General features: G+C 42.4%; 49 protein-coding genes and 2 pseudogenes (1 of these 51 running past the window's edge). 31 read left to right on the forward strand and 20 right to left on the reverse strand.

Annotated features, from left to right (window positions below; genetic code table 11):
- Positions 1–194: 194 nt before the first annotated feature.
- Entirely contained in the window at positions 195–1,145 is a 951-nt protein-coding gene (locus KME09_08595; protein ID MBW4533985.1) for an NAD-dependent epimerase/dehydratase family protein, read from the forward strand.
- 45 nt (positions 1,146–1,190) lie between these two features.
- Here the strand turns inward: KME09_08595 and KME09_08600 are convergent, their stop codons facing one another.
- The 5 genes from KME09_08600 to KME09_08620 all read right to left on the reverse strand — a co-directional run bounded on the left by KME09_08600 (position 1,191) and on the right by KME09_08620 (position 6,660).
- Positions 1,191–2,315 (reverse strand): FAD-dependent oxidoreductase, encoded by a 1,125-nt coding sequence (locus tag KME09_08600; protein ID MBW4533986.1) that lies wholly within the window; start codon positions 2,313–2,315, stop codon positions 1,191–1,193.
- A gap of 34 nt (positions 2,316–2,349) precedes the next feature.
- A complete protein-coding gene (locus tag KME09_08605; GenBank protein ID MBW4533987.1) occupies positions 2,350–2,691 on the reverse strand; it encodes a hypothetical protein in 342 nt (113 codons plus the stop codon).
- Between the two features lie 109 nt (positions 2,692–2,800).
- Positions 2,801–4,042 carry a bifunctional phosphopantothenoylcysteine decarboxylase/phosphopantothenate--cysteine ligase CoaBC gene (coaBC, locus tag KME09_08610; GenBank protein MBW4533988.1) on the reverse strand — a complete coding sequence of 414 codons (1,242 nt, stop codon included), beginning with the start codon at positions 4,040–4,042 and terminating at the stop codon, positions 2,801–2,803.
- Positions 4,043–4,327: 285 nt separating this feature from the next.
- A complete protein-coding gene (locus KME09_08615; protein MBW4533989.1) occupies positions 4,328–5,311 on the reverse strand; it encodes an ATP-binding cassette domain-containing protein in 984 nt (327 codons plus the stop codon).
- Between the two features lie 83 nt (positions 5,312–5,394).
- Positions 5,395–6,660 carry a PAS domain-containing sensor histidine kinase gene (locus tag KME09_08620; GenBank protein ID MBW4533990.1) on the reverse strand — a complete coding sequence of 422 codons (1,266 nt, stop codon included), beginning with the start codon at positions 6,658–6,660 and terminating at the stop codon, positions 5,395–5,397.
- Between the two features lie 847 nt (positions 6,661–7,507).
- Here KME09_08620 and KME09_08625 point away from each other — a divergent pair.
- Positions 7,508–8,050 (forward strand): DNA-binding response regulator, encoded by a 543-nt coding sequence (locus tag KME09_08625; GenBank protein ID MBW4533991.1) that lies wholly within the window; start codon positions 7,508–7,510, stop codon positions 8,048–8,050.
- An 18-nt stretch (positions 8,051–8,068) separates the two neighbouring features.
- Here the strand turns inward: KME09_08625 and KME09_08630 are convergent, their stop codons facing one another.
- From KME09_08630 to KME09_08655, 6 genes are all read right to left on the reverse strand, one after another.
- A complete protein-coding gene (locus KME09_08630) occupies positions 8,069–8,449 on the reverse strand; it encodes a hypothetical protein (protein MBW4533992.1) in 381 nt (126 codons plus the stop codon).
- A gap of 629 nt (positions 8,450–9,078) precedes the next feature.
- Positions 9,079–10,140, reverse strand: a complete 1,062-nt coding sequence (gene aroF / locus KME09_08635; protein ID MBW4533993.1) for a 3-deoxy-7-phosphoheptulonate synthase — start codon at positions 10,138–10,140, stop codon at positions 9,079–9,081.
- Between the two features lie 48 nt (positions 10,141–10,188).
- The gene (gene trpD / locus KME09_08640; GenBank protein MBW4533994.1) at positions 10,189–11,271 is read right to left on the reverse strand and encodes an anthranilate phosphoribosyltransferase; all 1,083 of its coding nucleotides are present in this window, start codon (positions 11,269–11,271) and stop codon (positions 10,189–10,191) included.
- A 71-nt stretch (positions 11,272–11,342) separates the two neighbouring features.
- The gene (gene trpB / locus KME09_08645; GenBank protein MBW4533995.1) at positions 11,343–12,578 is read right to left on the reverse strand and encodes a tryptophan synthase subunit beta; all 1,236 of its coding nucleotides are present in this window, start codon (positions 12,576–12,578) and stop codon (positions 11,343–11,345) included.
- 52 nt (positions 12,579–12,630) lie between these two features.
- Positions 12,631–13,452, reverse strand: a complete 822-nt coding sequence (gene trpA, locus KME09_08650) for a tryptophan synthase subunit alpha (protein MBW4533996.1) — start codon at positions 13,450–13,452, stop codon at positions 12,631–12,633.
- Positions 13,453–13,617: 165 nt separating this feature from the next.
- The gene (locus KME09_08655) at positions 13,618–16,716 is read right to left on the reverse strand and encodes an anthranilate synthase (protein MBW4533997.1); all 3,099 of its coding nucleotides are present in this window, start codon (positions 16,714–16,716) and stop codon (positions 13,618–13,620) included.
- Between the two features lie 886 nt (positions 16,717–17,602).
- On the opposite strand from KME09_08655, the gene KME09_08660 reads away from it, so the two are divergent.
- The 14 genes and pseudogenes from KME09_08660 (at position 17,603) to KME09_08725 (ending at position 36,796) form a co-directional block, all read left to right on the forward strand.
- Positions 17,603–18,598, forward strand: a complete 996-nt coding sequence (locus KME09_08660) for a hypothetical protein (GenBank protein MBW4533998.1) — start codon at positions 17,603–17,605, stop codon at positions 18,596–18,598.
- 198 nt (positions 18,599–18,796) lie between these two features.
- Positions 18,797–19,492 carry a hypothetical protein gene (locus KME09_08665; GenBank protein ID MBW4533999.1) on the forward strand — a complete coding sequence of 232 codons (696 nt, stop codon included), beginning with the start codon at positions 18,797–18,799 and terminating at the stop codon, positions 19,490–19,492.
- Positions 19,493–19,670: 178 nt separating this feature from the next.
- The gene (locus KME09_08670) at positions 19,671–21,494 is read left to right on the forward strand and encodes a thiamine pyrophosphate-binding protein (GenBank protein MBW4534000.1); all 1,824 of its coding nucleotides are present in this window, start codon (positions 19,671–19,673) and stop codon (positions 21,492–21,494) included.
- 847 nt (positions 21,495–22,341) lie between these two features.
- A complete protein-coding gene (gene scyB / locus KME09_08675; GenBank protein ID MBW4534001.1) occupies positions 22,342–23,397 on the forward strand; it encodes a tryptophan dehydrogenase ScyB in 1,056 nt (351 codons plus the stop codon).
- Between the two features lie 15 nt (positions 23,398–23,412).
- The gene (gene scyC / locus KME09_08680) at positions 23,413–24,384 is read left to right on the forward strand and encodes a scytonemin biosynthesis cyclase/decarboxylase ScyC (protein ID MBW4534002.1); all 972 of its coding nucleotides are present in this window, start codon (positions 23,413–23,415) and stop codon (positions 24,382–24,384) included.
- Positions 24,385–24,675: 291 nt separating this feature from the next.
- On the forward strand, positions 24,676–27,864 hold the full coding sequence (locus KME09_08685; protein ID MBW4534003.1) for a ScyD/ScyE family protein: 3,189 nt from the start codon (positions 24,676–24,678) through the stop codon (positions 27,862–27,864).
- Between the two features lie 337 nt (positions 27,865–28,201).
- Entirely contained in the window at positions 28,202–28,792 is a 591-nt protein-coding gene (locus KME09_08690; GenBank protein ID MBW4534004.1) for an EboA domain-containing protein, read from the forward strand.
- A 233-nt stretch (positions 28,793–29,025) separates the two neighbouring features.
- Positions 29,026–29,907, forward strand: a complete 882-nt coding sequence (locus KME09_08695) for a TatD family hydrolase (protein ID MBW4534005.1) — start codon at positions 29,026–29,028, stop codon at positions 29,905–29,907.
- 268 nt (positions 29,908–30,175) lie between these two features.
- A complete protein-coding gene (eboC, locus tag KME09_08700) occupies positions 30,176–31,090 on the forward strand; it encodes a UbiA-like protein EboC (protein ID MBW4534006.1) in 915 nt (304 codons plus the stop codon).
- A 1-nt stretch (position 31,091) separates the two neighbouring features.
- Positions 31,092–32,312, forward strand: a complete 1,221-nt coding sequence (locus tag KME09_08705) for a 3-dehydroquinate synthase (protein ID MBW4534007.1) — start codon at positions 31,092–31,094, stop codon at positions 32,310–32,312.
- 251 nt (positions 32,313–32,563) lie between these two features.
- Positions 32,564–33,850, forward strand: a complete 1,287-nt coding sequence (gene eboE / locus KME09_08710) for a metabolite traffic protein EboE (GenBank protein ID MBW4534008.1) — start codon at positions 32,564–32,566, stop codon at positions 33,848–33,850.
- Positions 33,851–33,875: 25 nt separating this feature from the next.
- The gene (locus KME09_08715; protein ID MBW4534009.1) at positions 33,876–35,252 is read left to right on the forward strand and encodes an alkaline phosphatase family protein; all 1,377 of its coding nucleotides are present in this window, start codon (positions 33,876–33,878) and stop codon (positions 35,250–35,252) included.
- Between the two features lie 372 nt (positions 35,253–35,624).
- The gene (locus KME09_08720; protein ID MBW4534010.1) at positions 35,625–36,038 is read left to right on the forward strand and encodes a heavy metal-responsive transcriptional regulator; all 414 of its coding nucleotides are present in this window, start codon (positions 35,625–35,627) and stop codon (positions 36,036–36,038) included.
- A 26-nt stretch (positions 36,039–36,064) separates the two neighbouring features.
- Positions 36,065–36,796 (forward strand): annotated as a pseudogene (locus KME09_08725) (glutaredoxin).
- 697 nt (positions 36,797–37,493) lie between these two features.
- On the opposite strand, the gene KME09_08730 reads toward KME09_08725, so the two are convergent.
- Positions 37,494–38,174, reverse strand: coding sequence for a hypothetical protein (locus tag KME09_08730; GenBank protein MBW4534011.1), 681 nt, complete (start codon positions 38,172–38,174; stop codon positions 37,494–37,496).
- A 380-nt stretch (positions 38,175–38,554) separates the two neighbouring features.
- Here KME09_08730 and KME09_08735 point away from each other — a divergent pair, with 380 nt between their 5' ends.
- A complete protein-coding gene (locus KME09_08735; GenBank protein MBW4534012.1) occupies positions 38,555–38,872 on the forward strand; it encodes a DUF1825 family protein in 318 nt (105 codons plus the stop codon).
- Positions 38,873–38,948: 76 nt separating this feature from the next.
- On the opposite strand, the gene KME09_08740 is transcribed toward KME09_08735, so the two are convergent.
- Complete coding sequence (locus tag KME09_08740; protein ID MBW4534013.1) at positions 38,949–40,877, reverse strand: penicillin-binding protein 1A; 1,929 nt, start codon at positions 40,875–40,877, stop codon at positions 38,949–38,951.
- 632 nt (positions 40,878–41,509) lie between these two features.
- Here KME09_08740 and KME09_08745 point away from each other — a divergent pair.
- Positions 41,510–42,112 carry a ParA family protein gene (locus KME09_08745; protein ID MBW4534014.1) on the forward strand — a complete coding sequence of 201 codons (603 nt, stop codon included), beginning with the start codon at positions 41,510–41,512 and terminating at the stop codon, positions 42,110–42,112.
- A 64-nt stretch (positions 42,113–42,176) separates the two neighbouring features.
- Here KME09_08745 and KME09_08750 read toward each other — a convergent pair whose 3' ends face one another.
- The 3 genes from KME09_08750 to KME09_08760 all read right to left on the reverse strand — a co-directional run bounded on the left by KME09_08750 (position 42,177) and on the right by KME09_08760 (position 45,407).
- Entirely contained in the window at positions 42,177–43,136 is a 960-nt protein-coding gene (locus KME09_08750) for an FAD-dependent oxidoreductase (GenBank protein MBW4534015.1), read from the reverse strand.
- Between the two features lie 234 nt (positions 43,137–43,370).
- On the reverse strand, positions 43,371–43,889 hold the full coding sequence (locus tag KME09_08755; protein ID MBW4534016.1) for an SH3 domain-containing protein: 519 nt from the start codon (positions 43,887–43,889) through the stop codon (positions 43,371–43,373).
- A gap of 3 nt (positions 43,890–43,892) precedes the next feature.
- Complete coding sequence (locus KME09_08760) at positions 43,893–45,407, reverse strand: AAA family ATPase (GenBank protein ID MBW4534017.1); 1,515 nt, start codon at positions 45,405–45,407, stop codon at positions 43,893–43,895.
- A 153-nt stretch (positions 45,408–45,560) separates the two neighbouring features.
- On the opposite strand from KME09_08760, the gene moaA reads away from it, so the two are divergent.
- From moaA to KME09_08775, 3 genes and pseudogenes are all read left to right on the forward strand, one after another.
- Complete coding sequence (moaA, locus tag KME09_08765; protein ID MBW4534018.1) at positions 45,561–46,547, forward strand: GTP 3',8-cyclase MoaA; 987 nt, start codon at positions 45,561–45,563, stop codon at positions 46,545–46,547.
- Between the two features lie 125 nt (positions 46,548–46,672).
- Positions 46,673–47,236, forward strand: coding sequence for a hypothetical protein (locus tag KME09_08770; protein ID MBW4534019.1), 564 nt, complete (start codon positions 46,673–46,675; stop codon positions 47,234–47,236).
- 255 nt (positions 47,237–47,491) lie between these two features.
- Positions 47,492–47,782, forward strand: a pseudogene (locus tag KME09_08775) (IS1 family transposase).
- Between the two features lie 40 nt (positions 47,783–47,822).
- Here the strand turns inward: KME09_08775 and KME09_08780 are convergent.
- Together KME09_08780 and KME09_08785 are read right to left on the reverse strand one after the other, a co-directional pair.
- On the reverse strand, positions 47,823–49,550 hold the full coding sequence (locus KME09_08780) for a diflavin flavoprotein (protein MBW4534020.1): 1,728 nt from the start codon (positions 49,548–49,550) through the stop codon (positions 47,823–47,825).
- A gap of 170 nt (positions 49,551–49,720) precedes the next feature.
- Positions 49,721–50,548, reverse strand: a complete 828-nt coding sequence (locus KME09_08785) for a phytoene/squalene synthase family protein (GenBank protein MBW4534021.1) — start codon at positions 50,546–50,548, stop codon at positions 49,721–49,723.
- 259 nt (positions 50,549–50,807) lie between these two features.
- Here KME09_08785 and KME09_08790 point away from each other — a divergent pair, with 259 nt between their 5' ends.
- The 7 genes from KME09_08790 (at position 50,808) to KME09_08820 (ending at position 53,143) form a co-directional block, all read left to right on the forward strand.
- Positions 50,808–51,125 (forward strand): 2Fe-2S iron-sulfur cluster binding domain-containing protein, encoded by a 318-nt coding sequence (locus KME09_08790; GenBank protein MBW4534022.1) that lies wholly within the window; start codon positions 50,808–50,810, stop codon positions 51,123–51,125.
- A 165-nt stretch (positions 51,126–51,290) separates the two neighbouring features.
- Positions 51,291–51,626: a nucleotidyltransferase family protein gene (locus KME09_08795; GenBank protein ID MBW4534023.1), complete on the forward strand. Its 336-nt coding sequence runs from the start codon at positions 51,291–51,293 to the stop codon at positions 51,624–51,626.
- Positions 51,613–51,963, forward strand: coding sequence for a DUF86 domain-containing protein (locus KME09_08800; protein ID MBW4534024.1), 351 nt, complete (start codon positions 51,613–51,615; stop codon positions 51,961–51,963). The genes KME09_08795 and KME09_08800 overlap by 14 nt, the downstream gene beginning before the upstream one ends.
- Complete coding sequence (locus KME09_08805; GenBank protein MBW4534025.1) at positions 51,947–52,195, forward strand: YgiT-type zinc finger protein; 249 nt, start codon at positions 51,947–51,949, stop codon at positions 52,193–52,195. The genes KME09_08800 and KME09_08805 overlap by 17 nt, the downstream gene beginning before the upstream one ends.
- Positions 52,196–52,229: 34 nt before the next feature.
- The gene (locus KME09_08810) at positions 52,230–52,619 is read left to right on the forward strand and encodes a hypothetical protein (GenBank protein MBW4534026.1); all 390 of its coding nucleotides are present in this window, start codon (positions 52,230–52,232) and stop codon (positions 52,617–52,619) included.
- A gap of 21 nt (positions 52,620–52,640) precedes the next feature.
- The gene (locus KME09_08815) at positions 52,641–52,916 is read left to right on the forward strand and encodes a hypothetical protein (GenBank protein MBW4534027.1); all 276 of its coding nucleotides are present in this window, start codon (positions 52,641–52,643) and stop codon (positions 52,914–52,916) included.
- Positions 52,917–52,990: 74 nt separating this feature from the next.
- Positions 52,991–53,143 carry a hypothetical protein gene (locus KME09_08820; GenBank protein ID MBW4534028.1) on the forward strand — a complete coding sequence of 51 codons (153 nt, stop codon included), beginning with the start codon at positions 52,991–52,993 and terminating at the stop codon, positions 53,141–53,143.
- 47 nt (positions 53,144–53,190) lie between these two features.
- Here the strand turns inward: KME09_08820 and lepB are convergent, their stop codons facing one another.
- Positions 53,191–53,760, reverse strand: a complete 570-nt coding sequence (gene lepB, locus KME09_08825; protein ID MBW4534029.1) for a signal peptidase I — start codon at positions 53,758–53,760, stop codon at positions 53,191–53,193.
- Between the two features lie 32 nt (positions 53,761–53,792).
- On the opposite strand from lepB, the gene KME09_08830 reads away from it, so the two are divergent.
- The gene (locus KME09_08830; protein MBW4534030.1) at positions 53,793–54,461 is read left to right on the forward strand and encodes a phosphorylase; all 669 of its coding nucleotides are present in this window, start codon (positions 53,793–53,795) and stop codon (positions 54,459–54,461) included.
- A 26-nt stretch (positions 54,462–54,487) separates the two neighbouring features.
- On the opposite strand, the gene KME09_08835 is transcribed toward KME09_08830, so the two are convergent.
- Positions 54,488–56,752 (reverse strand): bifunctional (p)ppGpp synthetase/guanosine-3',5'-bis(diphosphate) 3'-pyrophosphohydrolase, encoded by a 2,265-nt coding sequence (locus KME09_08835; protein MBW4534031.1) that lies wholly within the window; start codon positions 56,750–56,752, stop codon positions 54,488–54,490.
- Between the two features lie 323 nt (positions 56,753–57,075).
- On the opposite strand from KME09_08835, the gene patD reads away from it, so the two are divergent.
- On the forward strand, positions 57,076–57,447 hold the full coding sequence (patD, locus tag KME09_08840; protein ID MBW4534032.1) for a heterocyst frequency control protein PatD: 372 nt from the start codon (positions 57,076–57,078) through the stop codon (positions 57,445–57,447).
- Positions 57,448–57,561: 114 nt separating this feature from the next.
- Positions 57,562–57,671, forward strand: the 5' portion of a protein-coding gene (locus KME09_08845) for a M48 family metalloprotease (protein ID MBW4534033.1). 742 nt of this gene lie beyond the right edge of the window; only the first 110 of its 852 coding nucleotides appear in the window; it begins with the start codon at positions 57,562–57,564; its stop codon lies off the right edge, out of view.

Raw genomic sequence — 57,671 nt, forward strand, 5'->3', positions numbered from 1 at the left:
ATCGCTGATTATCTAAATTCTGTGGCGCTAACCTGAGATCCAAATTTCACTTCTGATCTAGTCTACATTTTTTAGCTCAAGCAACTATCATTAGTTGGCTCGTAACTTAAGTTAAATCATGCTACAAAATCTCTCAGTACGGTTATCCTGTTATAGATCTAACTGATATCGTACATAATTATTCGCAAATCTTTATGAATACCCATATTGTTACGGGCGTTGCCGGATTTATTGGCTCACATTTAGCCGAAACTCTTTTACAGCAAGGAGCAGAAGTTATCGGGGTCGATCAATTTAACGATTATTACGATCCGCAACTCAAACATAACAATTTGGTCAATCTCAAGCAGTATGCCAACTTTAAATTTATCAAAGCAGATATTCAAGAATTAGACTGGCGAGAATTATTAGCAGGGGTCGATGTTGTTTATCATCAGGCAGCTCAAGCAGGAGTTAGAGCTAGCTGGGGGGAAGGATTTAGAAACTATACAGAGAGAAATATTAATGCAACTCAGGTGATCTTAGAAGCAGCCAAGCAGGTTAAATCTTTAAGCAGAATTGTCTATGCTTCTAGTTCATCGATTTATGGCAATGCAGTGACGATGCCTACTCCCGAAACTCTATGTCCTTTACCCGTTTCTCCCTACGGCATTACGAAACTTGCAGGAGAGCGTTTATGTTGGCTATATCAGCAAAACTTTGATGTTCCTGTTACTGCTTTACGTTACTTTACCGTCTATGGCCCAAGACAACGACCAGACATGGCTTTTCACAAGTTTTTTAAGGCAGCAATTGCTCGCAAATCAATCAACATTTTTGGTGATGGACAACAGACTAGAGACTATACATTTGTCAGGGATATTGTAGCTGCTAACTTAGCTGCGGGGAAAATACCAGAGGCTATTGGTGAAGTGTTTAATATTGGTGGCGGTAGTCGGGTAAATCTGATTGAGCTATTAGACATGATGGAACAAGTAATGGGACTACCCATTGGCAGAAATTATTTAGAGAATGCTGTGGGTGATGCCCGTCATACTAGCGCCGATATTACTAAAGCTCAGAAGATTTTAGGTTATATACCCCAAGTTTCTCTCATGGAAGGATTAGCCGAACAATGGCAATGGATTCAGTCGTTGTATATTTGAATCTGTAGGGGCGAACGGCCGTTCGCCCCTACTTGCGAATCGCCCCTACAGATCGGTAAACTGGTTCATAAACTTGCGATCGATGTAATCTTTAAGTCGCCAGAAAAGAGCAGAACGCCAGCCTAAAGAGTCCCAAGATGCGATCGCCTTTTGGTCACCCGTACCGATCAAAGCCAAATATTTATCCTGGGGTATATAGCTCTGTAGCGGTTTTTTAGTCAGAATATTCTGCCAGTTGTTAAATAATGGCTGTCCTTGGCGCACCGCAAAAACTCCTGCTTTGGGACGTTGATAGTTAACCATGGTGGCTATATCTCCCGCAGCAAATATGTGCGGATGAGAAATCGACTGGAGAGTGTCGGCAACTAAGATAAAGCCGTGAGCATCGGTTTTTAAATGAGACTCTTTAATCCAGCTTGGTGCAGTAGCTTGAGTTACCCAAAAAATATTACTTGCTGCAATTTTTAATCCTGACTGGCAAATAATTTGATCTGCTAAAACTTCGCTCACGTCTTGCTGTAAATATAATTTAATACCTCGTTGCTGAATAATTCTGGTTAGCTTCTTACTTACCCAGTCATTGTGTCCAGATAATAACTGTTTACCGCGATGGATTAAATGAATTTCTGGAGTACTCTTGCCTTTTAAAATTGCTCTTAAACAGGTTTGCATATTTAAAGCTAACTCTACACCTCCTGCACCACCGCCGACGATCGCAATTGATAGGGGTTGTTCTGGATTAGCTGCTGCCAACTGCTTTAACTTATACCAAGCATCAAGAAAAACTGGAACGGGTTTAGCGGGGATAACATATTCTTTTGCCCCAGGAACAGTGAGGGTTTGAGGAATACTGCCAATATCTAAAGATAAATAATCAAACGTTAGCTGCCGAGATGTACAAATTATCTGGTTGTGATCTGGATCGATGCCAATAGCGCGATCGCAAATGAATTTCGCCCCCGCAAACTGAGCCAAACTAGGCAAGTCGATATGCGTCTCATTGTAGTTATAAAACCCCGCCACATGACCAGGCAGCATCCCCGAATAGGGTGTTTTTTCGACATCACTAATTAAAGTTAAATCAACGTCTGGTAGAGGATTTAAACCCCATTTTCTTAAGGCGATCGCATGAGCATGACCGCCACCAATTAATATTAGCTTTTGGCTCATAAATATTTATCTTAAAATATCTAATCCTGACTGATTAAAGATTTAGTCTGCCTGTAGTAAATAATTGATATCCTCCTGTAAAACTAGCCAGAGAAATCACAAACTGCCAAAGACTTGTAGGTTGTAAAATGGCTCGACTACTAAGAAAAACCGCGATGATGCCAATGGCGATCGCAATCACAGCAAATTCTTTATTGCTTCGAGGCAAGATAAAAAACATCAGCACGCCTATAGTTAAAAATAGGATAGAAGTATCTGCTGCAACTCCCCTCCACCAATAGGGAGAAAGATTATTTGTAAAGTAAATATTTTTGCCGAGAAAATAAATTCCTAGTAATAATAACCCTAGTCCAAGTAGTCTAGTCAATAATCGCATATTTATAGTGGTTGAAATGTAATTCTAGAATGCCCAAATAATCGCGATCGTTTCAGTTTTTAGTTGAGAATTAATTGTAGGGGCAAACAGCGGTTCTCCCTTACTAAAGTTAATCGCAAGTCGCTTCTAGATAATCGGCGATCGCTTTAGCAATTTCTACTTTACCTACTACTTTTTGTGGCGATCGCTCTTTGGTTACTAGATAAGCTACCTGTGCGCCTGTAGCTTGATGTTCTTCCCCTCGATTGGCTACCACCATTTGATAACCCTGTTGTAATCTACTTTTCGCAATATCGATCGACTCTTCATGGGAGATATTTTCTTGGTATTTAAACGTAATCATGCCTAAGCTAGGAAACTTAGCTCTTACTTCCCTAATTACTTTGGTGGTTGGGATTAAATCAATTTTAGACAATTCACCACTAGGAATTTTGCCAGGGAATACTTGAGTAGGTTGGTAATCAGCTACCGCAGCGGAAAAGATGCCATAACGATAATTAGTTTGTAACTCTGTCATGACTTCAGTTAAATACTCATCGTAGGTAGTAACTATTTTGTGCGGAAGATACTCAGGAGGAGAATAACTACCCTGTCCATGAATTAATTTTACTTTTGCCCCCCGCAAATATAATTCTTCAGCAATACAAGCTCCTAATTTCCCTGTGAAGCGATTAGTTAGACGACGGATATGATCGATAGGAACAGGGGTAGGGCCTCCTGTAACCAAAATGGGGATATCCTTAAGAGAAGATTGGCTAACTGCGCGACAGACGGCAAAGGCGATCGCTTTTTCATCGGGGAGATTGTTCTTGCCATAAGCGACTTGTGGCGGAATGATTTTAATTCCCAAGCGATCTAACTTGTGCAGAGATTCCGTCAGAATTGAATTATGCAGACTACCATGCATCGTTGGCGCAATTAGAATTTGGGTTTTACCCCGCTCCATTCTGCCAATCGCTGAACCTAAACTAGAAGTAATTACCCCATCGGCAATACCCAAAGCCATCTTGTTCATAGTGTTATATGTGGCAGGGGCAACTAAATAAGCAGCAAAGGGATTGTCATCGCTCAAATGTTCGGCATTTGCCGTGAGCTTGGTAATCACAGGATTAACAGTACTCCACTCCAAAGCATCAATAGTGGTATAGCGCAAAGCTTCAGGGGAAACAAACGCCACCACATCTGCACCCTGACGACGAAGAGTACGGGCAATTAGAGGAGCTTTCATCGCTGCAATACTACCCGTTACCAATAAAGCAATGCGCTTAGATTGTAAATGAGTTGATTCTAAGGCTACTTCGCGATCGCCTAATGCCGATTCTGGTGGCGATTCAAAATCCCATTTGTTCATGCGTTGTGAATGAGCTTCGTTTAAATTCATTAGTTTTTAAGCTTTTAGCTTTTAGCTATCAGCTTTTAGCTTTTAAGAAGTGAAAATTAATTAGAATCGACTAACTAACTAGCTAGGTGGAATTAAATATAAAACCAAAAAAAAGATAGATTTTAGTGGTTATTTCTTATCTCTCCCTAATTCCCTAGTTCCCTAATTCCCTACCAGGCTATCTTCTAATTAATTTGACGAGCGGAAATGCTCTCGGTTAGAGAGCTTATTCCACGCTCGTGTTGACCTACCTACTTAATCCGCTTTGCCTGTTTGAAACAACCGACCAACAATTTCTTCAACAGGTGGATCGCTGACGTTTAAATCTTGTACCTGCAACTGTGCCAAAATACGCGAGATGGTTGCAGTTAACTTTTCTCTGGGTACGAGCAAGCGAACTTCTTGTCCTTGAATTGACTCCACCTCACCAAAATCAGCTAGTACATCTGGTGACAGAGCCTGAGCCAACTCTACTTTAACTTGGCGATAGGGAGCAAAACGGTCGAGTAAATCATCTAATAAACCATCGTAAATTAATTGTCCTTGATGAATTAATAAAACGCGATCGCATAATGCGGTAATATCTGCCATGTAGTGACTAGTCAGTAAGATTGTCGCTCCATAACGTTGATTGTACTGTTGCAGAAATTCCCTAACTGCTACTTGGGCATTAACATCTAAACCCAAAGTCGGCTCATCGAGAAACAATACTTGAGGGTGATGCAGCAGTGCTGCTAATAACTCTGCCTTCATTCTTTCCCCCAAAGATAGCTTACGCACTGGTTGGTGTAGCTTATCGGACACATCTAACATAGTGGCTAATTCTCCCAAACGCTGTTTAAAAACGCGATCGGGAATATTATAAACAGCAGCATTAATTCGCAGGGAATCTAAAGCAGGTAAATCCCACAGTAGCTGTTGCTTTTGCCCCATGACTAAGCTCATTTTGTGTAAAAACTGTGGTTGGCGACGGAAAGGAACATAATCTGCTACCTTAACTTCTCCTGCTGAAGGATGAATCAAACCCGTCAGCATTTTCAGGGTAGTTGTTTTCCCCGCACCATTCCCACCTAAAAACCCGACTACTTCTCCTGGCTGAATTTTAAAAGAGACATCTTGCACCGCTTTAATTTCTCGATAGCTACGGCGAAAAAAGTGAGTCAAAGTACCTTTTAATCCTGGCTGCTTGATTGCCACAGGATAGATTTTACTCAGGTTATCAACAACAATAATGGACACAATAAAGTTTTATATCCTGCACATTAGATTGTAGTTGATTGAGCTTAATTTTTGTTTAAGTCCCGCTAACTGCTTTTTTATTATCATTTAGAGTGCGTTTGCTCTGACAGTATCGGCACAACTGCCAAAGTAAGTGAAAACTTAGTACCTATCCCAACTTTACTTTCTACCTCAATTTTACCGCCGTGGATCTCCACTAAATTTTTAACTATTGATAGACCTAAACCATTACCAGGTAAACTATCGACGTTGGATCCTCGAAAAAATGGCTCAAATATTTGTGGCTGGTCTACTTCTAAAATACCAATTCCCTTATCCTTAATCTCAATAATTACTTGTTCTTTTTCGCCTAAAACTTCAAACTCAATCTTGCTGCCGTTTAGAGAATACTTGATCGCATTTGATAGCAAGTTGGTAAGAACATGATGCAATATATTTTTATCGATGCAAGTAGTCTGGCAATTATGACGACTAGAAAATTCAATAGTTTGCTGTTTACAGTCGCTCAACGGCTTCATTTGTGCTATTAAAGAGCAGCAAAACTCATCTAGCTCCATTGGTTCTGGCTTAAAGTCAATTTGTCCGACTTCCGACTTGCCAAAAAACGTCAACTCATCTAGCAGCACGTTAATTTGTTCGACTGCCGTTTGAATATTATTAAAATACGACGGTAATTTTGTGTTACTAATCCATTTGTTTTTAGACTGTTTTAATAAGCTATTAGAGAAGGAAATAATATTTAATAAGGAGCGGAATTGATGACAAAGCATAGAAACGAAAAGCGATCGCAGTTGGCTGAACTGCTGAGCTTCTTGTGTTGTCTGGACTGTCTCTATCTTACCTTGGGTGTTCTCTAGTTCTGACTCGGTTCGCTGTTTAAGTTCGGTAATATCCCAGATACTCCAGACTCTGCCAATGATTTTGTCGTCTAATCGCTGGGGCTTAGAATATTGCGCGAACACTCTACCTTCTTTTAGCTCTAGAATGTCATAGGCTTCGGTCTCAGATTCTCTGGAAATCTTCCAAACAGAACGGCAAAAAACTTCTGGGTTTTTAAGCTGGCGAGCAAAAAAGTTTTGACATTCCTCAGAGTCTTTCGATAAAGTTAGCGAGTCGGGAATTTTCCACATCTCCAAGAATTTTTGATTGTGGCTAAGAATTTCTCCCTCATGACTAACGGCAATAATACCGTAGGCAGCAGACTCGAGGGTTCCACGTACTAGAGACAAAGTTTTTGCCAGTTGAGCTTCTGTCTTTTTTAATTGAGAAATTTCTTGATGAAGATTGTTAATGTGCGCTTCTATACAAAAAAACGGGTCTTTGTCTGAAAGCTTTGGAGATTCAGGCATTATCGATCTCAAGAAAGTATAGGTATCTTTTGACTAGTCTGATTTCACCCACGGCTATTTAAACAACCTAATAGTAAATTAAACATAAAATAGAGCTTTTTAACAAATTTTATTACTTCAAAATTTGGCTCGAGTAATTTAAGCGGATCAGCTTAAGTATTAATCTATATTAGGCGCAGATCTGTGCGCTACCGTACATAGCTCTCAAAAATTATAATTGGCAAAAAAACATATGTGCCGAAGAGACGGTATTTTTTAGGAAAACCAACTAACTAAGAATCCTCCTAAAGGAGGAGGTTTTTAATCCATCTATTAAACAATAGTATCAATAAGAGAATATTAAACAGTTAATTTGATGAATTTGATTGATTTGATTGATTTAATTGGTTTGTCTTATCTCAAGTTACGATCATTTTTTAGATAAGCTAACCTCTGGGAAACAAACTACCTCTAGTTTTTAAAAATATTTTATTAAGTAAAATAAGGTCGCTGCGCGTCCGCTCCGTAATTATTTTAGTTAGACAAAACTTACTTTATCTTATATTTTCTCAAAGTAAAAAGCGAACTCATGTCAAAAATTCTGGTCATTGAAAATGAGGCACTTACCCGCGATCTGTTTCGGGACTGTTTAGAAGCTGAGGGGTTTCAAACTCTTGGGGCTGAAGATGGTTTAACTGGCATTGAACTAGCACGACAGCATCTTCCTAATTTGGTGCTTTGCGACGTTTTGATGCCCAAACTTAACGGCTACGAGGTTTTGAGAAGGCTACGCCAAGATACTACGACTACAACTATTCCTTTTATTTTTATTACTGCTATGACAGGAAAAGCCGATCTCCGCCAGGGAATGTCGCTAGGAGCTGATGATTATCTTACTAAGCCTTCTACTGTAGAAGAGTTACTGGAAGCGGTTTGGGTTCGACTGAACAGATATAATATACTGCAAAAATGTTACAGCTGTGATTATCACCTCCCCGAAGCGACTGTAGCCTCTACGGTTTCTGACTGCGAGGCTGATTTTCTGTTGCCAAATATTCCAGAGTTTAGTGAAGTATTTAAGTTTATTGAAGCCAACTACAATCAGGGAATTACTTTGTGCGATGTAGCTAAGGCAGTAGGCTATTCACCAGCTTACTTAACGAATAAAATTAAGCAAGAAACGGGACGTACAGTAAACCGCTGGATTATTGAACGTCGTATGGCTCAAGCGCTTTTCTTACTCCGCAGTACAAATCAATTAGTAGAAGAAATTGCTGTAGCAGTTGGATATCAAAATACTTGTTATTTCTTCCGCCAGTTCCGTCAATATCAAGGAACAACTCCTCAAGCTTGGAGGGAGAAGCATCTTTTAGCAGGCGTTAGGGAAAGAGAGATGACCTGCGGGCGTTAATGAAAACTTAAACCTAAATTAATCTAAGGGAAATCTGTTGTTTGTCAAAGCTTCTTTAATAGCTTCAAAGTCTAGATTCTCACGATCTTCTACGGTATGTTCATTGACGACTAACTCGTTCTCAGGCGTGATCATACCAACATAGCCATCTTTCAAGACGTACTCTGATAAAGACTGAGGCAGATGTACTTCTCCAAGAGTAATGGGGATTAATTCGTAATAAAAACCGTTTTTGATTAATGCGTAGGCTATGATGTCTTCAATCAAGTATTTTTCGTTTATCATATAAACAACTTTCCACCCATCAGCTGCTGAGATTAACTGCTCTAGCGTGTATAAATTATCAAAATCATTTTCGGCAACAGCTAGTGTCATGTCGGTAAAGGTTAAAGATTGCATACAGTTTTAATGTTTATTAAATAGCTTACGTAAGTTTTTAAATTTAAAAATTTTAGTAAAAAGAATTAACAAACCGAGAGTTTAGATCTGAGAAACTCTTTACATATGCAATTAGATAAGCTGTTACGCTTTTGATTTATTAGTTGAGACTTATGGCTAAAAAAACTGCGTGAGCAGAGCGGTCAGAACTATAGAACGCAGCTCAATCGTCACCGACACGAAGCCTCCCAATCGTCATCAAAGGTAGGGAAGGTGTGCCACAAAAGCTATCCTGGCGCAAGAAAGGGCAAATTTTTCTCTTCATTTAACTTTATTTAAAAAGTAGGAAATTTAGATACGCATTAATCATTAGTTTCAGATTATAAGCTTATTCCTAGCATATTTAAAGACAAATTTGCTACATTAACTAGTAATGTCAAATTTGATTGAAGATCTTCAGTAATCAACAATCAGTAATGCCACGTCCCAAAATGACTAAACCTTCGGCAATAGAGCGCAAATTATCGGCAGATATAGTGGTGCTTGTAAGGATATAGCCAAACAGTGATGTTGATGGTTCAATGCTAAATGATTTGACCTATAGCTTGTTATCAGGGCTTCGTCTACCCTCCTCCTTCTGTCTTCGTTTATTAAACAAGTGCTATGGCAGGCTGCTGCCAGCGATCTACTGCTTTACCAACGATCGCTAGTTCCTGAATCAGTCGATCAAAGCGATCGGGAGTCAAACATTGAGCACCGTCAGACAGAGCTTTAGCGGGGTTAGGATGAACCTCAATCATTAGAGAATCTGTCCCAGCAGCGATCGCCGCTTTCGCCATTGTCGGAACAAGTGCAGATATCCCCGTAGCGTGGCTGGGATCGACCATAATTGGGAGGTGAGTTAAAGAACGCAGTACAGGCACAGCAGAAAGATCTAAGATATTGCGAGTGTAAGTGCGATCGAAAGTACGAATACCTCGTTCGCAGAGAATAACGTTGGCATTGCCAGCCGCCAGGATATATTCAGCAGCCATCAGCCAGTCATCAATAGTGGCAGCCATACCGCGCTTGAGCAGCACTGGTTTGTCTTGCGCTCCCACCTTCTTCAATAGCGAGAAGTTCTGCATATTTCTGGCACCAATTTGCAGGATATCAGCCACTTCGGCAACCCGATCGAGATCGGCTGTATCCATTACTTCTGTGATTATCCCCAGTCCCGTCACTTCTCGCGCTTTCGCCAGTAAGTCCAAAGCACTTTCGCCATGACCTTGGAAGGAGTAAGGTGATGTGCGAGGCTTGTACGCTCCACCTCGAAGGAACTTAGCTCCTGCTGCCTTGACTCGCTGTGCCGTTTCCACAATCATCGACTCGTTTTCTACCGAGCAGGGACCAGCTACCAGTACAATGGGTTGATTTTCCCCAAAGGTAACAGCACCGTTGGGTGTAGGCACGATGACTTCGCTCGCTTCGCCATAGCGATATTCCCGACTGACTCGCTTGAAAGGTTTTTCTACTCGCAAAACTTGTTCGATCCTAGGACTTACTTCCTGCACCTGTAGCGGATCGAGATCCGCCGTATCGCCAATCATACCGATTACGACCTTGTGTTTGCCAACACTTTTTTCTGTCGTTACCTGCCAGGTAGCTCTCAACTCTAAACAAATCCGATTAATTTCTTGTTCTGACGTACCAGATTGAATCACAACGATCATTTTAAAATTCTTTTTGTTTTACTTGTTAAATAGAGTGGGTTTAGCCCACTAATGAAGAAATTGAGCCAGTTGTGACAACTTTCTCCAGGCTTCTCCACTTTGCAGCACCTCTTTAGCCAGGGCAAAACCCCGTGCAAACGTATCGAAATTAGGCTCTTCGCCGATGGCTTCGCCCACAAAAAGTGCTAACGCAGCGTTTAAAGCAACGACATCCTGCTGTGCCTGAGTACCCCTACCTTGAAGTACTGTTCTAAGAATATCCGCGTTTTCCTGCACGTCGCCACCCCGTAGTGCCAACGTGGGAGCATTTTTAATGCCGAGTTCTTTGGGGTCTAACTTAATTAAGCTTACTTTGTCAGTGGCGATCGCCAGATCGTTAATATCTGCTAATCCTGCTTCATCTAATTTTTCCCGTCCGTGAACGATAACCGCTCTGGTTCCCAATTGAGATAAAACTTCGGCAAACGTTTTGACCAATGTTGGGTCGCTCACTCCAATCACTTGCCCAGTAGGATGTAAAGGATTGACAAGCGGGCCTAGCAAATTAAAAATAGTGCGTATTTTGAGGGTTTTCCGCAGGGGAGCAACGGCTTTAAGGGCAGGATGCCAGCCAGGAGCAAACAGAAAAGTAATGCCCACCTCGCTTACTGCTCTTTGGATCTTTTCTGGTTCAGCCCTCAGATTGACTCCTAAAGCTTCCAAAACATCTGCCGAACCAGTTTTACTCGAGGCTGAGCGATTACCGTGTTTAGCTACCTTGATTCCAGCAGCAGCCGTTACAAAAGCAACCGCCGTAGAAATATTAAAGGTTGATGCTCCATCTCCTCCCGTACCGCAGGTATCAACTAACGGAGACGTGTTTGTTAATGTGTTTTCGAGTTGTACTGACTGGGAGTGCAAAACCTGCACCATGCCCATCAGTTCTGGAGCCGAGACGCCTTTTGCCTCAAACGCTGCTAAAATCGCTCCCGATAGGACGGTCGGAATAGATTCGCTCAGCCAGCCCTGCATCAGATCGGTCGCTTGGTCAACTGAAAGTGATTGTTTGGCCAACAATTGTTGTAACAAACTCGACCAGCTAGAGGAGTCAGACGTTGACGATGGTTTTTGAGCAATGAAAGTTTCTACCATAAGTCAATTTTGTTACTGATTGTGTGTTTACACCCTCGATTTTTTATCGATTTCTTCCTGTTGCCTGTTGCCTATTGTAAATTCCAGAATTTGGCAACAGTTTGCACGTCTTTGTCCCCGCGTCCAGAACAGTTAATGACAATTCGAGGACTTCCTTCTAACTGGGGACAGAGGGTTTCTAGATAAGCAAAAGCGTGAGCCGTTTCTAAAGCTGGAATAATTCCTTCTAATTTAGACACGCGCTCAAAAGCCTCTAAAGCCTGATCGTCGGTAATGCTGTAATATTCAGCGCGTCCGCTATCTTTGAGATAACTATGCTCCGGCCCGACGCCAGGGTAGTCTAGTCCAGCACTAATTGAGTGTGCTTCGATCACCTGACCCTCATCGCTTTGAAGTAGGTAACTCATGGCACCGTGCAAAACACCAACTCGTCCCTTGGTTAAGGTAGCAGCGTGTTTTTCTGTTTCAACGCCTTCCCCAGCTGCCTCAACGCCGATGAGACGCACTGTCGGTTCGTTAACAAACTCGTGAAAGAGTCCGATCGCATTAGAACCACCGCCGACGCAGGCTAAAAGAATATCTGGTAATCCTTGCCATTTTTCTCGTGCCTGAGCGCGGGTTTCCGTGCCGATGATGGCGTGGAAATCTCGAACTAGCTGGGGATAAGGATGCGGCCCTGCAACGGAGCCAAGAATATAGTGTGTGTTCTCTACGTTTGTTACCCAGTCACGGATTGCTTCACTAGTAGCGTCTTTGAGGGTACCCGTGCCTGCCTTTACAGGAGCAACGGTTGCGCCCATTAGCTTCATGCGGAATACGTTGAGTGCCTGGCGTTCCATGTCGTGAATGCCCATATAGACGATGCACTCTAATCCAAATCGAGCGCAGGCAGTGGCAGTAGCTACTCCGTGCTGTCCAGCTCCCGTTTCGGCAATAATGCGCTGTTTGCCCATGCGTTTAGCGAGAAGTACCTGCGCTATAGCATTGTTGATCTTATGCGCCCCCGTGTGGTTTAAATCTTCGCGCTTTAGATAGATTTGCGGCCCGCTACCGTGCTTAGCATAGTGAGCGGTGAGTCGCTCGGCAAAGTAGAGAGGACTGGGACGACCAACATAATCTCGCAGGAGATCTTGCAGTTCTGCTTGGAAGCTTGGTTCGCTGCGATATTGCTTAAAAGCAGTTTCTAGCTCGGCAAGAGCTGGCATCAAAGTTTCTGGCACGTACTTACCGCCGAAGCGTCCAAATCGACCCAGCGGATCGGGACGAGATTGTGTTGTTGAAGTTTGAATATCTGGTGTACTAACCATTTTTGATCCTCTAATTTGTGTGTAAAAGACGCATTTATATAAAACAGGGGGTTTATAGCACGGTTGCTTTTTCTTTCATCGGCGCGATCGCTGTTTTCAGTTCTCGACAGAGGGACTCAATCGCCTGCAATCCTTCTGTTGGCGTACCCTGAGCCAACCGTTTAACAAAAGCACTACCCACGATCACCCCATCTGCTCCCCAATCCATAACCTGGCGAGCCTGTTCGCTGCCAGAAATACCAAAGCCAACGCCAATCGGTTTATCGGTCATTTGGTGCATTTGTGTTAGTAAATCTTTGACCCGTCCCTGAACTTGCGATCGCACGCCTGTAACTCCTGTAACGCTTACTAAATAGATAAATCCCTGAGACTTTTGGGCGATCGTGGCGATCCGCTCTTGAGAAGAGGTAGGAGCGACCAATAAAATAACTTCAACACCGACGCTGGCAGCCGTTTCTAACAGTTCGGCAGACTCATCGACAGGTAAATCGGGTACGACTAATCCTTGCACTCCTACCTGGGAGATTCGCTTCATAAATGGCTCGACACCCAGGTTGAGAATCGGGTTGTAGTAAGTGAAGAGAATAATTGGTGCCTGTAGGTCGGGACTAACCGACTCGACCAGCTTTAGCACCTGCTCTAAATTAACCCCATTTTCTAAAGCGCGAGTAGCTGCTGCTTGAATCACGGGCCCGTCGGCTAGAGGATCTGAGTAGGGAACTCCTAGTTCGATCGCGTCAGCACCGTTACGATCTAATATTCGTAATGCCTCGGCTGTCGTTTCCAAGTCTGGATCTCCAGCGGTGATAAAGGGAATGAGAGCGCACTGTTGGCGCGATCGCAATGTTTGAAAGCATTGAGAAATTGTAGTCATTTGTCTGATTAGTAGCTAAGTAGGTGGGTGTAATTAAATTGGAAATGAGGTTAGGGAGTAACAAGTAACGAGTAACGAGTAACGAGTAACGAGTAACGAGTAACGAGTAACAAATAGCTCTAAGGGTAGGGGTTTGATCAATTATTTTGCCTACCTACTTATTGGTTATAAATTTTGAGCAATGGGTGCGACTGATGGCTGCACTACCTCTTTTTCCTCGTTCAGAATTTTGCAGACGGCCTGCTCTATGTCTGGCTGCTTGACTAAAGACTCTCCAATCAGCACGGCACGCGCTCCCGCTTGAGCCACCCGTTCTAAATCGGCACGTTCTGACAAACCTGACTCGCTAACTACTTTTATTCCCCTGCTCTCTATCTGTTCTCGCTGCTGCTGAATTAATTGTTCGGTAGTTTTAAGATCGACAGAAAAGTTTTCAAGATCGCGATTATTAATTCCGAGCAGGCGCAAGCCAGTTAAAGAAAGGGCGCGATTGAGTTCTGCTGCTGTATGCACTTCTACCAATGCCGTCATGCCTAGAGAATGGATCGTGTTTAAAAAGTCTTGCAGATCGCGATCGCTTAAAATAGCAACGATAAGTATTACCGCATCGGCTCCTGCTGCTCTGGCTAAGTAAATTTGGTGAATGTCGATGATGAAATCTTTGCATAGCAGCGGTAAAGATACGCTGCGACGAATCAAATGCAAATTATCAAAACTGCCTTGAAAAAATTGGCTATCGGTTAGCACCGACAAACAGGTAGCACCAGCTCGTTCATAAGATCGAGCAATACTAACAGGATCGAAGTCTGCTCGAATAATTCCTTTACTTGGCGAAGCTTTTTTCACTTCGGCAATTAAGCTGGGATGGCTATGACTTGACTGTAAGGCTAAGAGAAAGTCTTTGGCTGGTGGCACTGCGCGAACTTGACTTTTTAGCTCCAGAAGAGTCAGCGAAGCCTGCATTTGAGCTACTTCTTGTTCTTTATGCCAAACAATTTCTTCGAGAATATGACGTGGTTCAGTATTAGAAGCCGCAATTTGGTAGCCTTTTCCTACTTGGTGAGGCACTCGACGACGAATTTGTATACTTTGACTGGACTTAGCGTAGCTTTGAATTACGTTTTTAATAATCGACAAGCCAACTCCACTTCCTAGGGTCATAATCGACTCTGGGTGAAACTGAACCGCAGCGATCGCCTTAGTTTTATGTTCGATTGCCATGATTACGCCATCTTCCGACAGTGCGGTTATTTTCAGTTGCTCGGGCAACCTGTCAGCCTGAGCATACAGGGAATGGTATCGACCGACCTCAAAAGATTTCGGAACGTTTTGAAACAGTGCTGAATCTTCAACAATGTCAATGCGAGACGTTTTGCCGTGTTGGGGATAATCTAAAATACCTAGTTCCCCTCCAAACGCTTCGACAATACCTTGCAGTCCCAAACATACGCCAAAAACTGGCAGTTCGCGCCGAACGCAGCTCATAACGGTTTCGGGAACGCCAAAGTCCCTTGGGTTACCAGGGCCAGGAGAAAATACGACGAGATCGAAAGCTTGGCGATCGAATATCGATTCGCAAAAACCGTGACGTAAGGTAGTAACAATTGCTCCAGCTTGACGCAGGTAGTTAGCTAAGGTGTGTACGAATGAGTCTTCGTAGTCGATGAGCAGCACTCGCTTTTGAACTCGATCGGGGGATTCTTGGCTTTTGTTGGCTTTAGTCGTTTTCCCACTCTTGTCAGTCCGATCGACATAGCTTAGGGTCTGAAACAGGGCAGCAGCTTTGGTAAGGGTTTCTTGTTCTTCGGCGACAGGATCTGAATCATACAAAACAGTCGCTCCTACCCGTACTTCGGCAATAGAATTTTTAAGCCGCATTGTCCGCAGTGTTAGACCTGTATTGATATCACCGTTAAAAGCTAAATAGCCTACAGCACCACCGTACCAGCGCCGAGGGGTATGTTCGCGCTCCTCAATAAACTGCATAGCAGATCGCTTGGGCGCACCTGTAACGGTGACAGCCCAGGCGTGGGTCAGAAAAGCATCGAGGGCATCAAATTCGGGGCGCAAAATTCCTTCAACGTGATCGACAGTGTGAATAAGGTGACTGTACATCTCTATTTGACGGCGACCAATTACCCGTACCGAGCCTGGCTCACAAATTCGAGACTTATCGTTGCGATCTACGTCAGTACACATCGTTAACTCGGCTGCATCTTTATCAGAGTTAAGCAGCAGGCGAATCTGAGCAGCATCACCGATCGCATCGACACCACGACCAATCGTACCGCTAATCGGGCAGGTTTCTACGTATTTACCCTCTACCCGCACAAACATTTCTGGAGAAGCACCGATCAGATATTCTCCCCCCAAATTAAGCAAGAAGCCATAGGGACTTGGATTTATTTGCTGTAAGGTACGAAATAAATCTGTAGGCGAAGCTACGCAGGATCTATAAAAGTTCTGACTCGGAACAACTTCAAATAAATCACCGCGACGGAAGTATTCTAAAGCTTCTTCTACCTTCTTGGCGTACTCGCCTGGTACATGATCCGATTCTCGTTCGGGCGTTAACCGCTCTGCACGGTAGTCGATAAATTCACCAGTCCGAGGCATTCCTTGTGTACTACCGTGTTCAGTTTCAAACTCATATTGATATCGATATGCTTGCAAAAGATAGTAGTCTACAACAAACAGCTCGTCAGGCAGATATAGCACCAAATCTCGCTGGTCGGCAGAGCGATCGCGATGTTTGGCAATTGACTCGAATTGGAAGACTAAATCGTAACCAAAAGCTCCATAAAGTCCCAGTTTTTCGTCTTCACCACTATAAAAAACTTGAGAAATTTCGCGGATAACACTAAACACAGAAGGTTGCTTACTTCGTTCTTCTTCGGTAAAAGACTGGGTTGTCTGCTGGATGGAGCCAACAATACTATCTTCCTCTACTGAAACCTCTTGAAGCTGCGGATGTCGGTAAAGGCGATCTCCTAAATGGGACAAAAGTACTCTGCCACGTTCGTTGAGGGCTTTTAAGGTAAAGTGGCGATCGCGTGTCGTCAGCTCTAAAGGCGGATTAACAAATCCAATTGCCCACCGTTTGTATCGTCCAGGATATTCATAGCTACTAACTAACAACCCTCCCCGTTGAGAATCTAGACACGATAGAACGGATTCTATCGCCTCGTCCATTTGCATCTTAACGGTAGAGCGAGAGACTTGAATACCACCTCGAGTCGTGTAGCGATAAGAATTTGAAGTCATAGAAAATTTCAAAAATTCTAATAGTGTTATGCAAACATGAAGATAGTTGCTCTTTTAAAAGCAAAAATACCAGAGTAGACTTAATAAATTAATTTCAGGCACTGCAAAAGTAATGAAATAATGCAAATGCAGATATATTTAGAACTTAGCAATTACTTGCGTTTCACTTCAATGAATAATCTTTAGGTGACTTTCATGAATAATCTTTAGGGTGGGTGAGCAATCTTTTTGCTTTTTAACCAACCTCTAGATCGCTGGGTACGTTTCAGTCTTCATATTTCACTCAATTTTTTCATTAAAAGTTTGTTGTTTAGAAAAAGTGCGATTTAATTCTTAAATCTCTATCATTCTGGATTGAATCAAGATCAGCCAAACATTACTTGTAGCAACAATTCTTTTGACTATTCGGGGTTATTTGCGCCACACAAATCGAAACAAAAGAATCTCAATCAAAGGATTATTCATTGTCTCTTCACTCAAAATTTTCTAAGCTTTTTATGAAGCAGAATTGATATTGTTCTAAAAATTCTTGACCTACAAACAATTAAGGTTCATGAGCTTTTAACTAGAAAGTACTTGTAGCCACCTGCTACTAAGTAGGGAGGCAAAATAATTTATCCTAAAGGATACACTTCGTTATCAAACTCCTACCCTTAGAGCTATTTGTTACTTGTTACTCGTTACTCTCTAACCTCATTTCCAATTTAATTACACCCACCTACTTAATTACACGGTTGTACTTATCAAGTGTTTAGGCGATCTCAATTCATACTGACTATTACGTTTTCTAATTCTACTAGTGCAATGCGGTGAGATTAGCATTGACAGGAATTTGATAGCGTCAATGACATATTTTTACAGGCATTTAATTCAAACTTATGGACTTATGGAAGAAACATTAAACGAATCGATAACCGAACCAACAATGGAGGCTGATTTTAGTGGTACTGACACTGGTATTGGCAATACCGATAACGGTAATGGCAACAACTTTCTCGGCGACTCTGAGGGAGAATCTGGCAGTAACAACCAGGCTGACGGTAACGGTAACTGGTTTTATGGAAATGATAACCAAGCTAACGGTAACGGTAATTGGAACTTTGGCGACGGCAACCAAGTTAACGGTAACGGTAATTGGAATTTAAACGAAGAAAGCGGTACTACCTTGGACTCCGTTGTTGCAGGAGAAAATAATTCTCTCCCTAGTAGCGGTCTTCCAGTCGATGCACTTGGCGGCAATAACCCAGTTCTTGCTGGTGGGAGCGATACGCCTACGACCGTTGGCGAAGGTGAGACAATAGATACGGCAGATCCAACTGGCAATCAAAACACTGTTAACGGTAACGGTAATTGGAATTTTGGTAGCAATAACGATACTTATGGTAACGGTAACTGGAATCTTGGCGATAATAATGAAGTTAGCGGCAACGGCAATCGTCCAAGTGGTGACGACAACAGCATCTCTGGTAACGGTAATCGTGTCACTGGTGACGGCAACAGCATCAATGGCAATCGCCTCAGTTTAGATGAAAACGACTTAAACGTATTGGGTAATGGCGATCGCTATCTCCAAACCGATACAGACGGCAATGTCTCCTTAATTAGCGATGAGTCTGCAAGCGATTCTAACTACACTTTCGACTTTGGCGGTGTGGTTGAATCGTCTGCGGATGGCGAAGTAGATGAGCTTCTAAACGGAAACGAACTATCGGCCGATGGCGATTTGGCAGGTCAGGATGTCATTGACCAGGTTTACGGCAGCTTAAACTCTGGTATGGGTTCTTTCGCAGATGGTGGCGATGCTGTAGATAGTGCAGCGGGAATCTTCCCAGAAGGAGAAATTCTGGGTGACGCATCTCCTGACGCTCTAACTGTTATGTAGGGCAGATGAGGCTTAATCGAGCAAGTCTTTCGTAAATTCTATCTTCCGTGCTTCTGGGCTGCAAAACAACAAATTGACGGGAGAAAAGGCTATCTGCGTATAAGCGCTTTGTGGTCGAGAAGCATGTTCTAGATCCGAAGGTGCGTCTTTCTATAACTCTTTCGTTGACAACTTTGTAAAATTTCACAGGATATTAAAATGGCATTTGGTGATAATTCTGACGGTCAAATGGGCGATTTCGGTGGCGATACTTCTGAAAATACCACCAACTCGGCAAACGAGACATACGACTTCAGCTCTTTTGAAGCTGAGCAGCAGGGTGGCGATGATGCAAACGAATTATTAAGGGCAAGTCCCTTTGGGCCCTTGCTAGATATTCCTGGAGTCGATGGTGCAGAAGATATTTTTGGGAATGTTGGTGGCGATGCTGGCGGTTTGGGCGGTGATGCTTCAACAATGGGCGACTCTGGAAGCGGTGTTCCTAGTGGCAACCCTTTTGCTAACTTTAATCCTCTTGAGGATGGAAATCCTCTGATCGAAGGGGACGAACCTGATGTTTCTTTCGGTAGTGCTGGCGGTCAGATGGACGGTTTTGGTGGCGATACGTCTGAGATTGAAAATGCCGATAGTGGTGCCGACAATAGTAGCGTATCTAGTGTATTTCCCGAAAACGCAGGCAGCTACAACTATGATTTCTCCCAGGTAGAAGGTCAATATGACTTCTCCAGTAATAGTGGAAATTCTTTTGCTGGTGGCATTCCTGCTGATGTTGGCAGCGAAATTTCCTGGGAAAATAGTAGTGACCAGGGTAGCAACCCATCTGCAACAGGTGACCTTTCTTCTGCTGACACGGGAAGCTCCTTTGGAGGCACGATGGACAGCTTTGGTATATAGGGTAAATGTAAATGTCAAGACCGATTGACTAATTTAGCTACTCGAACTAACCAGAGTCGCATTGCTTAGTTGTCAGTGCGACCCTGGCATATCCCTTCAAGTAAACATCATTTTCTCGCTGTGACTTAATCTCCACATCAATCTCCACATTGTTACCCTTGGTAATTAGACAAAAGCAATGACTAAAAATTTGATTCCACTAAACTCAGGTAATGGCAATAACCATGCCATTGGCAACGGTAATGGCAAAAGCGCGATCGCCTCGCAATTTCAAAACGGCAACGGTATTGCCCAGCTTTCTGTCGCTCAGGCAATAGTTCAAGTCTTAGAAAATCTAGGAGTCCGTGAGGCATTTGGCGTATCTGGAGGGGCAATGGCAACTATTTGGAACGCTCTGTCTAATAGCTTGTTTATTGATGTACTGCACTGCCGTCATGAAGGAGGAGCTGCTTTTGCAGCAACTGAAGCTCACTTTGCCAGCGATCGCCCGATGGCGGTCTTTACTACCGCAGGGCCAGGTATTACCAACGCTCTTACTGGACTGCTGGCAGCGCGGGATGAAGGAGCCAAGATTATTTACCTCTCCGCCTGTACCTCAGCTTCGCAGCGCGGACGTTGGGCAATTCAGGAAACGAGCGACTATACAATTCCTAAAGGTGGCATCTTTACCTCTGGTGCTTTATTCAATTACGCAACAACTTTAGAGTCTCCCCAGCAGCTTCCCCAAATCGCTCGTAGATTGGCACTAGGCTTAGCACAGCCAGGGGGATTCGTAGCTCATATTAGTATTCCGACAGGCGTTCAGTCTATGCCGATTGAAACTCCTATCCCAGAAGTCAACCTTGCTCCTGCGCTTCCAGTTCCCAGCCAGAAAACGGTGGAGACAGCAGCACAATTACTTTCCGAAGGCTCCTTTGCAATTTGGGCAGGTTTCGGAGCGCGAGGAGCAGCAGCAGGAATCCGCGAACTAGCCGAAAGATCGGGAGCAGCCGTTATGTGTTCTCCTCGTGCCAAGGGTATTTTTCCTGAAAATCATCCCCAATACGTGGGTGTAACAGGCGTAGGTGGACATGAATCAGTGATGAACTATATGCAGGATTGTTCGCCTCAACGCATTTTAGTACTAGGAACTCGTCTTGGCGAACCGACTTCCTTTTGGAGCAAAGATATGATTCCCGCTAAAGGATTTATTCACGTCGATATCGATCCGAAAGTGCCTGGGGTTGCTTTTCCATTTGCAGATACTTTACCGATTATTGCGGATGCAAATATTTTTGTGCAGGCACTGCTTGAACATTTTCCCCAGCAAACTGAACAAAACATCGCCCTACCTAATCCCAAACAAGATGAGATTGCCCCAACTGACAGCAAGTTAGTTAGACCAGAAATTCTGATGCAGGCAATTCAGCGTATCGTGGTTGAGGGCAGCGACGCAGTTGTTCTATCTGAGTCGGGAAATTCTTTTACCTGGACAACTAATATGCTCAGGTTTCCCCAAGCCAATCGCTACCGAGTTAGTACTGGAGTTGGCTCGATGGGACATAACGTTACTGGTGTTATCGGTGCTGCCAAAGGGCGTAACGGTAAAGCCGTAGCGATCGTCGGCGATGGCTCGATGCTAATGAACAGCGAAGTCAGCACAGCCGTCAAGTACCAGCTTCCTGCTGTCTGGATCGTTCTTAACGATGGTTACTACAATATGTGCAATCAGGGGATGACTCTTTTGGGTATGAAAGGGGCAGACGCTAAACTACCAGACACGAATTTTAGTCTCATTGCTCGCGGTATGGGTGCCGAAGGTATCTGCGTGGAAGCGGAGGCTGGGCTTGAGTCAGCTTTAAAAAAAGCGATGGCAGCAAAAGGCCCAGTGGTTTTAGATGTCACCATCGATCCTACTCGTTTTGCACCCTCTAAAGGACGCAACAAGAGCCTCAGCGCGCAGGGTGTTAAATCTACTAAACAGGTGGAGAAAGGAAAGCAAGTTTCGTTTCCGTTAGTTTAAACCCTAGCAAAATCAGTACTCCAAAACTAGAACAGGGGGAATTGGGTTAAGTTCCCTCTCCTAAAACGACAGGGGGCTTGCCTGAAAGAAGGTTACACCCTTGTCTACCATGGCTACATCTTCGGATATGTTACTAGCTATTGTGTCGCGTGAGTGTCGATCAATTTTCAATGTCCTTTTGCCGATGCCTAATTTTACAATTTTGCTTTTTGCTGGACGGCGCAGCGATCTGGTGCAATCGCTTGAAGTCATCAAAGCTAATAGCGATCGAGAATTTTTGGTCAACTGGATCTTTTTTTTTGCACTGACATTTTTATTGTCCCAATTTTTTTCCGATAAAAAGTAGAGCTTAATAGAATCAAATATGCTTGAATTTCGGTAAAAACACGGTTAAATTACACCAGCTTATTTATCGATCTACGTAAATTTAACTAAAAATTGTTTAGTCGTTCACCTAAAAAATTTTCACTTCGTCAACAAATAGTTAATTGGTAGAGCTTGTTGCATCCTGTTATCTTTTTTTAAAGAAGCGTATGTTTTTTGAGACTTGTCTTAGAAAGCAACAGTGATATCTCTATTGGATTTTACTCGCAAACTACTGCACCGATAAAACTTTAAAGAATTGAAATTAGACATAAAAGATCAAGTCAAGCTGACTTTACTCAAGGAAATCGAAATAGGAAGTAGATTTTGTTGACGGCGAAAAATAGTGAACTACAGCTGGTTTTTTGTCAATTCAATTTTCGATAGCTTCAATTTCTTTATTGATAGCGACTAGTAAACTTAATTTTAATGAATACTAACAACAGCCAAGTGTCAGCTAAGTCAGGTGTAGCAGGAGAGCAAAGTGGAGCTTTTTGAAACTGTTACACAAATGGGTCACGAACAAGTTCTTTTTTGCCACAACCCAGAACAAAATTTAAAGGCAATAATTGCGATTCACGACGCTAGCTTGGGTTCGGCAATGGGAGCAACTCGTTTGTGGCCCTATGCTAATGAAGCTGATGCACTGCGAGACGTTCTCCGCCTTAGTCGTGGTATGACATATAAGGCAGCCTGTGCCAATATTCCCGTTGGTGGTGCTAAAGCCGTAATTATTGCCGATCCGAAAGCTAAAACCAGTGAGCTTTTGAGAGCATATGGACGCTTTGTTGACAGCTTAAACGGACGTTTTATCACTGGACAAGATGTAAATCTTGTTCCCCAGGACGTGCGGGAAATTAGTCAGGAAACCAAGCATATTGTTGGAGTAACCGAGAAATCTGGAGGGCCTGCTTTTATAACAGCACAGGGAGTCTTATTTGGCATCAAAGCTGCGGTAGAGTTTAGCTCAAATAAAAAACTTAACGAGCTGAAAATTGCCGTTCAAGGATTAGGAAATGTTGGTAGTAATCTATGCAAGCTTCTCTCTGAAAATGGGGTAACTCTTTTTGTCACTGACATTAATCCTGAAAAAACGGCAGAAATTGAGCGTCTTTACGGAGCTACAGTTGTAGACCCCGATCAGATTTATAGTCTCGATGTTGATATTTTTTCTCCCTGTGCTTTGGGAGCAACTTTAAACGATTCAACAATTCCTTTGCTCAAAGCCTCAATCGTTGCTGGTGCTGCTAATAATCAGCTTGAAAACGAACAGCTACATAGCAAACTCCTTAAATCCAGAGGAATTTTTTATTGTCCCGACTACGTGATTAATGCTGGAGGCTTGATCGACGTTTACAACGAAATGATTGGCTACGAAGAAGAGAAAGTATTTAAGCACCTAAACGGCATTTATGACACCTTGCTAGAAATATTTAGCATTGCCAAGCAACAAGACATAACTAATTTTGAGGCTGCTCAAAAATTAGCAGAGCAGCGCATCAAAAAAGCGCGATCGCAAAAGGCGACAAAAGAACACTAACGAAAGGATAGATTAATGGAAGAAAATACTTTTGCTACATCTGCGTATATTGCCACTTCTGCCACAACGGCTTTTGACTATCTTTGTAGCTTAGAAAATCTTGACGACTGGACTCTTTATAGTCGCATGATCGAGAAAATCGATGAAGATACGTGGTTAGGCACTGCCTCTGGTTATCAAAACAATCTTTACTACCACGTAAAGAGAGTAGAAACCCCATTCTTGCGCGGAATCGAGTGGCACTGCGGGGTTGAATACCAAAAATACTTTCAGGTTTATCCTGTTTTTCTTTTTACCCCAGACTACATTGACCCAGGAACAGACGAACAGGGAGTTTATTTTCACTGGCTCAGTTTTGTCGACCCCAAACGGCGATCGCCAATGATTATGCAGGGGATTGAAACTGTCCACACTTCTGAATGTCGCTCTTTAAAAGCGATTTTGGAACGCAACGCTGGCAAAACCGAAGCTACCCAAGGGCGCTATCGAATCGATACTGACACTATCTATATTGATGCTCCAATTGAGCTGGGTTTTGAATACCTACAAGATCTGCGCAACATGGAAGACTGGGCGCATCTTTTACGCGCTAACGGCGAGATTGCGCCAAATTCGGGCAGTTTTCTGGACGAGTACAACCAAAAGGTAGAAGTTAGCCTGCGGATTAACGACCTCAATAACTACTACCTAATCGAGCAAAACTTTTATTACCCCGACGACGATTTTACTCAGCGTTGTCCAACTATTATCATTCCTTGCTCCTACGCTTTCGGCGACCCAGATGCTAGGGGGTTTATCCAGCATCGGATTACCTTCTGGCCCGTTCACCAATCTCTGCGTCGTGGCAAGCTACAAATTCAGGACTATGGGGCTGAAAGCATGAACGTTAAGCGATTATTGGAAGCTAAAGCAGGCAACACCAAGACGTTTGATCGAGGAATGAGCTACAAACCTGCTAATTTGGAAGCGATCGCAGCCTCCGTCTAAAGCTAGTTTAAACTCACGAGATTGCAAAACGCGCATCCAGACGGAAATCGCCAATATTATGGCTTTGCGTCAAGATGAGTGGGAACTTTATCTATTCACATTATTTTTTACTACGTAAGCAATGCAACTTCAGCAAATGATTTACTTAGGTTTTCTCAAGCCGAATTGAATCAATAAAAACATTATTAGCGATTATCCCTTATATCCAGATGCGACATCAAGGCTTTTCGTTAACCGTGAAAATGAAACTTTGAAGGAACAAACTCCCCCAATACTCCCCCAATAAATAAAATGGACGAAACTTTGAACGAACAGACTCCCCCAGTAGATGCAGCCCCTGGTAACGAGGACGTAACATCTAGCCTCCCAGCCCAATATTCTGAAGGCAACGCGGGCTTTTTTAACCGCCAGAACGAGGCTGTCCCAACTGCCGTTACGGTCGGCCCTGACGGCGCGCTCTATGCCTCTGAGTTGAGCGCGTTGCCCTACCCTGAAGGCTACGCTAACGTGGTGCGGATCGACAATCCAGAGGGTGATGCTAGTTATGATGGAGAGACTCCAGGCGGTGTTAGCCAGACCTATGCCAGTGGCTTTGAGCAAATTAATGGTCTAACGTTTGACGAGGAGGGGGCGCTTTATGTCCTTGAATACGTAAACGGTAGCACCGTATACGACCCGTCGCTCCCAGTTGAAGAGTTGCCAGCGAGTCGTTTGATTAGGGTCGATCCAGATGGCACGCGTCAGCAGATATCTGGTGAGGAGCTGCGCTTCGGCAATTATGTGTTCGCCCATGAAGGCAAGATTTATACCGCAATTAACAACGGCGACATCGACAAGGGGCAGGTGCTTGCATACGAACAAAACCCTGAGACTGGTGAATGGTCGCACGAAGTCGTTGCCGAAAATCTGAATAATCCGCGTGGCATGGACATCGGCCCCGACGGTAACCTTTACGTTCTTGAGGTAGGCAAAGGAACGCCAGCAGACGACCCAAACGTTGACGACGCGCTAAGCGTTGAATTTATTCCTGGTTTGGTTAGCCAGCGCGCTGGGTACACCGCTGCGATTAGCCGAATTGACCTTGAAAATGGTGGTCAAGAGCGAATTTACGAGGGTTTACCTTCTACTGTTGAATACAACCCAAACACTGGCGAGGATCGCATTGTATCCATTGGTTCCAACGGCATGGCGATCGGCGACGATGGTACGGTGTGGATTTCCTCTGGTGGCGGTCTGTCGGATGAAAGCGCTGATGCGTTAGGCGAGTTCGGCGAAGGTTTGCGCGGCGTACTGAAGCTTGATGGTTTGTTCGGCGAAGATCCTTCGCAGGCGACCTGGACTCCAGCATTTGATTCGGTGCAATACGCAGGTGAGAATGGGCCTGATGGCGCAACCACACTGTTCAACACCCAGAGCAATTTGAACGATATTGAGGTTGGCCCCGACGGCAATCTTTATACCGTCGATGCAGCACGCAATGTAATGTACGGTCTTAGCCCAGACGGTCAAGAAGTAGAAAGTGTCACCGTGCTGCAAAAGACTCCGCCAGTACTGACTCCAGCACAATATGCCTTAGTTAAAGAGGCGGGCGGTGACCCAACTGCTGACTACAGCGTCGAGATCTCCGAACGTACATTTAAAGGCGAGAACGATTTACCCGATACGCCAGGCAGGCAGCAAGCGCTAGCGAACGAGGCTGTGGCTTCAACCGAGGGCGGCACAAATGGTGAGATACCACCTGAAGGAAGCAATGGTGAAGCGCCTAGTTCTCCTCCCCAGCAGGACATTCCCTTAGAAGAATCTGCTAATGGCAATGGCGAACCCCCTCTACGGGGTGAGGATGCTGCGGTCGGTACCACTTTGGGCGAGGGGCAAGAGGCTGGCAACACTGAAACCCTCGTAGCTACAACGGCGGACGACTTACCAACAGAGGTACCAGGTCTTGACCAAACAACGCCTCCTCCAGAGGGTTTAGACGCAAACCAATTCGATCCACTCAATCCTGGTTTGGTGCCTGGTGTCGAACAAAGTGTACTGACTCCTGGCCCAATCGATCCGACTAAGCCTGCTATAACTGAGGGTAATCCGTTTGCTGAGTACTTCGATCCGTTTTTCGGTGTGTATTCACCAGCGGAGGGAGAAGAACCCGTGCTGCCAGACGGAGAAGATGGCTACAAAGTTGACGACCTGTTCGTGTTCGGCGATCGCCTGACTGAAAATGGTGGTGAGTTTGGCAAGAACGCTGTAGCCCAAAGTACGGGCGCTAACCCTCCTTACGATGAGGCTCCCTACTCACCTGACGGCAGCTTCACAGACGGCGAGAACTGGACTACATACCTGGCAAGTATTCTCGGCGTTGAGAACGAGGGAGAGCAAGACACTAATTTCAGCTATCTTGACGCTACTGCTCGTGAATTAGAGAACCCTACCGATCCGTTTGGCGAGGCAACAGAGTTAAATAGCTTCGCTGGTCAAATCGATACCTTCAAGCAAACCTATGGCACGTTCACCGAAGACGACTTAGTGGCCGTCAATTTTGGCGGCAACGATCTAACCTTGCCTCCAGAGGAAGGCGTTACACCAGAGCAGGCAGCCCAGCAGTCAATCCAGGCTACTGTTGACGGCATTGCCAGCCTGCAAGAATTAGGTGCCGAGAACTTTTTGGTCGGACTTGTCCCGCCAGTTGAGCTAGCGCCAATCTTCAATGAGCAGGATTTTTTAGACCTTCTTGGTGTCCAGCCTGGTTTCTTCGAGCCAATAGTAGAAAGCTACAACCAGGCGTTGACGGCTGCACTAGATACTTACGAGGCAGAATCGGGCGCGAACATCGAAATTCTAGATACCAATGCTCTGTTTGACGATATTGCTGCCGAGCCTGGATCATACGGCTTCACCAACGTGGAAGAGCCGGTATTGAGCAGCAAGACACCAGTGACTGGAGAACCCATAGCCTACAATCCTGACATTGTGGGACAAGATCCAGCGGTACAACACTCGACACTGTTCCTCGACCCATACTTCCATCCAACTGCGCTCGGTCACTCGATTGTCGCCGAGACGGCACGGGACGAACTGCTTAATTTGGGCGAAGATATTAGTGGATCGACATCTGAAGCAACAGGAATGACCGTTGGGCTTTACGATGCGGACACAGACACCTTAATCGCGCCTCTGAAAAATGGTACACAAATTCAGGCGAGTGAAGTTGCTGGTAAGAATTTGACAGTTGCTGCCTCAGTTCCAGAAGATAGTGCTTATTTTGAACAGGTGGAGAGCGTGTTCTTAAATTTAAATGATGGTCAGGTTACTCGAACAGAAAATGCCGAACCCTACGCTATATTTGGTGGCAATAATGGGGACTATTTTAACGGAGGAGTTGATTTGCAGGGAGAACATACCATTGCTTTCGATATGTATTCCGAAGATGAACTCGGTGGCGAAATGCTTGGCAGCATGAGTGTAGACTTCTCAATTGTCTAAGTATCCTTTGGTTCGACAGAAAAACTATCGGTACTGAGACTATAGATAAGTAATTAATAATATCTAAAATATCTTTTGACGAAGGCGATCGCCATATTACAGTTGCGATCGCCACACATTTTCTCAATAGTCACAAGTATCAAACCCAATCGCAATTATTCATCAAAGTTAGTCAAATGGTCAATAATCTTACCTCCAAAAGTAATCAAGTATTTGTTCTTTTGTCTGACTGGATTTCACGGCAATTAGACTCACAGCGTTTAAGTTGGTTACAACAAAAGCAGCAGCAAATAGCTTCTGATTCATCTGGACGTGCTTTTTTTTTGCTTATAGTGCTGTGTCTCGTTTTATAGGCAAGGAAAATCTCCAGTTAGAAGAAACAGATCTTCAAGAATTAGCCAACCAGAATATTGGTTGGTTTCCACAATATTGGACTATAGATCGAGCGGTTCGTATTTGGCTGCTGTTATCTCTTAATTTAGATAACCAACAATATTTAGCTGTAATAAAACAGCTTTTGAATACTGGTGATGTAAGAGAGTTAACAGCACTCTATCAAGCCTTACCTTTTTTACCCAATCCCGAACGGTATTATCATATTGCGACTGAAGGAGTCCGTAGCAATATGACAGACGTATTCAATGCTATTGCTCTATACAACTTTTATCCCGCTGCATATTTTGACGAACTTGCTTGGAATCAAATGATACTCAAAGCTTTGTTTGTGGGTAGTCCTTTAGCTAAAATTCAAGGGCTAGAGCAACGCGCTAATGTCACTTTAGCCACAATGTTAATCGATTATGCCCGCGAACGTGTGTCAGCTAACAGATCGGTGTCTCCAGAACTCTGGCAAATTGTAAGTCGATTTGCCGATACTGCATTCTTGGCAGACTGGGAAAAATTGCCGATTGAGTCAGAGTTAATTTAGAGGATGTCTGAGAACTCAATTCTGTTGTGCTTAGACCCTAGTAGATCCCCCCTAGCCCCCCTTAACAAGGGGGGAATCGGAATCAAAGTCCCCCTTAACAAGGGGGATTTAGGGGGATCTACCCACTGCAAACAGAGCAATTAGACTTTTCAGATATCCTCTTAGAACCAGGCTGAAGTAAAAAACTACTTTTAAATATTAACTAAATGATGTTTATCGACCCTCACATTCACATGACATCGCGTACTACCGATGACTATCAAGCAATGGCGAAAGCGGGAATAGTAGCGATAATTGAGCCAGCTTTTTGGTTGGGACAACCTCGTACCAGCGCAGATAGTTATAAAGATTATTTAAGTTCCCTAGTCGGTTGGGAAAGATTTCGCGCCAGCCAGTTTGGCATTAAACATTACTGCACTATTGGTTTGAACTCGAAAGAAGCTAATAACGAGGTATTAGCAGAAGCAGTGATGGAGTTACTACCTCTTTATGCTTGCAAAGAGGGCGTAGTAGCTATAGGAGAAATTGGTTATGACGACATGACTCCAGCCGAAGATAAATATTTCCGCCTCCAATTAGAATTAGCGAAAGAATTAGATTTACCCGTAATGATTCATACCCCCCATCGGGATAAAAAATCGGGTACGTCTCGTAGCATGGATGTCTGTATAGAACATGGTTTAAAACCAGAGCAAGTAATTGTCGATCACAACAACGAAGAAACCGTTCGAGAAGTATTAGATCGAGGTTTTTGGGCAGCATTCACTATTTATCCTCAAACTAAAATGGGTAATGAAAGGATGGTGGAAGTAGTGCGAAATTATGGTTGCGATCGCATTATTGTCGATAGTAGTGCTGATTGGGGTGTTAGCGATCCTTTGGCAGTGCCTAAAACTGCTCGATTAATGCAAAAAAGAGGTATTCCCGAAGCTCAAATTAAAGCTGTTTGCTATCAAAATGCTTTAGCTGCATACGGTCAAAGCGGTCAAATCAAAGAAAGTGATTGGTTAGAGCGAGAATTAATCGATCGCCGCCAACTTTATAGTGGCAATTCTGTATTAAGAGGACAAGAACCTCTAGTTGAATCAATTCTAGAATCAGTCGTTATTGTTTAACCAAGAACTCCAGCAAAATCAATCGCAGCTATTTTATTTGCAGTTAAATAGAACCTATCATATGAAGTCCGTTTAAACAATTTCAATTAAAACTCGCGCAAAGACGCTAAGACGCTAAGACGTTGATCCCGCTTAGTTTGGGGCCCTAAAGGACTAGCTTCGCGTCGCAAAGATTTTATTAAAAGTAATTAAGCGGACTTGATATTACCCATTACCCATTACCCATTACTTCGATAAATCAATGTATCTACTCAATTAAAACCAACTTATGATCTCCGTAACAAGAATTAAACCTCAGTCTGTCCTTGGTTATTTGCAGTTAATGCGTCCTGCCAATATTATTACCGCTTGGGCAGATATTCTCCTGGGTTATGCTGCTGCTAGCTCGGTAACGGGAGGAATTAACAACTTAGATATTATTGCTTTAACTACGTTGATTTTAGCAACCACAGGACTGTATGGAGGTGGTGTCGTTTTTAACGATATCTGTGATGCTGCGTTAGATGCTGTCGAACGCCCAGAACGACCTATCCCTAGTGGTAGGGTATCTTTGACGGGGGCAATTGCATTAGGAACGGCATTATTGCTCGTTGGTATTATTGCTGCTGCGATGGTATCTAACTTGAGTGCCATTTTAGCGAGTATAGTGGCAGTAACGGCGTTACTCTATGACAAGTATGGCAAACATCATACTTTTTTCGGGCCTTTAAATATGGGTGCTTGTCGTAGTGCCAACTTGCTATTGGGTGTCAGTGCTATTCCCGAAGCTGTGAGCGATCGCTGGTATTTAGCTGTCATTCCTGTTGTCTACATCGCTGCTATTACTGCTATTTCACGGGGAGAAGTTCGAGGAGGTAATAAAACTACGGGAATTATAGCGATCGCTTTAATTGGCATAGTTATTAGTAGTGTTCTCGGTTTGGGACTGTTGCCTGAATATAGCTTATTAATTACTCTACCTTTTTTAGCTTTATTTACCGCTTTAGTTTTACCACCTTTTATTAAAGCTGCCCTAACTCCCAGTCCCGAATTGATTCAAACGGCAGTCAAAGCAGGAGTTTTATCTTTAATTGTTTTAGATGCAACTATCGCAGCAGGTTTCGCCAATTGGATTTACGCTTTGCTTTTATTGGCACTGCTGCCAGTATCTCGTTTTTTAGCTCGTTTATTTGCCGTCACTTAATATGTTTATTTTAGAAAATAAAGTTTCTTCCTTAGAGTCACTACATCAAAGCATTGCAGTTAAATTCAGCTACGACGTTCATTTTACTAGAGATTTATGGTCAACCAGGAATCTGTTACTATCTCAGGTTATAGCTAGAGACAGTAATGTCGCCAAATCTGTCATTATTATCGTAGATTCGGGATTGTTAAACCACCATCCAGGACTTTTGAGCAAAATAGCCAACTATGCTAATTATTACGACGATAAAATTAAATTAGCTGCCGAGCCAATCGTCGTTCCAGGAGGAGAAGCAGCTAAAAACGATCCTACTCTGGTAGACAAAATTCATCGCATTATCGAACAAGTAGGATTGTGCCGTCACTCTTACGTTTTAGCCATTGGTGGTGGTGCAGTAATCGATCTGGCGGGATATGCTGCTGCTACTGCCCATCGAGGTATTCGCCTGATTCGTCTTCCTACCACTGTTTTGGCTCAAAACGATTCGGGAGTCGGAGTAAAAAACGGCATCAACGCCTTTGGCAAAAAGAATTTTTTAGGCACTTTTGCCCCACCCTTTGCCGTACTTAATGACTTTGACTTTCTAACTACCTTGGGCGATCGCGATTGGCGAGGGGGTATTGCCGAAGCAGTTAAAGTAGCCCTAATTAAAGATCGAGACTTTTTTGAATTTATTAGCGATCGCGCTGATGATTTAGCTAAAAGAGATTCTCAAGCTATGGAACAGTTAATCTATCGCTGTTGTCAACTGCATCTTGACCATATTGCTACATATGGCGATCCTTTTGAAATGGGTTCTTCTCGCCCCTTAGATTTTGGACACTGGGCTGCCCATAAACTAGAACACTTAACCCATTATCGTCTCCGCCACGGAGAAGCCGTTGCAATTGGTATGGCTTTAGACTGTACCTATTCTTATTTAACTGGACTACTTCCCGAGGCAGACTGGCAGCAAATCATTAAAACTTTGAAACAACTGGGATTTGAACTATATGTCCCAGAATTAGCTGTGGATCTGAAGAACAAAACCTTAAAAAGCTCTATTTTTAGCGGATTGAGCGAATTTCGCGAACATTTGGGTGGAGATTTGGCAATTATGTTGCTTCAGAAAATAGGAAAAGGAACAGAAGTCGACCGAGTTGACATTGACCTGTACAAAAAAGCTATCTCGATGTTGCAAAAGATTGAAGTAGATGCTGTCGCTCAATCTATTACTGTCTAGTCACTTGGCAATACTTCTCGGTTAACAATTGCTGCGGTAAATCTCAGCTTAAGTAATGAGTAATTTAACTTTTACCTACTACCTATTTGCGAAGCTTATCCTTTAGGACTACCTACTACTTCAAACCCAACCAATCAATAACAAAGCTTAAACGAGAAGTATTGAGTCGCTGGGAAAATTGCTAACTCATGGCAATCGCTTTCCCTAAGATTTTAAAAGCTGTTGGCAATGTAAGATAACTGGGCAATACCATGAAATTAACTACTAAGACAGATTTACACCTCACCTACTGCACTAATATTCATCCAGGAGAAACTTGGGCAGAAGTAGAAAACAACCTCAGACAATATATTCTGCCCCTAAAAACTCGCCTATCTCCAGATCGACCTTTTGGTATTGGCTTGCGTTTGGCAGATATCGCAGCTAGAGAATTACTAGAAGACAATAATCTATCTCAATTCCAAACTTGGTTACAAGCAGAAGACTTATATGTTTTTACCCTTAATGGTTTTCCCTACGGTGGGTTTCATCATCAAGTAGTAAAAGACCAAGTGTATGCCCCCGACTGGTGTAGCAGCGAACGTTTGGACTATACCTTGAGGTTAATGGAAATCCTCAAGGCTTTGTTACCAGATAGTCTCGATGGAGGAATTTCTACCTTACCAATATCTTACAAACCCTGGCAGCAAAATACTGACGAGAGACAAACAACTCTACATCAAAGTAGTCTTAATTTGGCTAGGGCGATCGCCAAAATGGTTCAGATTTACCAAAACACGGGGAAACTGCTGCATATCGATCTCGAACCCGAACCCGATGGTACGCTAGAAAATACTGCTGAGGTAATTAATTTCTTTCAAGATTGGTTATTGCCGATAGCAGGTAGCTGGCTACAGCAAAAATTATCGGTCACTCAGACAACAGCAGAAACCTGGATTAAAGAACACATCAGAGTTTGCTACGATACTTGCCATTTTGCCGTAGAGTATGAAGAACCAGAGGATATTATTCGACGTTTAGATAATGCAGGCATAAAAATTGGCAAAATTCAGCTTAGTTCGGCGATCAAGATCGATATACCAGCCCAAACAGATCGGCGCCAGCTTATTTTAGAACAACTGTTGCCTTTTGCCGAATCTACCTATCTACATCAGGTAATTGCTAGTTATGAAGAGTCAAATGAAACAGCTTCTTCAAACACCTTCAAACATTATCGCGATTTATCCCTTGCCCTGCCTGATTTTCTGACAACGGAAGCACGAGAATGGCGTACTCACTTTCACGTACCCATATTCATTCGCAACTATACCACAGGGTCAAAACGTCAGCTATTTGAATCGACTCAAGAACATATCAAAAAACTATTACAGCTTTTGCCAGACGTTGCGACTCATCATTTAGAAATTGAAACCTATACTTGGGAAGTCCTACCTCCAGAAATGAAATTAGACATCTTAACTTCCATCGAGCGTGAGTATCAATGGGTTTTGTCAGCGATCGCCGAGCGCGTAGATACTAAACAAAGAGCTTCTCTCTAGCTACTTTTAATCAATGATCTGACTTATGAAGAAAACTGTAGTGTTTAATGTAGTTGGTTTAACTACTCAATTAATCGGAGAACATACTCCTTTCCTTGAGCGCTGGCAGCAGCGGGGCAAAACAACTTCAATTAACCCAGTCTTACCTGCCGTAACCTGTACTGCCCAGGCAACCTACTACACGGGAGTAAATCCCGACCAACACGGTATTGTAGCTAATGGTTGGTATTTCCGAGAAGAGTGCGAAGTCAAACTATGGCGACAGTCAAACCACCTGATTCAAGCACCAAAAATTTGGGATAAAGCGCGATCGCTCGACCCCGAGTTTACCTGTGCCAATCTTTTTGGCTGGTACAATATGTACTCGACTGTAGATTACGCCGTTACACCCCGTCCCTTATATCTGGCAGACGGCAGAAAAATCCCCGATATCTACACCGAACCGATGGAATTGCGCGACTGGTTAAATTCTGAATTGGGTGAATTTCCTCTATTTAATTTTTGGGGGCCAAATACTTCAGTAAAATCAAGTCAGTGGATCGCCGATGCTGCCAAGCAAGTCGAACTAAAATATAGTCCTACTCTAACTTTGGTTTATTTACCGCACCTAGACTATTGCTTACAAAAAATTGGCACTAAGCCTCAAGCGATCGCCAAGGATTTACGAGAAATAGATCGCATATGCCAGGAGTTAATCGAGTTTTATGAGGCAAAAGGGGCAAAAGTCATCGTTCTTTCCGAATACGGTATTACGGAAGTTTCTACCCCCATTCATCTTAACCGCCTATTCAGACAGCAGGGTTTAATAACTGTCAGAGAAGAACTGGGTGGGGAAATCCTGATTCCTGGGGCGAGTAAGGCTTTTGCCGTTGCCGATCATCAAATTGCCCACGTCTATATTAATGACCCCAGTTGCTTATCTCAGGTACGAAATATTTTAGAACATACTTCAGGAATCGATTTAATTTTGGATGAAACGGGCAAGCAAAAATATCACCTCAATCATTCTCGTTCGGGAGAATTAGTCGCGATCGCTCGTCCCGATGCTTGGTTTACTTACTATTATTGGTTAGATGACCATCGCGCCCCAGATTTTGCCCGTACTGTCGATATTCATCGTAAACCAGGTTACGACCCTGTAGAATTGTTTGTCAATCCTCAGCTAAAATTACCCAAAGCTAAGGTGGCATTAAGCTTATTGAAAAAAAAATTAGGTTTTCGTTATCTGATAGATGTAATTCCTCTAGATGCCAACCTAGTTAAAGGTTCTCACGGTCATCTTACTGCTTCAGTAGAGCAATCGCCATTATTTATTACTCAACAGCAAAATCTATTAACCAAGGAAACAATTGAAGCACAACAAGTGTTTCAGTTAATACTCAATCATCTTTTAGAAAGCTAGCTAGTTCGCTAATGTCATCCATAAATTTTATAGACATCATATTTTAGTTTAGGTCGCACTATCTTAAAATTTGATTGCATCCCACCATAAACTGTTCTTCCCAAAGTGCGATCGCCAAGTGGATAGTGCAGGCTGATCTGAATTCGAGTAAGGCGATCCGAAGTCTAAGCGTAAGTCTAATCGCTCTTATACGAAACTGCTAACGTTGCCCATAACTCGCCGCAAATAACCTTTGAAGATCTTGACACTACCTATTGTAATTTAATTGTCATGTTATATGCGCAAACGGTCGTCAACAATCTCATAGCAACTACTTGACTCTCCAGTTAACTGGAGAGTCTATGATGATTCGTAGCAAGAGAGGAGGTCATCATGCTGGCTCACGAACAAGCTTTCCTAAAAATTGGAGAACTTTCTACTAAAAGTGGTGTATCGATCAAAACCATCCGTTACTACGAAGAATTGGGACTAGTGAAAAGCTGTAGGCGGACTGAAGGACATTTTCGTTTATTCCACCCAGAGATGGTAACTCGTCTGGCTTTTATTAAACGTTTGCAGTCATTGGGCTTAAGCCTGCAAGAAATTGGTGAATGCTTGACAGTTTATGACCACGGCGATTTACCGTGTGGTGATGTCAAAAGCAAGCTGGAAGGACAGGTTGCTGAAATTGATCGACAAGTCGCAGAATTGATGATCTTACGTCGAGAATTGACGGACATTCTACAACGCTGGTCAGCCTCGCCGAAAAGACGCTCGGAAGTTATCTGCCCAAATCTGCAAATTTAATTTTGTAATTGTGTAAGGAACGAATCATGACTATTTCCACTGAAAAAATTACTAACGTCAAATTATATCGGATGTCAACTCCCGAACATGACTGTCCTTGGGGACGGCGGGCTGTTAATTTACTAACGGAACAAGGAATTCCATTTGAGGACATTAAGTTGCGATCGCCCGAAGAAATCGCAACCTTCAAAGCTAAGTATGGGGTAACGACAACCCCTCAAATTTTCTTTGGAGCAGAACGGATTGGCGGCTACACTGAGTTGGCAGAGCATCTCAAGGTGAAAGCGGAAAAAGCCGAGTATTCCTATACTCCAGTCATCGCGCTGTTCTCCACCGCAGGGTTGATGACTTTAGCCACCTCGCTAGGAATGACAGGGTTCATGGGAATTTCGCTCTCCATGTTGGCTTCACTGAAGTTAATGGACCTCAAATCCTTTACGGAGAGTTTTGAGAAGTATGACTTGATCACAAAACGCTTTAAGCTCTATGGCAAGGCTTACCCGTTTGCTGAATTGGCGATCGCATTGGGGTTTCTCTCTGGCATTACTCCACTTGTCACTGGAGTTGGGGCTTTGGTCGCCGGCGTGAGTGGTGCAGTATCCGTCTTCAAGGCAGTTTACATTGACAAGATGGCTCTCAATTGCGCTTGTGTGGGGGGTAACTCTAAAGCACCGTTAGGCGTTGTTAGTTTTGCAGAAAACGCGATTATGGCAGGAATGGGAGCAATGCTGACTTTTTCATCCCTAACTGGGACAGCCGTAGAATTTCGCAAACCTTTAGCGGTATTACCTGCTAGCGTTTCGATGAATCACGACAGTATAGATCGACAAGGCACGCTCAACCATGGCTCAATGGATCACAGTTCAATGGATTTAGGTCCAGCCGACAAGGACTACGATCTACGCTTCATCGATGCTATGATTCCCCACCATGAGGGAGCAGTAATCATGGCAAAGTCTGTACTGGAACGTTCCCAAAGATCAGAATTGAGGCAACTAGCAACTGAAATTATCAATGCACAAAACCAAGAAATTGATCAAATGCGTCAATGGCGAAAAGCTTGGTATCCCAAAGCATCAGATACGCCAATGGCTTGGCATTCTCAAATGAAACATATGATGGCAATGTCACCAGAACAAATCAGCACTATGCGAATGGATGTCGATTTAGGTGCTGCCGATGCAGAGTTTGATTTACGATTCCTCAATGCAATGATTCCGCATCATGAAGCAGCCGTGATCATGGCAAGGGATTTGCGCCAAAAATCTAAGCGCCCAGAGATGCAGCTATTAGCGCAGAATGTTTTGACTTCTCAGCAAGCTGAAATCGAGCAAATGAGAAAATGGCGCAGGACTTGGTACGGTAGATAGTGGACAGCGTAGCAGCCTTAACTCACAGTCACTAAACTTAAATACTACTATCACTCGTTGAAGCCGTAATTATATGGGATTACCTTTAATTACAAGTAACTAAACGATGAAGCTCACCATCAAGACGATAAAAATCAAAACGTGAATTAGAGTAAAAAATTTCGGCGGGTAAAAAATTTTCAGGCTGACTAGATAATAAATCCTTGCTTGTATCCTGTTGTTGAGGAATAGTTGCTAGCTGGTTTAAAGCATGATTTAACTTGATATTATCAAATGCGATCGCATTTGATTGATGACAGTACTTGTTTAAAGATGACTCTATTGCAACTAGGCGATCGTTGCGTTCAATCGTGAGAATTGCCTCTTCAGGATTAAGAGTCGAAGATTCAAGATTCTGCTTGTCTGGAAAGGGTAGAATTACAACATAGGATACGTTGCCGTTTTTTGCTTGGAAACCGCGATTATGCTCCAGAGGAGTTGCGGTCATAAAAATTGAGTTGGTGTCGCTTTGTTTAGCTTCTCCTGAGTAAAAATAAACCCGATCTTTTTGGCAAATATTAATATAAAAACTAGAGGTTTCAAAAGCATAAACTTCTTGATATTCAGGATTAATTTGTTGACAAACACGCCAGTCCGAGTTAGCCAAAAATTTGTAGTCAGCATCAGAAGTAGCCTGAACATCGGCGATCGCTCCTAGATGAATTACTATAATCATTCCTGCTGTAGCGTACTTCATCTTGATCTCAATACCCGACTGATTAATCATATGCTGATGAATAATTATTACTGTAGTTAAGATCGGTTATTTAAATATAAGACTTAAACTTGGGCTTAATAGTTTCAATCCATATTAGTTTTGTCCCTACAAATTGGCAATATACCTCTGACTATAGTTATACGACCCACGAAAAACGATATTCTTAAGCTTTCTTAATTAGTTTTTTGCTTCATTATGATTTTATTACCATTTACTAGCGTCAAAACTACAGCAAGTAATCAGCTTATTGCTCACTGCTATGCGGTTAACCGTATTTTACTGGAATTGTTTGATTATTCTAAAATAGGAATAATAAATCGAATAATTAATATAAATAGTTCTAGGGAATTTAATCACCTAGTCAAGAGATATATAAAGGAACAGCAATTATGAGTTTTTTTGATTCTCAAGTAGTCCAAGAAGAAGCTAAAAAGTTATTTGAAGATTATCAGTCTTTGATGCAGCTTGGGGGAGAATATGGCAAGTTTGACCGAGAAGGGAAAAAAATGTTCATTGAGCAGATGGAACGCTTAATGGAACGCTACCGTATTTTTATGAAGCGTTTTGAACTCTCAGAAGACTTTATGGCGCAAATGACAGTACAGCAGCTAAAAACCCAGCTAAACCAATTTGGCATGACTCCACAACAAATGTTCGATCAGATGGAAGTCACTCTCAAGCGCATGAAGTCCGAAATTGAACCATAATCATCGGCGATGAATGCAATTAGTTAGCTAGGGCTGCTTTAAAAGCTCAAAAGCTCAGTTTTTGAGGTGGTTTGTTTCATTCCACATTAGCTGGTTCTGGGCGATTAAACTTTGAAGCAGCAGGAAAATATTTGACTGGTTCATTTTCTAGGGCTTTGAGCATAAAGCTACGCCAAACAGGAGCAGCAAAATCTCCGCCCGTAATACCATTGCCCATACTGCCGTAGTCATCATTGCCCACCCAAACGGCTGTAGATAGTTGAGGTACATAGCCTACAAACCAAACATCTCTCTCTGAAGAAGTTGTTCCTGTTTTTCCCGCTGCGGGGCGACCAATATTGGCTTTTACCCCCGTTCCTCCTGGTTCGAGAACTCCTGTTAACATTGTGTTTAAACTAGCTGTTGCCCAAGGATCTAGGACTTGTTTGAGTTTAGGAGTATTATCCAGCAGAACATTGCCTTTGCTGTCAGTAACTTGCAGAATTACAGTGGTTTCAGAAGACCAGCCATTGTTAGCCAAAGTTGCAAATGCTCCCGCCATTTCTAAAGGAGTAACCCCAATTGAACCCAAAGGCAAAGAGATAACAGGCTGCATCGGGCTTTTTATCCCCAACAGACGGCAAATTTCAATCACTTTCTCTAACCCTACCGCTTTACCTAATTTCACCGCAGGAATATTGCGAGATTGCCTTAGAGCAGTAGCTATAGACATATTTCCAGCAAAGTCTCTACTCCCACCATAGTTTTGTGGCTTGTAAATTCCCCCAGGAATTGGATAAGAGATTGGGGAATCATCAATGATCGTATTCGGACTAAAGTTACCGCTTGCTAGGGCAGCGTAATAGACAAAAGGTTTAAAAGAAGAGCCAGGTTGTCTGCGAGCTTGTACTGCCCGATTAAACTGACTAGACTCATAATCGACTCCACCGACTAAAGCTTTGACGAAGTGAGTACGTGGATCGACTGCTGCTAAAGCCATCTGATCGGCTCTCAGACCCCAGCTAAGTAGCATTTTATGGCTATCTCTCACTGATTCTTCTGCCATTTTTTGAAAGTCCATGTCAACTGTAGTTTGGACTCTAATACCACCAAGCAAAACTTTATCTTTACCAAAACGTGCTTCTAATTCTTTAGTCACGGCTTCAGTGATAAAAGGAGATTTACTCCTACGCCAAGCAGTAGGTTTGCCAATTAACAAAGGGGTTGTGCGTGCTGCTTCGGCTTCTTCAGGGGTAATCCAGTTAAGTGTTTCCAAACGATTTAGGACAGCCGCCTGTCTTTGTTTGGTGTTGGCATAGTTAAGAAATGGGCTATATCTTTCAGGTGCTTGAATTAAGCCTGCCAAAACCGCAGCTTCTGCTAAGTTTAGTCGATCGGCATCTTTGTTGAAGTAGCTTTTGGCAGCAGTTTGAACTCCGTAGTTATTGTGTCCCCAATAAATCGTATTGAGATACATTTCTAAGATTTCTTCCTTAGAAAATACTTGTTCAACTCGTATAGCTAAAACAGCTTCCGCCAGCTTACGACTAAAGGTACGTTCTTGAGTCAAAAACAGGTTTTTGACCAGCTGCATGGTTAAGGTAGAAGCACCCTCAGAAACTCCACCTCTTTCAAAGTTAGCCAAGGCTGCACGAGCAATACTATAAGGATTTAATCCTCGATGACGATAAAAATTACTATCTTCGATCGCCACAACTGCTAATTTTAATTCTGGTGACATTTGGTCAATAGTGGCAATTTCACGATTAACTTCACCATGAATACTCGTCATCAATCTACCTTTAATATCGTAGACATAACTAGTCTCAGCAGGAACGTAATTACGTAAAACCCTGACATCAGGTAGATTGCGGAAACTGAAGGCTAAACCAACTAGTCCACCTGCGGCAACGGCACTTGTTACCATCGAAATACCTAAAACTGTGCCACCCGCAGCTTTTGCTACTCCCAACAAAAATGATTTGGCGATCGCCTGACCTGGTTTAGGTTCTGGTTTCTGGAATATGGTTTCAGAAGACACGGTGATTAATTTCCTCCAGAGAGCATTACAGGAAAGCTGCGACAATTGTAAGCCACAGTCGCTAAATATGAATTAGTAAAATTTAGTAATTTTTTTAATTTAAATCTTAATTTGAACATAATACATATTAATTACATCTTCCAGCAGTCTAAACTGTGAGCTAAATCTTAGCTTACAACTTCCTTTAGATGTAACTATTAAACTGATTTTAATTTGGCTGAAAATTTAAAACTTAATCAGTTAACCAAAATTTGGTCAAAAAAAAACCTCGGATGACTAGCCGAGGAAGTTAATATTCAGGAGAAATCAATGTTGATGAAGTTAAAGTAACTTTTGCCTGTTAAAGTCAGTTTTGAATAATTGTCGGCGTAAAACACCTGGTCATTAATCAAATTACTGCTTATCTAGACATCTGCTATGAACATTAATTATGCTCCAGCATCAAGAAGGATTTTTGCTTAGTTCACTCAAGCCTTCAAACAACATCTTTAAATTATGTAAATTAATGTAACAAAAAATTTACATAATAACAAGCTAAACTCAGATTTAAATTGAGCAAGACACACGAATAGGTAAACTACTATTTACTACTCGATAAACTATTTCAGGGGCTACCGATGATTATTGCCATTACCGCTTTGAAGGGAGGAGTGGGCAAAACCACAACCGCAGTTCATTTAGCTGCGTTTTTGCAAACTTTAGCCCCGACATTATTAATTGACGGAGATAAAAATCGTTCCGCTTTAGTTTGGTCGAGGGAAGACAAGCTACCCTTTTACGTAGCATCTCAAGCAGGTGCGCCAGGATTGATTAAAAAGTTTACCCACATTGTAATTGATACCCAAGCAAGACCAGAACCAGAAGAACTGGAAGATCTCGCTGTGGGTAGCGATCTGTTGATTTTACCAACAACGCCCAATCACCTAGATTTGGATACGACAGTTAAGGCGGTGGAATTACTCAAAACTTTGAATGCTAATTATCGAGTCTTGCTAACTAAGGTTGATTCCCGTACCAAAAACCCCCAAGATGCCAGAGAATTCTTAGCCCAAGCTCAATTACCGATCTTTAAGACGGAAATTCCCTTACTTGTCGCTTTTCAGCGATCGCCTAGCCTGGGGGTTACCGTTAAAGACTATCCCGATCGGCGAGCAAAAACTGGTTGGTATCGCTATCAGGATGTGGGTAAAGAGATTTTAGAAATTATGTCTCAAAAGTAGGCGATCGCTGTTTAATAACTTAATTAATGATGCGATCGGGGAGAATGACTATTCACCCACCCTACTATGAATGATCCCAATCTGGTTTAACTGTCTTGCGGTGATTAAGATAACGGTCAATTGCCATCGCCGCAATACAACCATCTCCCGCAGCTACTACCGCCTGTTTGTAGGGAGTATTACGAATATCACCGATCGCCCAAACTCCAGGAACATTGGTAGACATAGAATCATCTACCTTGACCCCACCATCGGCATTATATTCCACCTGATCGCCAGCAAAATCGGTAATGGGTTTTGAGCCGTTTTGATAGACAAAGACTCCTTCTACTTCCAAAGATAAAGGCTCACTAACATCTTTCTGTTTAACCTTGACTCCTGTTACCCCAGCATCATTACCTTCGATCGCTGCTAAACGAGAGCGTCGCCAGTGTTTGACGTTAGACATCGTTAGCAAATCTTGAGCATGATAATCGTCTTTACCAGGATCTTTAAACGTAATCCAATGCACCATGGATGCAAACTTAGTCAAAAACTGTGCTTCCTCTACAGCTTCGGGATTTAACCCCACCACTGCGACTTCGCGATCGCGATAAAATGCCCCATCACAGGTAGCACAGTAGCTAACCCCACGACCTAAAAATTCTGATTCTCCCTCAAAGGATGCTCCACTGCGTCCCATAGCACCAGTAGCTAAAACCAAAGCTCTACCAGAGAAAGTACCTTCTGGGGTATAAACCTTCTTCATTTCCCCACTCACATCAATCCCAAAAACTTGAGCGCGCTGATAGGAAGTACCATGCTCAACAGCTTGATTTCGCATACTATCTAGTAGCGCTTCTCCACTCATTTCGCCCGATACCCCAGGGTAATTAGCGATTTTGTGGGTAATAGCCAAAGCTCCCACCGCAGGATTCTTGTCTAGAATAACGGTTTTGAGATTGGCCCTTGATGTGTAGAGTGCGCAGGTACATCCTGCTGGGCCGCCTCCAATAATAACAACATCAAATTCGTGTGTTTCCAAAATGCCAATCCCCAGTTGCTTATTAAACTAATAGATATATTTATTCAGGATACATCTGCGCTGGCTCTTGTTACAAATATTCCCGTTAAAATTACGTAGTTTTGTGACAAGATTAATGAGCTTATTGTCCGCTCATCGATAGCAAACAATAGTTCCAGCAGATTGCGATTCTCCAGCAAACTCAGTAATATTTGTTAACTTTATTGGCACATCTTAGACGGATTTTACCTGAAATTAAGGAGTCTTTTGGATATTTCCGCCTTTGATCCAGCCTTCTTGATCATTCCAGGGTAATCTAACTCGCTGCCATTTTCCATCAGCAGAATCTTCAAGGATAATAATCGTGGCTTCATTTTCGATGCCGCCAATCCGCTCAGCATCAGCATCAGGTTCGGCTCTTAAACTCAAACCTTCAGGCCACGTAACTGATGCGCGATAGGCATTAGGTGGTAGTTCAAGCTCAGCTTTAGCTTCTTCTGCTGGAGGTGTAGTTTCTTCTGGCTCTAGATTATCCTCAGTTGTGGATTCTAGTGGCTCAATTGGCTCGATCTCGACATCGGCTGTATTTGATGGCGCTGTTCGCTCGGCTATCGGCTCAGAAAATACTGGTTTTTCAGGTACTGCGGACATTTTTGTATAGTAAGCAAAGATGATCGTTCCCGATATACCTGCTATAACACCAATGCCCAGAATAAAGCCGAGAATAAACTGAACAGTCGCTGAAAAATGTTTAATAAAGATAGATTTGGTCATCCCTTAATTAAGTTGACTCTGAATGCGATCGCTTAAATTACTATTGTTAGAAGCCAGACGAGCTTTTCCTGCTGCCACCCACTGTTGAAGAAATTCAATTTGCTCCTGAGCAGTTTTGGCTAAGGGAACGATTTGACTCGCCGCCTCTAGAATATCATCCGTGGTAAAGTCACGATTTTGACTAAAGCCAATGTGCATTGCCTCAATGATAGTTTGCTCGATCTCTGCCCCAGAAAACTCTGGTGTTTCATATGCTAACCGCTTGGCATCATAATTGCCTAGATTATGGGGGCGTAATTTGGCTAAATGAACCTTAAAAATAGCTTCGCGTTCTACTTGATTAGGTAAGCCAACAAAAAATATTTCGTCAAACCGCCCTTTTCTCAACATTTCTGGAGGCAAAGTTTGAATATTGTTGGCCGTTGCCACCACAAATACAGGAGTTTTTTTCTCGGCTAACCAGGTAATGAAAGTACCAAAGACACGGCTTGTAGTACCTGAATCTCCTTTTCCGTCTAGTCCCGCAAATCCCTTATCTATTTCATCAATCCAGAGAATACAGGGGGAGAGTGCTTCGGCTAGTTCAATCGTTTGACGAGTCCGAGATTCTGATTCGCCGACTAAGCCTGCAAATAAACGTCCCACGTCTAGGCGAAGTAAAGGTAGATGCCAATGATGAGCGATCGCTTTTGCCGTTAGTGATTTTCCTGTCCCCTGGATGCCTACCAGTAATAGCCCTCTAGGGTTGGGTAATCCATAGGCTCTCGCCTGTTCGCTAAATGCGCCACCACGACGCAGCAGCCAGCTTTTAAGATTGTCTAAGCCACCAATATCAGAAATTTGTTCCGTAGCGGGATAGTAATCTAAAATCTGCGTCTGGCGAATTGACTGGCGTTTCTCTTCGAGAATAAGTTCGACATCTTCCTCTTCTAGTTTACCGTTGGTGGCGATCGCTCTGGTTAAAACTCTTCTAATTCTTTCTAAAGACAGCCCCTGTGCCGCTCGAACTAATTCATCTAGCAACTGTTCTGATAAATCTTGATTGGTTGCTGAAATTAAACGTTGAATTTCTGTTTGAATTTCTGGTGCAGTTGGTAAAGCAAATTCGACTACGGTAATAACTTCTGATAATTCTTCGGGTATCTGTACCTGGGGCGCAATTATAATAATATTTTTAGGCTGAGATTTTAAAATCCGTGCCAAGTTACGTAACTCACGCGATACAGCAATGTCTTCTAAAAAACGGGAAAAATCTCGCAAAATAAAGACTCCTCCAGCATTTTTGGGCATATTGGTAATAAATTCTAGTGCCTGCAAGGGATTGCGCTTACCAAAACCAATATTATTCGGATTTTCCTGATAGCCATTAACAAAATCCCAAATATAAATATTACGCTTGCCCAATTTCTCTGTGGCGGTGGCGATCGCTTTTTCGGCTCTTTCTTCTTCTCTAGTAGGCAGATAAATTAGGGGGTAACAGGCGCGTAACAGGAGAGAAAACTCTTCGTTGAAATTCATTATCTGAGATTGTATTATTGCTTGCTGCTAAAAAATTGTCTTATTCTTAATAATATGCTTGATAGTTCGTTAGCTGTATCCAAGTTGATTAGTATTAATTATTAGTCGTCAGTTCTTAGCTCTCAAAATCCTCTTCGCATAATGTTTTAATGCATGCCGAAAATAGATTATTTACGCATTAGTTTAATTGATAAGTGTAATTTTCGTTGCCAATACTGTATGCCAGAGGGAACGAAGTTTGATTATGTTCTCAATCATGAGTTGTTAACTAATCAAGAGATTGTGACTTTGGTGCGCCAAGTATTTATTCCTCTGGGGTTTACTAAGTTTCGCCTCACAGGAGGAGAGCCTTTATTGCGACCAAAATTGATAGATTTGGTGGGAGATATCGCCCAGTTACCGCAAACGGAAGATTTGGCTTTGACTACTAATGCTTTCCTGTTAAAAGATTTAGCCCAACCCCTCTATAATGCTGGTTTAAGACGGATTAATATTAGTTTAGATTCCTTAAACCCAGAAACTTTCGATCGCATTACTGGTAATCATGGGCGCAGTCGCTGGCAGCAAACCTGGTCGGGTATACAGACTGCCCATGAGGTAGGTTTCGATCCTTTGAAGCTCAATGTAGTGGTTATTCCTGGTTTAAACGATACCGAAGTGTTGGACTTAGCAGAATTAACTATTAAGCGTCAATGGCACGTACGTTTCATTGAATTTATGCCCATCGGCAATCCTGAATTATTTGGGACTAAAGCTTGGATTGATTCGGCCCAATTACGCCACCAAATACGTCAAAAATGGGGCTTAATGGAATCAAATATTAAAGGCAATGGCCCTGCTGATGTGTTTCAAATCCCTGGAGCAAAAGGAACTCTCGGCTTTATTTCGCAAATGTCCGAATGTTTTTGCGATCGCTGTAACCGAGTCCGATTATCAGCAGATGGTTGGCTACGTCCTTGTCTCCTGAATGAAACTGGTCAAATTGACTTGAAAACTGCTCTCCGTAGCGGTGTAGATTTAGCAGAATTACAGACTCAAATTAATCAGTTGTTGCTACTAAAACCAGAAATAAACTTTAAAGAGCGGGACTCTGGTACAGATGGAAAGTACAGTCGTACCATGTCCCAAATCGGTGGATAAGTGAACTGTGGAATAATTTGATAGTCTTGATATTTGTTGGGTTTCATCTCTCAACTCAACTTACAAGATCTGCGATCGCACCTACAAGTGGGGATTTAAACGATGAAAGATATTAAAGAATAGCTATGATTGATAGTTTGTCTATTGAACCAACCATTCACTTAGAAAATAGCGATACTTATATTTCAAGAGAAGATGATTTCAAAATAACTTTCATTCGTAGTTTGATTAAATTAAACTTTGAAGATGAAATAGGTCATATTACAGCCTATAGGTTTAATTTAAATTATTCAGATAGTGATTTAACAAACCTATCAGAAAAAAAATCTACAGGACTTTCCTATATAGCTAGCTTTTTCTTTTTGGAAGAAGGAAAAAATGAAGACTTGTTTGGCTCTATTGTATATATCGATCTAGTTTTTATTAAACCTAAATATAGAGGACAAAGATATGCAATCCAAGCAGTGGCTATGTTTCTAAAATATTTTGCTTGTTATGAAACTGTTTGTTGTTTTCCTGAGCCAACAAAGGATATAGAAGAGAAATATCCGAAAGAAAAGGGTAAATTGCTGATGAGAAGATACTGGTCAAAGCTAGGACTTAATAAATATAGTGCCAAACAAAATATTCTTTGGACAGATGAATGGTCTATGCCTGACTGGTTAAGAGAACAAATATTTTCTGATTAAATGATCGCTCTGCCCCTTCATCCCCAACACCTCTAAAATCTTTCTCACTGGTGTTTTCTCCACCTCCAGCTTCTCGACTCGTGCTAATAACCGCTTGGGAATATAACGAGACTTTTTAGTGCGATCGCTAATCTATAGGTTGGGTAGCGCGAAGCAAAACCCAACACCAACTAAAGCATGAAATAAACGTTATTGCTGGTTGCAGTGAATTAAGTTTGAAATGGCGATCGCTTGTTATGAGTTAGATTTTAGTGCGATCGCTCACAGACAACTTTTAGCAAATTATGGTGGATAATTCGAGGTTGGGAATGTTTTTTGTATATTACTGACGGATGGAAAGTCTATCCTTGCTTTATTAATGATTGCGACCATTTAATCAGCAAGATAGGGATGACCAGAGTCGAAGGTGAAAACTCACGACTTCGGCATTACTTAGCTCGTTTACATCGAAAAACATTTTGTTATTCTAAATCTATCGAGATGCTTGAGGCTTCTGTTCGACTCCTGACATACTATCTCAAACATTGGAAAATTCCTCTTTTTTGATTAGTCATCTATTTATTGTGCAACGCCCTAATAGCTTTTGTTAATAGTGATTCCCTACCTTGCGGTGATGAACAGCAGTTAAGCCATCAGGGTTAGAAACTCGACCCAAAGCGACCTGACTATAGACGACCCAGTGATCGCTACATTCCATACGGCTCAATACTTCACACTCAAGATACGCCAAAGCATCGGTTAAAATAGGTGAGCCATTAGCAGCGGTTTGGGTATCGATCCCAGCAAAACGATCGGCACCAGGTTTAAATCGCTTAAGAAAGTGTTTCATCAAGCCTTGATACTTACCTTCTTCCAAGATGTTTAAGACAAAGCGATCGCCCACTTGCATTAATGATTCAATCGCCCGATCTTTAGCTACAGCAATAGTTAAGCCGATGGGTTCAAAACTAGCTTGAGATACCCAGGAAGCTAACATGGCACTGCTTAAGTTGTCTTTGGTAGCGGTAATAATATAGAGTCCACCACTCAAACGACCGATCGCTTTATCTAAATCGGTGTCCAAAGATTTCATCTGTTTGACTAAATCTTTACGGGTAAGTAGTTGTCCCAAGTCAACCCCCGATTCTTCGCATACCTGATAGTCTGCTGCGGTGGGAGTATTTTTAATTTTAATCGGCGGAAAACCAGGTTTTAGACCAGCTTCTCGGAATTTGGTGAGTAAAGGATCGATTGGTTCATCATCATCACCATAGGATTCAAATGCGCCAATTAGCTGCTTATCTTTAGCTGCTGCGAGAACTGTACCCAAGTTTGCTGTGATATCCTCTTGGTTTTTACTTGCCAGGGGAGGCATACCCAGAACAATTCCCATAGAACGATTAACAATCTCGTGGACTTCAGTACTATCAGCCGATCGCAGATCGACCATTTCTACTTCTACGCCAGTTTTGGTAATCCCTTTAGCAATTGCTTGACTCAGGCGATCGCTATAGCCATAATCAGCCACATAAAAAACAGCAACGCTCTTTTCTGCCTTAGTTTGGGCATTACTCCAGTTACGATAGCGATCGAGTAATTCCTGGATGTTATGGCGCAATAAAGGTCCATGTCCATTAGCTACCAGATTGATTTCCCCTAGCTGATCCATCCGTTTCATCGCCGAAAGCACAGAACGAGCATTAGGGCCCATCAAGCAGTCATAATAAAAGCGATAGTCTTTGGCGATCGCTTTTAAATCTTCGTCATAGGTAGCATCAGAACAATAGTGCAGACCAAAGGCATCACAGGTAAACAAAATAGCCGATTTTCGATCGTAGCTAAAAATAGTATCTGGCCAGTGAAGATTCGGCGCATTAACAAACTCAATCACATGACCCTGACCGAGATCTAGAGTCTCGCCATTTTTGGCAATAATTGTCTCAAATGGTTGATGAACTAAATCCTCCAAAAACTTGATCGCCATCTTGGAAGCTACTATTGTCGCTTGAGGCGCAAGTTCGAGAAAATCTTTAACCAACCCACTATGATCGGGTTCAGTATGGCTAATAATTAAATAATTAATCTCTTTGGGGTCAATTAAACCCTGTAAAGCCTCTAGATATAGCTCCCGAAACTTAGCATGGGAGGTATCAACTAAAGCTGTCTGCTCACCTTGGATTAAATAAGAATTATAAGTAGTGCCGTTTTGCAGACCAAATTCAATATCAAAGCGATCGCGATCCCAGTCTAGAGAACGAATTACTGTTGTATTAAGACCGACCTCGGCAGTTTGAATACTTAACCTAGGTTGGGTTTTAATTGGTGTTGCGACCATATCCCCTCTTCTTAACGTTTATTAAAATTTTTTTACTCTTCTTTATTGTGCCACGACTTTTTGATTACTAATTACTGATGTTTTATGTGGTGGGCATTAAGAAGCTTAAAAATTTTGCAGCACAATTAACTTGATTGCCCACCCTACGGCTACTGGTCATTGCTCATTGTTCAAGCAGATTTGATGTTGGTTACTTTTTCAACCAAATTTAAAACATCATGACGACTTAACTTTGATTTACCGATCGCGATCGCATCTAATGTACCTCTAGCCAATATGTAAGGTATTTGGCAAAAATTTAGAGCAGGACTACCTTTGGGCAAAGATTCGATATATAAACTAGCCTGCTTTAACTGTTGGCGGGCATAATTCTGTACATCTTGATTTGTCCAGTCGTCGGGGATAAAACTAACTCCCCGTTGAATATCTTCCTCTTGGTTACGAACAATATTAACTGCCTGTAAACCCCGTCCAAAAGCGATCGCTTGAGTTCGATCGGTTATAGTACCATCGTACCAACTCCAGAGGTCTGAGAGTAATAAACCGACTGCCCCTGCTACGCTAAAAGTGTAACGGTCTAAATCAGCTTCATTGGCGATCGTCCAATTTTGCTCTGCCCAATATGCCATTCGATCCGCCATCGCTGCGGTGGCATCACAGATTCGAGGAGCGATCGTTTTTGGGGCAAGACTCGCCCATTCGCCAATAGACAAACTGACATCGGGTAAAACAGCATTGTATTCTGCTAAATCTGCACCAATGCGGGCATAGGAGTCAAGATCGGTTATTTCCTGCAATCTTAGACTAATAGAACGTAACAGCAGAGCTTTTGTCTGGTTATCAAGGTCAGGAGTATCTTCTATTTCATCAATAGCGCGCATACAAAGATAAGCTGATGCTACAGCATCCTGAAGCTTCTCAGGTAAACGGGCGATCGGAATGTAAAATGTTCTACTAGTTTGCTTTAGGGTTTCTAAGGCCCTATCTTTTGAATTCATTAGCTTCGCTACTCCTCACGCTGACCAACAATTATCATGATGCTCGCCCTCAAATATCGGGGATGATCGATGACTTATCGAAAAGCATACACCAGAAACTTTAATTTCTCGGTGAGAAATGAGCCAATTTTTACTTCGCTTGATTAAAATGATTCAAATCAACTACTAATAGTTCGAGCTATTTCTGAATGAGCGGATTATGAGAAGATAATAAATCTAGTTAAATTCATCAATTTATCGGTACAAATTCGCGATCGCCATGTCTAATACTTACAGCGTTGAAATCAATCATCAGGGTACAACCCAAACTATTCAAGTTGCTGAATCACAAACTATTTTAGACGCAGCAACTAGTGCAGGGATCGATCTTCCCTATTCCTGTAGTGCTGGAGTTTGTACAACCTGTGCTGCTCAAATTATTTCAGGAGAAGTCGAACAAAGCGACGGCATGGGAGTCTCTCCCGAATTGCAGGCGGAAGGTTATGCTTTACTTTGTGTAGCCTACCCCAGATCTGATATCAAACTCGAATCTGGGAAAGAAGATATTGTTTACGCCAAACAATTCGGTAATCAATAATTCATGCTAAATCCAATTGTCAGAGGTAGTGAGGCGATCGCATTTTTCTGTAGAGTCCACTAAAACTTCGGCGATTAGGCGACCCCTAGCCTACGGATCGCTATTCTAGAATTGAGCAATTATAGTCATTCCAAAGTTGAAAGGCTTAGAGGAGGAATTGATTTTATGAATATTTCAAGGTTGACAAACACCCAGCTAACCTTACCGATAGAAATCCCTCGCGAGCAATTAGAGAAATTTTGTATCAGACATCGGGTTGCTAAATTATCTTTGTTTGGTTCGATCTTGCGAGATGATTTCACAGATGAGAGCGATATTGATTTTTTGGTGGAGTTTCAAAAAGGTTACACACCAACGTTTTTAGCGCTGGCGCAAATGGAGGATGTGTTATCGGAGTTATTGCAAGGACGAAAGGTGGATTTGAGGACACAGGCGGAACTCAGCCCCTATTTCCGTGATCGCGTCATGGCAGAGGCTAGGGTTCAATATGAGTGCAGTTGATGATATCTCCCGATTGAGACACATTGCTGATGCTTGCCGAGAGGCGTTGTTATTTATTGAGGGTTGCGATCGCGCAGATCTAAGCAAAAACCGAATGCTAGCACTGTCTTTAGTGAAGGAGCTAGAAATTATCGGGGAAGCCGCCAACAATATTTCTAAGGACTGTCAAGACCTTTATCCACAAGTTCCCTGGCGAGCAATTGTGGGTATGAGAAATCGCCTGATTCATGCTTACTTTGGCATTGATTATGATGTCGTATGGCAGACTGTTACTGAAAGTTTGCCAGCTTTATTGGTTGAGGTAGAAGGCATCATCAAAAATGAAACTAATGTTTAGATGTCATGTTTGTGGTTCGGGCGAGTCCCATTCTGAGGTTGTTAGCGAGGTTTTTAATATTCAGGGAAAATTCTATTTAATAGAAAATATTCCTGCTACGGTTTGCTCTCGCTGTGGGGAGGAGGTATTTAGCCGAGAGACAACCGATCGGATTAGGGTTATGTTACATAGGCAAGAACAGCCCATTAGATCTATTCCTTTAAAGGTTTTTTCGTATGGCGAAGCCGTTTGAGAAGTTGGATCATTATTAGACGAAGATGGCACTCATGAAAATTGCTGATTTCTGGAAGAAGTTTGATCAAGAGTGGGATGCAACAAATCACTTCACGTTGATTGTGCAGGGTGATACTTCTTTGACAGAAGATATTTTTGCTTACAAGCTTTATATCAACGGCAATATTCATGGAACAGGAGTAAGATTTACCCATTTAGCTCCACCCAACAGTATTTACGTGCGGCTCAAAGCAGGAGGCTATCGCATCATCTTACGAGAGTATGATGCAAGGAAAGCAGACCGCATGGAGTCTAATACACTGCCTATCGAGATTGATTATGATGAACAGATACTGATTCGAGCTTCATTGCGAGATGGGCAACTTGTGCTGTCTTTTGATGATATCGCCCAACAGAGCCACTACGTTAAAATTAAAAAGTAGAGTTAGAACGAGGTTAAGCCGATGGCAGTTCGACAACGCCGTTACAGCAAAGAAGAGTTAGCTCAACGTGGGCAAGAACTCTATGAATCCACCATTCAGCAGCAGGTCGAGGCGGGAAATGAGGGTAAGATTGTGGCGATCGACATCGAAACTGGAGCCTTCGAGGTCGATGAAAATGTCGTGCCTGCAACTAATCGTTTGTTTGAGCAATACCCCGCAGCTCAGCCCTGGGTGATTCGGATTGGGCATCGTGCCGTCGATCACTTTGGGGCAAGAAGTCTTAAAAAAAATCCATGATTTACGGAGTGGTAAATTTACGACGAGAAGCAACGCTTCCCCTTGTTGTTGGTAACATAAATAAAAAGCAGAAAATGATTGATACCGTTATCGATACAGGATTTAGCGGATTCATAACTTTGCCATCTTCAATTATTACTACCCTGGATTTACCTTGGAGTGCCTCAGATCTTGTTACATTGGGCGACGGGAGCGAAACCCTGATCGTCAAAATTGAAGAACTGTGATTCCGCACCATATCTATCAGTTGGCGTAGTATAAAGCAACCGCATAATTACACTATCCCAATCCGTCCTAAAGGCCAAAAGCGAAACACTGCTCGACCAATTACATTTTCTGCTGGTAAGAAACCCCAGATATGAGAGTCATTACTATTATTGCGGTTGTCTCCCATGACAAACAGCTGTCCTTCTGGCACTGTGACTGGTATTAGTTCATATTCTGGAGGTGCAGCTATATAATCTTCGATTAAAGGTTGATTGTTGACGTATACTACTCCATGTTTGACCGCTACTGTTTCTCCTGATTTGGCGATCGCTCTTTTGATAAAAGCCTGACTCTTATCGAAATTGCCGATCATTCTTAGCATTTCTGGTGGCTGGAAGACAATAATATCGCCTTTATCTGGGGGTTGAAATTTGTAGCCTACTTTTTCAACGACTAAGCGATCGCCTGTGGATAAAGTGGGAAACATTGATTCTGAAGGGATGTAGCGAGGTTCGGCAATAAAGAGCCGAATAACTAACGCTAAAGCTAGCGCCACAATGACTGTGATACTGTTTTCTTTGATATTGCGCTGTAGAGCAGATTTGTTGCCTAACTTCTTGGGGTCAGTTGAAGACATAAATTAATTTAGATATTTGAGTAAAGTAGTAAATGTTATCTATTAATACTATTGTTGTGCCTCAAGGAGCAGAATACCACGCAATTTGTCGCGGTTTAGCCAAAGCTAAGATCGATAGTATTCAAGTTATTGCTATTCCTTTGGGTGTTAAGCAGATCGACCAAGTCTTATCAGATTATTCTGAGCAAATAAATAATTCGACCAATGTTTTAATTATGGGGTTGTGCGGTAGTTTATCTGATGATTATTATGTTGCCGACTCGGTGTTAGTCAAAAGCTGCCAAGACTTGAGCCATAATTTAATCGATCTCGATGCTAAATTGACTGGTGAGCTTCAGCAGAAATTATTAATTAATCTAGTTGCTGGTTTGACGAGCGATCGCATTATTACTCAAGCTAAAGAAAAGCTAATCCTCGCTCAAGAGTATTCCGCCACCATCGTGGAAATGGAAGGATATAGCTATGTCAGGGAATTACAGCACCAAGGAATATCTGTTGCCATGCTGAGAATAGTCAGTGACGATCTTTGTGGAGATCTTCCCGATCTAAATCAAGCCATCGATAGTCAAGGAAATCTCCAGAATTTGCCAATGGCGAGCGCCTTAATCAAACAACCCATGGCAGCAATTAGATTAATTAAAGGCTCTTTAACTGGCTTAAAAGCATTAGAACAAATTACTGCTAAACTTTTTAGCAGTTGATTAGCCACTGGCAATGACTTCTTAACCTATTGTTCAACTGAATTTGATGAATTTGAATTCATCACCCGACGAATATTAAGAATGTCACTCATACTTTTAATTCGTTGAAAGACATACTCTAGCTGTTGGCGATCGCGAATATCTAAGCTCAAAGAAATTAAGGCAGGCTTGTTTCGACCAGTCTTGACTCCAGCATTACGGACATTAATCCCGCGATCGCTAAGACGTGCCAAAATATCCTTAAATACCCCGACTCGATCCATTGCTTCAATCTGAATATCGACAGGGTAAGTAAAGCTTTTACCATCCTCTGTTTGCTCATTCCAGCTAACGGGAATAATTCTTTCTCCTGGTATTTTGTCTATATTCTCACAGCCTTGACCATGAATTGAGATACCTCTAGAGCTAAGGGTTACGGCACCGATAATACACTCTCCTGGTAAGGGTGTACAACAGCCTGCTATATGATATAGCATTCCTTCTACGCCGATGATGGGCGAGTTTCCACCTCTGTGTTTCTCATAATTGTTATTAAGATGAGCAGGAATCTCAACTTCTTCTGATGCTAATTCAGTTTGTACGGGTTGCTGCTCTTTAACTACATCTCGCAGACGATTAACCACATGATTTTGCGTGATTTCGCCATAACCTAAAGCTGCCAGTAAATCTTCAACTGAATGATAATTACAGCGTTGGGTCACAATCTGCATGGCTTCAGATTTGAGCAAAGCATCAAACCCACTTTTGCCCATTTCTTTCTCAAGTAATTCTTTCCCACGGACAATATTTTCATCGCGGTGGGATAGTTTATACCATTGACGAATACGATTACGTGCCGTGGCTGACACCACAAAATTAAGCCAGTCCAAGCTAGGGTGACTATTTTTCTGGGTCACAATCTCGACAATATCACCATTTTCTAAAGGTTTAGACAACACTGACCAACGACCATTAACCCTCGCCCCTTTCATATGATTACCGATTTCGCTATGAATACGATAGGCAAAGTCTACGGGGGTTGCTCCCTGAGCTAGAGCCACTACATCGCCATCAGGTGTAAAGACATAAACATCGTCTTCAAACAGGTTATCTTTGACGCTTTCCATATACTCTTGAGCGTCACTAAGATCTTTTTGCCACTCTAGTAGCTGTCTAAGCCAGGTAAATTTGCTATCTTCTTCTGAAGAAATGGCAACGTTACTCGAACCTGTTTCTTTATATTTCCAGTGAGCAGCAATTCCGTATTCAGCAACCTGATGCATTTCTTTAGTCCGAATCTGAATTTCAATCGGACGACCATTAGTCCCAACTACAGTGGTATGTAAAGACTGATAGCGATTTGGTTTTGGTAAGCCAATATAGTCTTTAAAACGACCAGGGATCGGTGTAAAAGCATCGTGAACTACTGCTAAGGCACGATAACATTCTTCGTTTGTTTGGACAATAATTCTAAAAGCAGCAATGTCATAGATTTGACTAAACTCTTTTTGCTGGCGCTGCATCTTCTGATAAATACCATAGAGATGCTTTGGTCTACCCTTCAACTCCACCACTTCGATCTTTTGGTTGTTTAAACCCGATCTCAATGTTTCGGTAACTCGAGCAATCCTCGCCTCGCGATCTGCTCTTCTTTCAGCAATTAAAGACTTGATTTCGTCATAAGCTTCTGGTTCTAAGTATTTGAAGCAAAGATCTTCTAGTTCCCACTTAAAGCGACCAATACCTAATCTATTCGCCAAGGGAGCAAAAATTTCTCTAGTTTCCTGGCTAATCCGTCTTTGCTTTTCTGGCTTGAGGTGTTCTAACGTCCGCATGTTGTGCAGTCGATCCGCCAGCTTCACTACAATGACGCGGATATCTGTTGCCATTGCCAGGAACATTCGCCTAAAATTCTCTGCTTGACGTTCAGTAGTGCTGGAGAAATTAAACTTAGATAATTTAGTCACTCCCTCTACCAACAAACGTACCTGCACCCCGAATCGTTCCTCAATTTCTTCTGAGGTAACATCCGTATCTTCGACTACGTCGTGTAAAAAACCAGCAGCGATCGTCACACTGTCTCCGCCCAAACTCCGCAATAAGCTAGCCACCGCGATCGGATGAGCAATGTAAGGTTCTCCTGACTTACGAGTTTGTCCTTCATGAAGCTGATAGGCAAAATTGAACGCTTGACAAATTAATAAAGCATCCGAATCCGACTCTAACGACTCTTGGTCAATGAGACATTCCTGTAGCCACTGAGGAAGCTGAACTTCATTACTACGATTTTCTATGATGGAGATAGCTGTCATAGATTTAAATAATATTTAGGTAATTGTGGAAGGGAAGAGTCAAATAGAAAAAATCTAGCAGAAATTTTTAATTTATACTATCTATACTCGTGCATTTAAGTCTGTTTGAACTCTAGTTGAATAGCTTTACTACGGGTAAAAATTAATAATTTTATAGTAATTTAACTAGGTAATTTAACTCACTGTTAAGACAATTAAATTACTTACTTTTTAAACATAAAAGTCTACTTTTTACAACACACTTGTCAAACAGCAGCATCGAGTAATAGTCAAGCTTAATTAGTAAAATTTTATTCTGTCGGATGCTTTATTTTAACTCAAAAATGTTATCTGAATCACATAATCGAGCATATCAGGATTTCTTGACTTTGTTAATTAAATTTGTGCAAGAACTATCCAAGCAAGAGCAAAAAATTAATCAATTTGAGATTAAACAAAAATTTCAAGGGTTATTAGAATGGTTTGAACAGAACGTTGCTCAACTTAGTAACCAAGATTTAGCACCAGCGCTCGCTTCTCGGTGGCAAGCAGTACAGACTGAAATCTTAAGAGAGTTTAAATTATTATCGACAGATATCTTATTTTTGGCTACCTCCCGTCAGCAGGCAACTCAACAGAAAAAACTCAAAAGTATTAATGAGCGTTTGACTAAATTAATTGGTTATTGTCAGATCATGTTAAAAGATCACAAGTAAGCAAGTATTAAGAATTGTCTGGTGTAGCTTAAAGAAGCTCAAAGAAATATTAATCACCATTCAGACTCGTGATACTATTGCTGCCAATAATTAATTAGAGTCAAAATTTAACTAGTGAGTCGATTATTAATTCGTCTAGCGATAGGCGCAATCTTCGCAGTTTTTGGCATATTCAACTATTTCACTAATGTTAGCGAAAATCCGATTACGGGAGAACGGCAAAG

It is taken from the genome of Pleurocapsa minor HA4230-MV1 (assembly GCA_019359095.1).
Taxonomy (GTDB): Bacteria; Cyanobacteriota; Cyanobacteriia; order Cyanobacteriales; family Xenococcaceae; genus Waterburya; species Waterburya minor.

Coding starts and splice junctions, on each gene's coding strand:
- KME09_08785 (MBW4534021.1), bottom strand. CDS start 50,548: ATGAATTCAAAAGATAGGGCCTTAGAAACCCTAAAGCAAACTAGTAGA.
- coaBC (MBW4533988.1), bottom strand. CDS start 4,042: ATGAACAAATGGGATTTTGAATCGCCACCAGAATCGGCATTAGGCGAT.
- eboC (MBW4534006.1), top strand. CDS start 30,176: ATGATCTCCGTAACAAGAATTAAACCTCAGTCTGTCCTTGGTTATTTG.
- aroF (MBW4533993.1), bottom strand. CDS start 10,140: ATGATCGTTGTGATTCAATCTGGTACGTCAGAACAAGAAATTAATCGG.
- trpB (MBW4533995.1), bottom strand. CDS start 12,578: ATGGTTAGTACACCAGATATTCAAACTTCAACAACACAATCTCGTCCC.
- KME09_08820 (MBW4534028.1), top strand. CDS start 52,991: ATGATTGATACCGTTATCGATACAGGATTTAGCGGATTCATAACTTTG.
- lepB (MBW4534029.1), bottom strand. CDS start 53,760: ATGTCTTCAACTGACCCCAAGAAGTTAGGCAACAAATCTGCTCTACAG.
- KME09_08685 (MBW4534003.1), top strand. CDS start 24,676: ATGGACGAAACTTTGAACGAACAGACTCCCCCAGTAGATGCAGCCCCT.
- KME09_08705 (MBW4534007.1), top strand. CDS start 31,092: ATGTTTATTTTAGAAAATAAAGTTTCTTCCTTAGAGTCACTACATCAA.
- KME09_08605 (MBW4533987.1), bottom strand. CDS start 2,691: ATGCGATTATTGACTAGACTACTTGGACTAGGGTTATTATTACTAGGA.
- trpD (MBW4533994.1), bottom strand. CDS start 11,271: ATGGTAGAAACTTTCATTGCTCAAAAACCATCGTCAACGTCTGACTCC.
- KME09_08755 (MBW4534016.1), bottom strand. CDS start 43,889: ATGACCAAATCTATCTTTATTAAACATTTTTCAGCGACTGTTCAGTTT.
- KME09_08655 (MBW4533997.1), bottom strand. CDS start 16,716: ATGACTTCAAATTCTTATCGCTACACGACTCGAGGTGGTATTCAAGTC.
- KME09_08770 (MBW4534019.1), top strand. CDS start 46,673: ATGATTGATAGTTTGTCTATTGAACCAACCATTCACTTAGAAAATAGC.
- trpA (MBW4533996.1), bottom strand. CDS start 13,452: ATGACTACAATTTCTCAATGCTTTCAAACATTGCGATCGCGCCAACAG.
- KME09_08790 (MBW4534022.1), top strand. CDS start 50,808: ATGTCTAATACTTACAGCGTTGAAATCAATCATCAGGGTACAACCCAA.
- KME09_08630 (MBW4533992.1), bottom strand. CDS start 8,449: ATGCAATCTTTAACCTTTACCGACATGACACTAGCTGTTGCCGAAAAT.
- KME09_08780 (MBW4534020.1), bottom strand. CDS start 49,550: ATGGTCGCAACACCAATTAAAACCCAACCTAGGTTAAGTATTCAAACT.
- KME09_08745 (MBW4534014.1), top strand. CDS start 41,510: ATGATTATTGCCATTACCGCTTTGAAGGGAGGAGTGGGCAAAACCACA.
- KME09_08800 (MBW4534024.1), top strand. CDS start 51,613: ATGAGTGCAGTTGATGATATCTCCCGATTGAGACACATTGCTGATGCT.
- KME09_08835 (MBW4534031.1), bottom strand. CDS start 56,752: ATGACAGCTATCTCCATCATAGAAAATCGTAGTAATGAAGTTCAGCTT.
- KME09_08600 (MBW4533986.1), bottom strand. CDS start 2,315: ATGAGCCAAAAGCTAATATTAATTGGTGGCGGTCATGCTCATGCGATC.
- KME09_08670 (MBW4534000.1), top strand. CDS start 19,671: ATGACTAAAAATTTGATTCCACTAAACTCAGGTAATGGCAATAACCAT.
- KME09_08810 (MBW4534026.1), top strand. CDS start 52,230: ATGAAAATTGCTGATTTCTGGAAGAAGTTTGATCAAGAGTGGGATGCA.
- KME09_08660 (MBW4533998.1), top strand. CDS start 17,603: ATGGAAGAAACATTAAACGAATCGATAACCGAACCAACAATGGAGGCT.
- KME09_08625 (MBW4533991.1), top strand. CDS start 7,508: ATGTCGCTAGGAGCTGATGATTATCTTACTAAGCCTTCTACTGTAGAA.
- KME09_08805 (MBW4534025.1), top strand. CDS start 51,947: ATGAAACTAATGTTTAGATGTCATGTTTGTGGTTCGGGCGAGTCCCAT.
- KME09_08730 (MBW4534011.1), bottom strand. CDS start 38,174: ATGATTAATCAGTCGGGTATTGAGATCAAGATGAAGTACGCTACAGCA.
- KME09_08695 (MBW4534005.1), top strand. CDS start 29,026: ATGACATCGCGTACTACCGATGACTATCAAGCAATGGCGAAAGCGGGA.
- KME09_08735 (MBW4534012.1), top strand. CDS start 38,555: ATGAGTTTTTTTGATTCTCAAGTAGTCCAAGAAGAAGCTAAAAAGTTA.
- KME09_08760 (MBW4534017.1), bottom strand. CDS start 45,407: ATGAATTTCAACGAAGAGTTTTCTCTCCTGTTACGCGCCTGTTACCCC.
- eboE (MBW4534008.1), top strand. CDS start 32,564: ATGAAATTAACTACTAAGACAGATTTACACCTCACCTACTGCACTAAT.
- KME09_08620 (MBW4533990.1), bottom strand. CDS start 6,660: ATGCCTGAATCTCCAAAGCTTTCAGACAAAGACCCGTTTTTTTGTATA.
- moaA (MBW4534018.1), top strand. CDS start 45,561: ATGCCGAAAATAGATTATTTACGCATTAGTTTAATTGATAAGTGTAAT.
- KME09_08720 (MBW4534010.1), top strand. CDS start 35,625: ATGCTGGCTCACGAACAAGCTTTCCTAAAAATTGGAGAACTTTCTACT.
- KME09_08815 (MBW4534027.1), top strand. CDS start 52,641: ATGGCAGTTCGACAACGCCGTTACAGCAAAGAAGAGTTAGCTCAACGT.
- KME09_08830 (MBW4534030.1), top strand. CDS start 53,793: ATGTTATCTATTAATACTATTGTTGTGCCTCAAGGAGCAGAATACCAC.
- KME09_08795 (MBW4534023.1), top strand. CDS start 51,291: ATGAATATTTCAAGGTTGACAAACACCCAGCTAACCTTACCGATAGAA.
- scyC (MBW4534002.1), top strand. CDS start 23,413: ATGGAAGAAAATACTTTTGCTACATCTGCGTATATTGCCACTTCTGCC.
- KME09_08665 (MBW4533999.1), top strand. CDS start 18,797: ATGGCATTTGGTGATAATTCTGACGGTCAAATGGGCGATTTCGGTGGC.
- KME09_08595 (MBW4533985.1), top strand. CDS start 195: ATGAATACCCATATTGTTACGGGCGTTGCCGGATTTATTGGCTCACAT.
- KME09_08715 (MBW4534009.1), top strand. CDS start 33,876: ATGAAGAAAACTGTAGTGTTTAATGTAGTTGGTTTAACTACTCAATTA.
- patD (MBW4534032.1), top strand. CDS start 57,076: ATGTTATCTGAATCACATAATCGAGCATATCAGGATTTCTTGACTTTG.